The organism is Granulicella aggregans (assembly GCF_014203275.1).
Classification (GTDB): domain Bacteria; phylum Acidobacteriota; class Terriglobia; order Terriglobales; family Acidobacteriaceae; genus Edaphobacter.
Genome location: NZ_JACHIP010000002.1, coordinates 572,824 through 630,494, shown reverse-complemented (window position 1 = coordinate 630,494; position 57,671 = coordinate 572,824). Strand labels below are relative to the sequence as shown.

The following is a 57,671-nucleotide window of genomic DNA, read 5'->3' as shown; positions in this document are numbered from 1 at the left end:
TCCGGCTGTCAGCGCAGCATCTGATAGCAGCTTCTTATCCAGGAGGCGCTGCATCGTCTGCACCGAAGGCTGGTGAAGCCGAAAGTATTTCTTCAAGAGGGGCGCGTTGCTCGTGTACAACCATGCCGTCTCATCGGAGGTTGGTAGCAGCACTCGATCGGGAGACGCGCTGCCGATCTTCATCAGAAATTCGAGGAACTTCTGGCTGTCTTTTTCCTGCGGTCCCTTAAACTTGCGGAAGGCGTATTTCGACCATGCGGCCGCAGCGAGTGGCTCGCTTGAGATAACGGCTGCCTTCGTTCCGCACCGTGCCAGTTGGCGCACTGCCGCGAGAGTTCCGCCAGAGCCTGCAGTCGCCAGAAGCACGTCGAAGTCACCGCCTGCGGCTGAACTTCCGCGTGACGTCTCCGATTGTTTTTCCCCGGGTGATTTCACTGCCTGTAAAGACGGCCGTTCAATTGATTGTGACGTCATCGTGCCAACTCACACAGAATTCTTCAGTGCCGCAATTTGATCCCATCCGAAGATAATCGGATGGATCTACAAAAGTCCCCCTTAAAAGCGCACAAGTTACCATGGGTAGGGTACGCGGGTACCCCACGTACCGTTATCAAAGTGGGAGACTTCATCGGGAGTTCCGCGCTGATGCGGTCAGCCGGTGAACATCGAAGACGAGCAAGTGCTGACCTCCTGGATTGATGAAATCCGCAACCGGCGAACAGAGATCTCCCGCCATCACCGGACTTTGATGTCCTGCCACCTCCGGCTCGCGCAGCCTGTAGCATGGCCCCGGTTGCGGTCCACCCATCATCATCGTCGCGTAGTAATCGACCTGAAGCTCCTCGAGCGCCTGAACAAGAGGTTCCTTCCGCTTGATGCGATCCAGGAAGGCGCGATCTCCCATCAGCCCTTCCATTTGCACGACCGTCGACGTCATCACATACCCCGGAACTCCCGAACCTCCACCCATCGCATAGCGGCCAGGATGCGTTTGCGAAAACTCCTGCAACTCCTCAGCCTGCAGATAGAGCTGCCGCTCGGTGAGATTGTGCCTCAACATCCCGGCTACCGTAAGTATGCAGACGCACCCAACAGCGATCGTGAGTCCCGTGACCATGACCTGTGGGCGCAACGCCTTCCAGCCCGACAATGCCTGCGGTCCAAGCAGGGCGGCAATAGGAACCAGCGGGTACAGATACCAGCTCCATATCGGCCAGTCGCTGGTAAAAGACAGGACACCATAGAACAGCACCGGATGCATCAGGACACAAAGCTGTACCCGCCGGGCCGCGAGATTTTCGTCTACGGCCCGCTTGCGACGCAGAACAAATAGAACTCCCAAAGCGATGGACGGCCAGGTCAGCAGCATGTTGACGCTTCGCGCCTTGAACAGGCCCCGTAGAGTACTGGCCGACGGTATCAACGGACTTTTCAGGTTCTTCGCAAGCCCCGAGATCGGCAGCAACGTACCGAAGATGGAGTGGTTCATAGCGAAGTAAAGCGCGACCGGCAGCAGCCCTACAGAAAAGTACAAGACCGGGCGAAGCGCCGTCCTGCGCGTGCTCATGGGACGAGCAACGGTCAACAGCAGATACAGTCCCACAACAAGGAACGCGTCAAGCCGCCCGAGCATCACTCCGGATGCCAGAAGCCCACTCAGCATTGCATCCACAGGCGTCTGTTCTTCTAGAGGTCGCGCCGTCATCCGCAGCCAGAAGAGCGTCAGCAGAAGCAGGGTCAGCGAGACCTCCATCCCGGTCCGTGTGATCGAAGCCATGAAAGTAATCGAGAGCAACGCCCCAGCCAGCCCGTACCCGCCGCTCTCGCCCATCAAAACCTGGGTTCGGCGAAGTGTCCTGTAAGTCCCGGCTACCAGCAGAAAGACCAGCAGCAGAAGCGCAATGAACAACGACCGGTGATCTCCGAAGACCCGATAAAGCGCTATATTGATGACCTGCCACAGAGGCTGATATCCGTTGGTGGGTCGGATGCCGTCAAAGCTAGACACGCCATGCAGCACGATGTGCTTTGCAACGACCAGATAGTAGAAGTAGTCGTCTTCAAAGTAAGAGAGATAGAGATCGCCGTGCGTGAAGAAGCGGGCCAGAAGGACGATAGCGAAGGCGCCAAAAAGAAGCATCGGGAGCACCCGCAGCAATCCCGTCGAACTGCTGCGCTGAACCTGCGTTTCGTTGATCAATAGAGATCTCCTTCGGACTTGCGGATTCCGATTCTACAGCTTGGCCGCGCGAGTCCTTAGTGCTTTCCGCCCTCGCTCACAAGCTTCACCATCAGCGCCTCCAGCCGCTCCGGATCGATGGTGCGAACGACCGTAGCCTTCCGTTCCCCAAGCCCCGGTTCATAGCCCGGCCGCCAGGACAAAGTATCTCCGTAGCTCGGTCCGAACTGGCTGTTGTAGTCGACAAACAACACTTCGCTCGAACGCACGAGCGTGGGATCGATCCATACCGCAGCGGCGATCTCGTCCCACAGCGGAAACCCCGCAGCCTGCATCCGCAGGTGTGCCGCCAGTTCCGGCGCTGCGAAACTAGCCATCCGATCAAGCAGGCTTCTCGTCATCTGGGTAGCTGTCGCGGGATCAGCCGGGACGACCGTGACCTTCTTCCACGGGCTTCGCGACATGATGCTCGCCGCCTCTGGATCGAAGCGTATGTTGAACTCCCGCCGCGGAGAGTTCATATACTCGCGCGCAAAGTCTGACGCCGATTTGTTGTTCAGCATCTGCTGCGGATTGAAGCTCCCGCCCATGTACACAAGCTCTTTCGCAAGCCCTGCAAAGGCTGGGTCGAGCCGCTGTGCCAGCGCCAGGTTCGTCATCGGCCCCGCTGCGATGATCGAAATCTCGCCGGGATACTTGTGCACCATGCGGATCAGAAAGTTGGCAGCAAGTTCGTCCGATGCCTTGATCTTAGGATTGCCCTCGGGCAGATTGATCGGATCATCTGGCCCGTGGTATCCGATCAGCCCTTGGGCGGTCGGCTCGACCCACTGCTTCATCCACGCGCCCTTCCATACGAGCTTGCCGTACAGCGCCTCCCAGCGATCGGTAAGCGCCTCGGAGTTGACCAACGGATACACAGCGCCGCCCGCAACAGGAACATCGGTTCGCCCGATGATCTCCAGGCCACGCAGCGCGGAGGCAACCGCCTGCTTCTCCCACAGGTCCCCCGTCACGGAAGTGAGTCCAAGCACTTCTACGTTAGGGTCCTTCAGCAGCATGATGTGCATCATGCCGAAGCCGTCATCATCGATGATGACTTTGCGTTTGCCCTCGGCGAGCGCCGTGCCAGAGGTTGCAAGCAGCAAAACAGCGAGACCCAGCTGCCAAACAACCGAAGCAGTTCGAAACAGGACAGAACTTTGGGCAACGGGCGTGGAAAGCGTCATGCGGCTCCTTGGGGCGGTTCTGAAGCACTGTGGCCGAGACTGTGCGAGACTCGCCAGTTCGGCGGAGCTGTTCTACGAAGTCAAAGACAGTCTCTTCCACGAGGGGACGCACGTCCTCACCGTCTGAAGCTCTTCATTGGTTCTGGAAAAGACTGGAATGGCTCGATGATACCTGAACCGCCTCGGCCACGAAGCAGTTGTGAGTCGTCTGAAAGATGAATCACAGGGGAAACGTCTTACGGATGAAGACTGCCCGGTCCAGCCCATCCATACTCTCAAGGACCTTCAGCCTAAGGTCGCGATCGATCTTCGGATTCGAAAGCCAGGAGCGTACGACCTGCTGTGCCTCCGGAGTATTCTGTCCTTCAAGGAAGGCGCCCAGCCACGCTCCGAGGAAGAAGATCTTGCGGTGCTGTTTGATCTCAGGGAGTTCATTGAGTGCCTGGGAGAGATAGGGCAACGTCAGCGAACTCTGATTCCATGAACTGAAGGGGCGGAGGCTCTGTGTAATCCAGTCTTCCTGGATCGTCGGATCGTGAAGGTACTCGTCGAAGTAGTGGGCCTTTGTTACGGCGGACGGAGTTCCGGCCCCGGCAGCGTAGGCGTACTTCTGGGCCTCGCCGCTGTGGTCGCGAGCCTTCTCCGCTGAGAGTACATTGGCTGCGTTAAGATCGTTCATCGCGATCAGGTGTGCGACAAGATTCCAGCGATCGAGCAGCTCTAGCGGCATGCCCGGCACAACAAGACTTCCTGCCAGGAGGTCTTTGACCTGACGCAACGCCGCAGGCGTCTCGGCGACGTTGATGAAGCTTCGGAAGCTGACGATCCGCAAACCCAGTTCGGGGGCGTTCCTCATGCGATCGGCAAGGACGGACTCCACCTGAGGAACCAGAGCGATACGTGCGGCATCATGCAGATAGGAGTGAAGCGCAAGCGCGATGCGTCCACCCTGCACCCGGGCGAGCGATTCGTCCGTCTCCATCGGAAGAGACTTGAGGGCAAGCTCGACATAGCTACGCGGCGAGGATTTGGCGACGTGCACGTTCTGCCATAGAGCCCCCCACAGCATGGTGCGCAGAAGAGGGTCCTGTTCTGAGATTGGAGTCTCTATCAGTTGTCGAGATACGGCGGCTTCACTGTGTTGGTCGAGAAGAAATCGGCCGTAGCCTTCATCTCCGGCGTTCGCAAAGACGAACGCCGGGCATGGCATTCCAACGGCGTCGGCCACCGAATAAGTCGGGCCATTCCAGTCAACACGCATCAGGCGATCTTTCTGACCTGCCTCGCGCGAATAGTTGAGGCTGATCTGATTCGAGATGGGCCACGTCAGACCTTCGCTCAACACATCATGTTGGGTGAGGGCGAGATGGTCGATCTTGCCGTGGGTGCAGGACCAGGCAACATTGATCTCCGGCATGCCGCGATGTTTGATCCAGGCTTCCGCCCAGGCGTGGATGCTCCTAGTAGGAGCATGTGGCGCAAGAGGTTCAGCCGACTTGAAGGCTGCGATGAGATCGCTCCACTGCGCGTTTCCGTAAGCGTGCTGTTTCAGGTAGGAGCGCAAGCCCTCCCGAAAGACATCCGGTCCAATGCGGAACTCAAGCTGCTTCAGAATCGCGGGAGCCTTCTGATAGACGATCGCTCCGTAGGCAGACTTTGCATCTTTCAGGTTCTCAATGTTCTGGAAGATAGGAGTGGTGCCTTCGGTCTCGTCGATGCCATAAGCAAGAGGCTTGATGTCCTCGTAGAAGTGCTTCCACGGCATGGCTGAAGGTTGTAACTCCGCGAGTGCCTTATAGGCCATGTACTGTGCAAACCCTTCCTTCAGCCAGAGGTCATCGAACCACTTCATGGTGACAAGATCGCCGAACCACTGATGGCAGGTCTCATGCAGCACAAGGATGTTGCGGCGGAAGTAATCGCTTGCAGTGGGAGTAGAACGAAAGAGGACGCTGTCTTCGTTGAGGAAGGTTGCGCCTGCGTGCTCCATCCCACCGAACGGAAAGCCGGGGATCAGAATCAGGTCGTACTTCGAAAATGGAAATGGCTGAGAGAAGTAGCGGGAGAAGTACGCGACTCCTTGAGCGGTCAACGCCTGCACCTGCGGAGCCTCCTGCGTCGCGCGGGCAAGCTGCGATCGACGCACATAGAGAGTCGGCTGGCCAGTTTCCTCCGGGTGGATCGTCGCGAACGGCCCTGCGGCGAAAGCAAAGAGATATGTACTGATAGGCAGCGTCTCGGCAAAGTGAGTCGCGGTATCCGTGCTCCCGGCCGGTGATGTATTGCTAATCACTGTCCACTTCGCTGGGTGCTCGACATCGAGCGTGAAGCGGGCCTTCAGGTCTGGCTGATCGAAGCATGGAAAGGCCATGCTTGCATCCATGGGAACGAAGAGGGTGTAGAAGTATTCGCTGCCATCATCCTTATCGTCGTACCGGGTGATGGCCTTGCCTGCGGCTGCGGAGTTGCTGCGGAACTTCACCTCCAGTATGTTCCGCCCAGCCATCGCCGGCAGGATGAGGTGCCCATCCTTCAGATCGGTTGGAATCGATTGACCGTTGAGAGTGGCTGACTGAACTACACCATCGCGATAGTCGATCGGCAGATCTCCACGCAGGTTGCTCTCGAATGAGAGAGTCTCTGTGCCAACGACCGTGTCTTCATGCTCTTTGAGCGAAAGGCTTAGGCGATATTGAAGATGGGAGAGACGACCGATGCGTTCGATGGCCAGTTCATGCGAGACCCCGGGATCAGCAGTGATAGCCATAGCTGGAAGAGAGAGCGCGAGCAGGAACGCCGCAGCAGGGATCAGAGACGTTGGGATTCCGCGAGAGAAGGCCATCTGTTTCTGTCATGCTATCCGATGCAGTCTCTCCTGGCGGAACCTTCCGCGCTATCGCTTCGCTGAATCAAGCCTGGCCAGATCGGACTTTAGAGCCTCCAGCTTCTGGCCGGCCTCGGCGAGCTTGCCTGCGGCAGTGAGTCGCTGATAGTCCTCGAAGTTCCTGTTTGCATCAGCGATCAGAGCCTTGAGCTCCGCAGGAAGCTGACTTGACAATTGATTCGCTTGAGGCAACATCATCGGCGAAGCGCCTGCCGAGCTTTGCGCCGGTTGAGCTGTTTCAGAAGCCGTAAGCGACGAGGCTTCGCCGCCAAACAGCGCGGTGAGCGCAGCCTGGAAGGTAGTGCCATAGGCGAGCTTGTCCTGAAGAGCCAGCACCACGAGGCGCAGTTCTGGCATAGGACTCTGTTGCGCCTGCAGATAGATAGGTTCGGCATATAGCAGCGCACGGCCCGTAGGAATCACCAGCAGGCTGCCTCGCAGAACATGGGAGCCCTGCTGGTTCCACAGTGTCAGTTGGCCGGAGAGCTGCGCGTTCTGATCGATGCGGGCCTCGATCTGTTGCGGTCCATCGATAAGGCGTGTCTTGGGAAAGTTATAGACGGCAGTCGTTCCATAGGCCTCGCCGTCAGAGCGGCCCGCAATCCAGCCAATAAGATTGTTCCGATTCGCCGGGGTAAACGGCAATATCTGGACGAACTCCTCCTGCGTCCCACCGGGCAGCTTCATCACAACATAGTTGGGCTGCATCGGTTGCACGGACTGCTGCCCATTCGCATCGCTCGCGGTCTCCGTTGCGACGGTCCAAAGGTCCTCGCGATTGAAGAAAACCTCTGGCCGGGTCATGTGGTAAAGGCCGTAGACGTCTGCCTGGAGGCTGAAGAGTCCCTCCGGGTAACGCGCATGGCGTCGCAGGTCGGCAGGCATCTTTGCGGCATCGGTGAAGAGCGTCGGGTAGATGCGGCGATATGCGTCGAGCACCGGGTCTTTGGTATCGAAGACATAGAAGGTTGTCGTTCCGTTATAGGCATCGATCACAACCTTGACGCTGTTCCGCATGTAGTTGACCGAGTCGCCGCCCAGTGAGTAATGGGTGGAGTACGGGTAGCTATCCGAGGTCGTATAGCCGTCGATGATCCATGACAGCCGGCCATCATCCCCGACCACCATGTACGGGTCCTGATCGAAGGTGAGGAAGGGCGCCAGCAGCGCAATGCGATCGCGGATGTTCCGGTGCATGAGCAGACGGCTCTCCGGCGTCACATCGTCGGAGAAGGGAAGCGTCCCGAGATCACCTCGATCGAAGGCGATGATGAGGCGTCGGGCGAAGCCGCCGAGAGCAACGCCGCCTGTACCCTGATATGAGGTCAGATTGTTGGCCTGTCCCTGCGGATAGTCAAACTCCTGCTGACGCGTCTTAACGTAGACGTCCGTGTTGGTGAGTTCGCCAAAGTAGAGTTCAGGACGGGTGACTTTAAGGCCCGGCACAGTGCTCTGCACGGGCATATTGCTCAGCAGCAGATTCGGCAGGCCCTCCGGGGTGAATCCGTTGACCGGGTTCATCGTGATGCCGTAGCCGTGCGTATAAATGAGTTTCTCGTTGATCCAGTTCCGGCTGCTCACGGGAAGCTTCTCGACGTTGAGCTCGCGGACGGCGAGCATCTCCTCGCTGAGCTTTCCGTTCAGGACGTAGCGGTCGATATCGATGTCGGGGAAATCATAGTAGGTCCGAATCTCCTGCACCTGACGCAGCGTGTCCTGCAACGCCCGCCAGTCCCAGAGACGAATGTTCTGAAGCGTTGGCTGATTGTGGCTGGCGTCAGCAGCCTCGAGCGTCGCCTCGGCGGGAAACTCGCTCTGCGAAAAATGATCGAGGCCGTACGCCTGCCGCGTCATCTCAATGTTGTGCGTGATGTACGGCTCTTCGCGAACGAGCTGATTCGGTTTGACGACGAAGTTCGCAACGTACCAGCCAATGACCGTCAACACTCCATAGCAAAGCACCGCAGGCAAAACCGAGATAACGATCACCGCGACACGGGACTCTCGCATGGCATTTACAGCAGCGATCATCGCGCCCAGGACAAGCGCGCCCGCAACGAACAAAAGTCCCCCTGCCGTGATGTGCGCGTCGGTATAGTTGATCCCGTCGAAGAGCGTGTGGTGGTTGAGAAGCAGCTCGAACCGCTCAACGAAGACAGTCATCGCAAGCACGAGGAAAAAGAACGCAGCGGTGCAGGAAAGTCCTCTCCAGGGCGAGGGCGCAAGACTCAGCCGACGCGTATCCAGGCTCCGAGAGCCGCTGGTGATCACCAGGAATAGAACGGCCACGGCACAGGTAGCAATCGCCAGCGTGAGCAGCCAGCCATCGATCATCCGCCAGGCCGGAAGAGTGAAAAGAAAGAAATTGAGTGGTCGCGAAAAGATAGGGTCGGTGACGGAACCCGCAGCGTGCGGTGCGTACCAGAAAAGAGCGAGGGTAGGCCAATCCGACATCATCGTAAGGCCGGTGATCAGCGCAACCGCGATCGACACCACAAGCGAGATCACACGCAAGGCAGGTGCGACGGAAAGGCTGACACGCTGCCCGCCGACGACGATCGCATGGTTCGTAGGCAGATCCGCGTGATGAGACCGGCGGATCAGGAAGAATGCACCATAAAGGACAAAGAAGGTGATCGCCGCCGAAAGCAGGAAGACGGAAGACTCGATCGCAAAGGTCTTCCAGAACACATCGCCATAGCCCAGCGACTTGAACCAGAGAAGATCGACCCAATCGGAGAGGACGATCCGCGCAACGATGAAAGCGACAAACAACAGAGCGGCGATGACGAGAAAACGGCCACGACGACTGGGACGCTTTGGGTTGAGATAGTCTGTCGAATCGATAAAGTCTGGCACCGGTCCTCCGCGACTGCACTGAAGAACAGAGGCGCTAGCGATTCTACAGCGCGCGATCACGACACGAACAATCCCTCTCGCAGAACAGCAACCCGGCGACGGTCGAGTGTAGGCTAGGAATCATCCGTCCTCCAAGGAGTCACCGCGCTTGTTCAAGAGCCTGCAATGGGTACTGCTCCTCTCTTTGTCCGCCCTGACTCCTCGTCTCCCCGGGCAAGCGACACCTCCGTCCGCTTCCGCTGACAGCGATCTCTTCGAGGTCGCGATTCCCCAACTCGAAGATCTCTACCGCTCGCACCGTTACACCGTGACCCAGGTGACTCGTTGGTATCTTGCTCGAATCCATCGCTACAACGGCATCTATCGCGACATCGAGACCATCGATGAACAAGGTGCCCTCGCGACAGCAGCTCGCCTCGACCACGAAGGCCCTGGCGAGCACCCCGCGCCGCTCTGGGGCGTTCCCATCGTCATCAAGGCCAATACCTCCATCAAGGGGCTGGTGACGACCGACGGATGGAAGGGCTACACCATCCCCGGCCACGAACTAGTCGCGCCGAAAGACGCAACCATCGTCGCAAGGTTTCGCGCGGCAGGGGCCGTCATCCTTGGCCACACCAATATGCCGGACTTCGCCGCCTCGGACACCAACCGCAGTTCCTCGTTCGGCCGTACCGGCAATGCCTACGACGTCCGCTTCTCCCCTGGAGGCTCTTCGGGTGGAACCGTCACCGCCATCACCTCGAACGAAGCTGTCTTCGGCAATGGCACAGACACCGGCAACTCCATCCGCATGCCCGCCGCGACAAGCTCCGTCGTCGGCATCTTTCCCACGCGCGGACTCGTCTCCATCGCCGGCATCGCTCCGCTCGATAGGCTGCTTGACAACACCGGCCCAATCGCCCGCAACGTAACCGATGCCGCCATCGCACTCACCGTCATGGCTGGTGCAGACCCCGCAGACCCACGCACCGCCGACGCAGCAACCAAGGCCATGCCCGGCCCCTACACCCGATACCTCAAGCCAAACGCACTCAAGGGCAAGCGCTTCGGTGTCCCTGCCTTTATCCTCGCCGGCGCGGGTATTCCCTTCCAGGGCATCTGCCCGGAGTCTCCAGAAAAGTTCGCCGAAGATCGCAAGAACGCCATCACTCCCCTCGAACCCGAGACGCGCGCCGCCTTCCTTAAATCTCTCGAAGGCCTAAAGGCCGCCGGCGCTACCATCATCTTCGCGGACGACATCCTTCCCGACTCCTTCGCCGAGATCGCCTCGCACGTCTGCACGCTTCCCTACATCAAGCAGGGCACGGAGACCTTCCTCAACACCTACGGCCCAACTCAGTACCGCTCGGCAGAACAGTACGCCGAAGTCGTCGGTTCGCCCCTGCCGAACACCATCCTGAACGGCATGAACGACGTCTCCCGCAAAGATCGCGCACCCATCGTCGAGACAAACCTGGAAGCCGACTCCAACGCCGAGACGACTTACTTCAAGCCCCGTCGCGAAGCTCTAGCCGCATACGAGGAAGCGCTCACCCGGTTCCACCTCGACGGCTTCGTCTACCCCGCCACGCAGATGCCTCCACCGGACGAGACCATGCCCCAGAAAGGAGAGTCCGGCATCATCAGTGGCGGCCCGCACTCCGCCACCTCCTGGGTCAACATGATCGGCGTTCCCGCCATCGTCGTCCCCGGAGGCTTCTATCCCGACGGTCTGCCCTTCGGACTGGAGATCTCCGCCCGCCCCTGGCGCGATGGCGACCTGCTCGGCTACGCCTACGCCTACGAACAACAGACCCACCACAGGAAGCCACCTGTCCTCGTCGAACAAGGTCTCCTTCCAGACGCACGTTAGAGGCGCCAGTTTTTATATGACTCATGACGATTTCCTTTTTTGATGGTGCAGGTCCTGCGATTGAAATATGGTGCAGGCGGAAGGAATCGAACCTCCATCTCAGAGTTCGTAGCTCTGTGCCCTCATCCGTCGGACGACGCCTGCAAGTCATGGTCGGGGAGCGGAGAATCGAACTCCCACCGCTAGTTCCCAAAACTAGGATGCCGGCCATTACACCACTCCCCGAATTGTTGGTGCTGCCTCGCAGAATCGAACTGCGTTCTCTGGCTTTTCAGACCAGCGTAATCACCAGACCTACGCAAGCAGCAAAAGTGGCGGTCCCAGAGAGAATCGAACTCTCGCGTTCCGCTAGACAGGCGGACATCATGGCCACTAGATCATGGGACCAGCTGGTGCAAGCGGTGGGGATCGAATCCACTAACTCCTCGGAGTTTCGGTTTTACAAACCGGTGCCATACCTTCACGGCGGCGCTTGCAAAGTGGCGGAGAGTGAGAGATTCGAACTCTCGGCACCTTGCGGCGCGCCTCGTTAGCAGTGAGGTGGTTTAAGCCGCTCACCCAACTCTCCGAATTGAATGCGACGTATAGGAATCGAATGTGTAAGCGCGAAGCCTTATGCTTCGCCGTTATCCCTGTATTGCGCCTAATCGCATGGTGCGGGTGGAGAGATTCGAACTCTCAATCTGCTGGTTCTAAGCCAGCCGCCTTTGCCATTTTGGCCACACCCGCACATCTTAATTTGTCAAAGAACTTTCCCACATCGCGGCAACGCGCCGCAATGGAGCAAAACAAAACCCGCTCATTTGAGCGGGTCGGTGTGCTTTCGGATCATCCCTTGGTTACGGTTGGTCCAGAACACGCCGACTCGCACTCAGGCTATCGAGTGAGGAGAGATACGGGCGCGAACTGGAAAATATAAACTTCATGGTGGGCCTCAAAGAATTGCTGGAGCTAGGTCAGACAGCATCCCGCTCAAGTACCTTCGCATACTTCGAAGTATTGTGCAATATATTTTGTAAAACTACTTGCATTTTTCTAGTAGCTATGGGAAAGTAACCTCTGCGTAGGAGCAAGCCCGATGAAATCGACATTTCAAAATTCGATGCGTAGGTCCCCGGAGATGATTTATCTCTGCGGCGATCACCGGGCGTTTCTGGTCACCTGGCCATTACGGTAAGACGGACGTTCCTACGCGTGCCCAACCGTACAATCAAGAATCGCTGAGTGGCGAAGAGGACAGGTACTTCCTCTGTAACAGGACTAATGCCCCTGTTCTCGCTCAATCCCTCAGCTAACTCTCCGTCAGTGGCGTACTGTATGGCTACTTCTGGTAAATCCGCAAGGATTGGGTTCGATCCCCATCTGCCATGCAGGATTTTTCCCTGACAGAGATGCGCTCTCCTGCTCAGTCGTAGAACTCGCGGCTTTGCAGGAGTAAATCAGTGGTGATAGAGACGAGTTACTTCCTCCGAAATTAACGGGCAGAGCGGAATCTCTGCCGGAGTAGAGGCTTTGCGGGACGGGGCGTTGCCTCGAAGCACAAGGTTCCGTAGATCGCTCGCCCTGAGACTTGTCTCGATAGTTCCCTGATCTGCGCACATACAACTTATCGACTTTGGCCGGTGGCGTAGATAACAGTTACTTCGCCTACTAAGCGGGTGGCGCAGGTTCGAATCCTGTCGCGAACGTAAGTTCGTGTAGCTCAGTGGTAGAGCACCTACGTTCTGTTATCGCTTTTCCCCCGGCCAATTAACCCTCCAGCTGCAGGCTGGTTAGAAAGTAAGACTGAGATGAGCAAAGGATATGTGAAGGGCGGAACGCCCATAGGTTCGGAATCGTTATGCCGGACATGCTCGAGCGCCCATATTATGACGGGCTACCGGGAGTCGGAGATGTTGACGATGTGCAGTGGCGTCCACCCAAATATCTTGGTGCCATTCCGAATATACGAGTGCACGAGTTACCACGATAAGAACAAGCCGACCTGGCAACAGATGCAGAAGTTGGCGATTCACGTGTCAGCGGGCAATCCCAAGCCGGTCGGGTTCAAGGTCGGTGCAGGCTTCGGAGAGACTACGGTCTGAGTCATCGAAGAGGATGACAACTCCGATGACTACCACGAAGACGATGAATAACCGAGCGCCGGTGGCGCAGAGTACGGATACTTCGGTAGAGCGCCGTCAGCGATGACGGAGGGCGCAGGTTCGAAGCCTGCCATTAACTGAAAAGTTGATGTAGCTCAGAGTGAATGTCCTTCCGCATTCAAATATTCCCCGGCAATTAAGTAAGTGCCCTTGAGAGGAGGTGCGTGATGAAGCTGAACATGTTAAAGCTAAGCCACTTGGTGCGACCACGGACGCACGAGGGAGCTCCTGCGGTTGTGGTTCCTCCCGAGTTGGCGCTGCGCCGTAGTGTGCTGGCGTGCATGCTGTGGGAGGATGAGTTCTACGAGGATGGAGTCTCGATCGCCGGTCGCATCCGCGAACTGGTGCCGAAGGTCGAAGCCGAGAAGGTTGCGGCACTCGCCGTAGAGGCACGAACGGCGATGAAGCTGCGCCACGTCCCTCTGCTGCTGGTGCGCGAGATGGCGCGTCATGCGACGCACCGTGCGCTGGTGGCAGAGACCATGACTCGCGTGATCCAGCGTGCGGATGAGCTCGCGGAGTTCGTCGCGATCTACTGGAAGGACGGACGTGCGCCGCTGTCGGGACAAGTAAAGAAGGGCCTCGCGGCTGCGTTCCCGAAGTTCGATGAGTATGCGCTCGCCAAGTACGATCGGGCAGGCGCGGTTCGGCTGCGGGACGTGCTGTTCCTCTGCCACGCGAAGCCTCGTGATGCCGAGCAGGCTGCGGTATGGAAGCGGCTGGTCGATAACGAGCTCGCAACCCCTGACACCTGGGAGGTAGCACTCTCGTCTGGCGGGAACAAGCAGGAGCACTGGACGCGTCTGCTTTCAGAACGCAAGCTTGGGGCTCTTGCTCTGCTGCGCAACCTTCGCAACATGAAGGATGCGGGTGTCGCTGAGGGGCTGGTCGTGTCTGCGCTGGATGCGATGAAGACCGAGCGGGTGCTTCCGTTTCGCTTCCTCGCTGCTGCGCGTTATGCGCCGCAGTGGGAGCCAGAGCTGGAGCGGGCGATGTTCCGCTCAGTCGCCGATCGTGAGCGGCTGGCGGGCCACACCGTCGTCCTGGTTGATGTCTCCGGGTCGATGGTTGCGCCGCTGTCGCGTAGATCTGAGATGCTGCGGACCGACGCGGCGTATGGACTGGCGGTGCTGCTGCGCGAGATCGCGGAAAAGGTCAGCGTCTACACCTTCTCGGATGACACGAAGCTCATTCCGGCGCGACGCGGATTTGCGCTTCGGGATGCGATGGAGTCTAGTCTGCGGCATGGCGGGACCCGACTGGGAGCGGCGCTCGATTCGATCAAGGAAGAGTTTGATCGAATCGTCGTTGTCACCGACGAGCAGTCGCACGATCGCTTTCCCGCGCCGAAGGGCAGGGGATACATGATCAACGTTGCCAGCGCCAGGAACGGTGTGGGCTACGGAGCATGGGCGCACATTGACGGCTGGAGCGAGGCCGTCATTGAGTACATCCGTGCGCTGGAACGGTGATAGGCAAAGCAGGGTAGGCGGTCTGGGAGAGCATCCCAGCCCGCCGTCTGCCATCGAGATTTTTGCGGCCCATCACTTCGAACCCGCTCCTGAACTCAGATCCCCCTCGAGGATGACGCACAAAGTGCGGGATGGACTGCGCTAGCATCTGATAATCCAGAGGTGAGCTATGCCGGTGGTTAGGACTTGTGAGCAGTGTGGGCAAAAGAATCGCGTCGCGGCCAAGCACCTGGCGTATACGGGGCGGTGCGGGGCATGTAAGAGTCCCCTGCCGGCGCTGGCGGAACCGGTGGCTGCTGGGACTGAATTGTTTGACGAGGTAGTGGCGGACGCTACAGTACCTATCCTCGTGGACTTTTGGGCAGAGTGGTGCGGGCCTTGCCGGGCGGCCGCCCCGGAGGTGGCAAAGACAGCAGCGGACATGGCCGGGAAGGCGGTTGTACTGAAGGTGGATACGGAGGCGAATCCGGAACTAGCCGCGCGCTACCAGGTGCGCGGAATTCCAAACTTCGCGGTGATACGGGGCGGGAAGATGGTGTTTCAGCAGGCAGGCTTGGTGGGACATGAACAGATGGAGGGGTGGCTCCGGCAGGCAGCGGATTAGTCTGAAGCTCCCACAGATGCTTCCGGAGTGCATCCGGAATTGATGAAAGAAATGGAGCCGATGAGCGGAGTTGAACCGCTGACCTACTGATTGACGGTCAGCCAACCAAAACCAGTGTTTTCAGCGGTTTCCCGACTTCTGGACTGGTCTCAGTATGCCCCAATTAGGCTCAGTTGTTACGTTGCTTGTTATGAATACAGCATTCGCGAAGTCGTGGCTAAAGTCGTCTAACCGTTACGTAGCTAGCCGGCGGTATCCGCCTGTTTTGACTGTACAAGGATACACCGTTAGTTCATAATCCCTTAACGACATAGAATCTATGGTTTCCGCGCTGCGAAAGCGGACTTGCGTCGAAATTCAGATTTTGGCGTCTAAAGATTTGAGTCTGGAAGACTTGTCGGGAACGGCGCGGAGCAACATGGACAATCCGGAGCAGAGCAGTACCTCGGAAGTGCTAAGGCGATTTCCCGGGGATGGAGAGAGAATTCCAGTTGTAATCTTCACCGTCCTTGATCCAGAGGGGTACGACTTGGTGCTTGATTCGGAGAGATGGGCGCACATCACAGACGGGCATCCTGAAATGGTCGAGCATCTTGAACGCTTACGTGCTACATTGAGCACCCCGCAAGTGATTCAACGTGAAACTCCCGATTCGGAGACGCACTATTACTATCGGTTGACGGATCGCAGTTTCAAGCACGCGCAGGATATATACATTAACGCGGTAGTCAGGCGTGTCGAGAACGAAAGGCGCGGGGCGGTAAAGACAGCTTTCCTAGTGAAAACCATTAGAGAGCATGGTGAAATCGTATGGATGAACGTAAAGCGGAATTGAAGGTAAAGTACGACGCAGTGGGCGATGTATTGTATCTATCCATAGGCGAGCCCACCAGCGCGTTCAGCGAAGAGGGGCCCGATGGCCTTGTTTTCCGGCGCGATATGGGGACCGATGAGGTTGTGGGCGTGACGATCATCGACTTCACCAAGCGCGTGGAGAATCGTCGCGACTTTTCTCTTTCGCTCCCGTTCGCTCCGAACCCACGGCTACTTGTGGAAGCCTAGGTTCGCCTCCCGGCCCAGTCCGGGAGAGCCCAAAGCGAATCTGAACCTCTGAACGATAGGCGGCAAAGATCGGCTTCTTCCCGTGCGTGCCCTAAGAGAAATCTGATAGAACAGCATCCGCCCCGTGTAACGGCGGTTGGTGCCGAACTCCCAAGCGACAGCATGTCCCCGGCTCGCGAACTTCGCCCAATTGGAAGTCTTGGCCCCGTTCTGTTCAAGCCAGAACGTGCCGGCCTCCTCGTCAGTAAAGGACCGCGAGGAGACCAAACTCTTCGACATCCTGAAAGCCGTCGAATACGCCTCGGCCTCGCGGCTTCCCAGCCCGGTCGTCTTGACCCTCACGCCAGATCAATACCACCGGCTAAAGTTTGGCTGCTAGATCACGATCGCAAACGTTGTCACCAAAGCCGCGCTTCTTCGATCGTTCGCCGGTACTCGAAACTTGATCCGACAGATACCTCTCGCCAGTTACGACGGATTCCACTAAACCTTGTTTTTGGTCGTGGGTGCTTATTTGAGAATGCTAGGGTCTGCCAATGACAAGGGCTCATGCAATCTTTCTTGCAACACAACGAAAGCAACTTATTGCCTTACTCGCATTCGAAGGTGGCGCGGATACTTCATCCGACAGTGGAGGCAGGTATTCGCATCTTGCCGAACTCTATGATGAACTCTCACTAGTCGAAAGTGCCTTGGACGGAATTCCCTACGAACAACTCACGCTGCTACTGTCCGGGCTCGCAGTTTTGGGCGAAACCGGCCAAAGAGTTGCTGTGCCTCAAACGGTCTTGCGCAACACCTGAAGTACCTCTCCGTGCCATCTCTCCCCAACTGACGCTGCCAAGTTCGACTTGCGCTCCGAGACTCCTACCTCTAGGACTAGAATCGGCGGATGCACCGTGAAGCCCTCCTCAAGCTCTGGAACATGGACGAGATACCAGCTTGCGACAAAGGTATGGAACTCGCCCAAGCTTTTCTGATATCCGCTGGAGAGGCCGTCTACCGCCTCGGCACCGAAGAGCCTGGCGACCGGCTCACGGAGCTAACGACGGCGTACATGGCAATGGCGGAACATTACGGCGGTTGCGACAACTGCAGCGAAAACGCTCAGGCTGGCTAAAGTTTGCAGAAAAGTGGCCACCCCGAAGAGTGGCCGATGAGAAGCCATTGTGTGAGAGATGAAGGTCTTCGCCTTCTGCTCTAGCTTATCGAAATTTCGCTGGTAGCCGACATAATCCATGCGGTCAAACCACCTAGACGAGAGTGCAATTTCAAGATTGCATCCAAGGAAGCAACGGTTTGCCGGTCTCGAACCTGCACGGATAGGATGATGGCGATGAATTGCTCATGCAAAGGCGGCGCGCTCATACGACAGCAACGGAGAGGCTGGATAGACGCAATTATGCGAGCGCTCAACCTCTTCCCTTGGCGTTGCACTAGCTGCGACCGAAAAGCCTATCGGTTTTCGCGCCGCTGACGGCTCGGAGTCACCCGGTCGTTCGACGTGAGAGCAGACACCAGCAATTGGATTGCTCTTCGAAGTCCCCTAACCGGATAATCCTTGAACCTTACCCGGAGGTGAAGCCTTCCTCTGTATGGAGATAGTTCTCCGGCTTCGGCGACGACCGTATTGAGCTTGCGGTCGCCGACCGTCAACCTGAATGAGTCGCCGGGCTTCGGTAAGATATCGCCAGTAAACTCAACCGCACCCTCCAAAGGTGCGCCGTCAAGTTTCATCCGGTAGTCAATGATGACAGGCATACGCTCCTCTGCATGAGTGGCCCACAGGCCGCACTAATGGAAATGCCATCTTCCCGCACTTTGAGCGGGGACCGCATCTTCCGAAAGTTCTATTTCGACTTACACGATTGGGTGAGTGCCGGAGATGTTGAACAGCGCCTAGGCTACTTCACGGTCAAACCCCGGATGACGCGTTCGTAAACGCCGACGGGGATGCGAATACAGCGATAGCGCCGCTTCCGGTTGGAGGTTGGCCGAGAAATGATGAGCGTTCCCCGTTCATGTTCAAAGAGGCGCGTAACGGTCTGCGGGGAGAAGCCCGTCATCGCTGCGACCTCGCGGACGGTGAAGGCTTGCTTATCGGGGATGGACACGTTGGTGAGCATGTGACTTGTCTGCTATGCGGATTGGGCCTCTGGGCAACAGTAACGCACTCTTTGCTCGGGGGGCAAACAATTGATTCTAAGCGCTATAGAGTACAAATAGCAGGTACCGATAAGAAGTACGTTTAGCGCACCAAACTTTGGATGACATTCGCCTTGTATTCGCCTATTATCCAGGCATGGGCGGGGAGCGAGCATACACCCCGGACGTGGTCGGGACGCATATGTTGCTCCTAGATGCCGCTGGAATCCCCGCCCGCCAGAGGTCCTAATGTTTGACCCCGATGCGCACTTGCCCCGCCTCAATCGCAATATGGTCTATCTCGGCTCATGCCTCATCGCGGGCATACGGCTCGCCCGTGAGAAGCAAGTCAACATCAGGGTGGTGCCGACGAGCGCGGCGATAGATGAATCCGTCGAGATGGCGCACGAGATTTACAATCGGGTGTTCCGAAACGTGCCTAAGAGGGTTAGTCAGATATGAGCGAGATTGAGACAGGGGCGGTCGGCACATCCAGAGAGCGCAAAAGCTACTGGAGTCAGCTACTAAATGAGAAGCCAGACCGGCACATAGAGCTATTACTTGCGCTGGTCATCGCCGGATTCTCGGGCACCCAACTCTTTACTTCGTGGAAGAACAACAACAGCACCACGACACAGACTAACCAACTAATCGAGGCCGCCAAGATATCCGCCAGGGCCGCCGAGAGGAACGCCCAAGCAGCCACCGACTTCTCCGCCAGCGCCCAGTCGATCAACAAGGGCATAGACGAGGCGGTAGCAAGATTGGATCGGCAGGCATTGGCGACAAAAGAAACAGCACTCGCAACTCAGGGAGAGGTTAGAGCAACGGTTTACGGAAGCGATGCCGCAAGGGACTCGCTGCACATTGCAGAAAGGGCGTATGTCTACTCGGTGTTTGACCCAAACGGACTATTCCCTTGTACCGACTCGCCAAAGGGACAGAACCAGTCTTGCGCACGGGTTGTCTATAAGAACTTTGGCCAAACACCGGCTGCGGATATAGTGGTTTCCGGCGTCATTCAAACCGGCAAACAATCGATTCGGGTGTCGAACCTTTCCGCTTGCAAGGGTTCTAAGATAAGCGGCGCATTGGGGAAGGACGCAAGCGACGAGTGCTTCATCCATGCGCCACCGGAGTCCAGGGAGATTGCCGCAATGTTGAGCACAGCGTCGATGCCGGGAAGCGGTTATGTTGTGCAAGGCAACATTCACTACTCCGATATCTTTGGCGCCGCCCACGATGTCGCCTTTTGCAACACCTATCCCTTTGCCCGCACGCTGACTGCTGGGCCGAGCCAATGCAAGCCAGAGATTCAGAAATAATTCACACAATGTGCGGACGTTATATTCGTAAATCCGACAAACAACGCATAGCAGAAGCGTTCCACATCCGGAATGACATCAGCACCCTTGCCATGCCGCCGGACGATTACAACATCGCCCCTTCGACCTTTCAGCCCGTCATCCGAGAGAGCAAAGACGAAGCGGGTCGCGAATTGGTGATGATGCGATGGGGCTTGATCCCGTTTTTTACGAAGCAACTGTCCGACTTGAAGGGTATGTCCACAATCAACGCGAGGGCTGAAACAATCCTCAGTAGCCCAACATGGCGCGAGCCGTTCCAGAAACGCCGCTGTCTTGTTCCCGTATCCGGCTTCTATGAGTGGCACAAGATCGACGCGAAGACCCGAAAGCCATACGTCTTCACCGTCGCGGATTCATCGTTGTTCGCATTTGCGGGCTTGTGGGACGCATGGAAAGACCCGGGCGGCGGTTGGCTACAGTCCTTCTCCATCGTGACCACCGAGGCGAACGAACTCATGTCCTCAATACACACTCGAATGCCGGTGATCCTCCATAACCGCGACTACGACCGCTGGCTAGCACGCGATGTCACCGAACAACCGCCGATTGATCTGCTACGACCGTTCGAATCAGACGAGATGGAGATGGAACCGGCTAATCAGGCTGTCGGCAATGTTCGAAACAACGGGCCGGAGATGTTGATTGGCGAGCCGCTGGTCAATACGGTTTCGCGGCCCTAAGATCGGGAGGCAGATATGACCGAACAAGAACAAGAAACGATGCGAGTCTGGATCATGTCGGAGGAACCCCCAGCGTGCCAGCAAGGGCTTGAACTCCTTCTAAAATTCGCCCAAGCATCACCGACCCTTTACGCACTCGCAGAGCGGGTGAACTTCAACGATCCGGCACACCCAGGTTTCAAGCGAAATCCGTTATGGATGGCGTTCTGTCAGCACTATTCGACTTGCGACAATTGCAACGAGGCTTAGGAAGGAATTGAGCAAATGATTAAGGAGCATATGCGGAGTATCACTTGCTTAGTTTTTCTAGGAAGCGAGTTTGACGGCGATGTCTTCAAGCCGGAGCACTACTGGTTGCAGTCTGTGAATAAAGCTTGGAAACGTCCGGCACCATTCCGCTCTTTTGACCGCGAGGACGCGCTTGCTGCCCTCCCTACGAGCATCCGACTGTTCTTTGAGCCGCTCGAACCGGCAATGATTCGCGGGAAAGGTTTCTGGGCGCTCCGTCTCGGCATGACGGAAATGGACGAGGACGAACTGGATCGCGAATGGATATCGGCCCCACATCCCGCCGTAGTCTTTCGTGAACCGGTGAACGAAGGAGACGACCGCGTTCCCGGTCTCGATGTGCCGGATGTTCTCATCCACTGAGATGCCGTCGGCGATGTGCGGAACAACGGTTCGGGGATGCTGGATAACGCGTGAAATCTACTCCTACGTAGCACCCCATCCATCAAAGCCACAGCGCATCTAGGGACGGCGGGGATTGTCTAGCCTGCCGGCGCGGACCGAAGCTTGGAGCGCGGATAACCTTTCGGCTTGCGCTGCTGTGCGCGGCTTGTCCTGGACAAACAAGAGGCAGTCGTCGACATCCTGGGCGATCCCGGCCAGACCCCAAACTTTGCGAAGTCCTTCGTACTTGGCGACGTGAACGGTAGTTATTAAGTGATAACGAAGAGACATGGCTTAAGCCAGTCTACTGGCGTACTGTTTCAGTCGCGCCCACAGCGCCCGGAACATAAAACCAACCGTGATGCGCTGCCGCTTACGTCCGTCACGGCTTGCTCTGCTCGGCTTTTGCCAAATCGAGGACCTCGTTCGGAGTCAAGAAGTCGTCGTCGACGTAGACCATCGGCTCGCGTGCAGGGTTGGCCGCAGCCGCCCCAACCGTGTGTCCATGGGAGCGCAAAATCTCTAGTGCTTCGGCGAAGCTGAAGTCTGTACTCATAAGCCCTCACTTTGAATGCTGACGATGTCTTACGGCTTTGAATCGCGTGTGGCGATCCTAAAGGTCCAGCATTGTCGGGTTTATCCGCGCTTGCGGAGTTACGTTCTGGATCTCAAAAAGCGGAGCAATGAAGACGACAAATGCGGCTGCAATCGCCGGACCGAAGAGCGCAAGAGGAAAGGGGAAAGCGGAACGGGAAGTGTAGGTACGTCATAGGAGATTCGATTCGGCTGACTCCGGTCGGGCCGTATGCCGTTCCACCTATCTTTCGTAATCCGACTATTGCGGATCCCCGAGATCGCCTCTTGGAGGGAGAGGACTCTTGCCAAATTGCGCCCCGCAGTATTCTAATGTTGGCCTGCTCGTAGATCGTCATTGTCCACCTAGGAGCGCAACATGGGCCGCCACATTTCAAGCGAAGTCATTGAAAAATCGTACGATGAATCAACAGACAGTCTCCTCACGCCTGATGCGCAGGCAATGCTTGAAGCCGTTGAGAGCTATCTGGCCGAGCATCCTGAACACTTCAATTCAATTGCTCTTCCTCTCACAGATCGACGTACCTACTCAACACAAAAGGCCTGATCCTGAGGATCCACGTCATTCATCTGGCGGGAGTTGATGGATGATGGCGCCAGTGACAATACTGGCAACTTCGCGCCGTATGTCTGCGCTGAAGAAGGAGAGCGTTTGCAACGGCCCCAACTGCTCTCCACTTATTGGACTCATTGACCAGAGCCACCGCCCTCGCCTCAGTTCATCGTGATACCGACTTGCCTCAGAAGCTCTGTGTCTAGCTCTTCAATCGCGGCGGGGCCGTCGGCGTGAATTCTCAAATACTCCCCGTGGTGTTCTTCCCGTTTCGGCCATGCCGGTGCGATGTATCCTCTTGCGTTGAGTTCGTAGGCGGCGGCCATCCACGTTTCCATGACGCCGCAGAACCGAGTGATATGGCCTAGGTCATCGGTGTTCTTGTAGTTCTTCCAATCCTGTTCCACATCTTCAGCAGACTTGACCGCAACTTCGCGCAGATCGCGCAGGTTCAGTTCGAGAAACAGCAAGCTGCGTTTGGCGAAGAAGGTGTGATCCGGTAAGTCTTGTCGACGGCGGCCACGGCGGGGCGGCTTGGTGGTGAAAGTTGGGGCGGCTTGGGGGACGAGATGAAGTCGATGCTCGGACAAGTTGGAACCTCCTTGGTGATGGAAGGAGATTAGCCCGGCCCAACTCACATGTCAAGGTCGCATTTTATAACTCAAATTGGTTTTATGGCCAAATTTATTTGGCTATTTTATGGACACTTACAAGTGACTTTATTTCAATAGTTTGAGTCGATATCAAAGGCCTAGCCGGCCTAATTTTCCACAGGATTTATACAAAGGGGTACTACCAAACGATTTTTTGGATCGTATCACCTAGTACACACCTTTATCCCAAAACAAGGATTCAACTATATGCCATCGCCTCCCCAAAGCCGGGCGCTGATCGTCTACCTGCCGGCGCCCCTGAAACAACAGCTTCGCCTTCTCGCCTTCGAAACCGATCAACCCGTTTCATTGCACGTCAGGTCCTTCATCCGGCAAGGCTTGGAGAGTCTTGGCCGCACCGAGGGTGCATCTCTTGAATAGACAGACGCTCGCCGACTACGGGGTCCGCCTAGAGTCGCAAGAGAACGACGTGTTTGCGCTCTCTTGCGTCCGTTGTGTGCCCACATGGCGGCGTATATATCGCACGCGTCACGACCGCAACCTTCCCGTGTTTGATCGCGTTTGCGATGCAGCAAAAGAACATTTGCGCGCATACCACGATGAGACCGTCACTCCGTACACCATCGCTCGACTGGTCGCAGACGCAGCCGGCGTGTAGAATCCCAAAAGCCCGTTTCGAGCGCATCCCGGAGTTCCCCGGACCCTCTGAAAGGCTTGGCTTGAGAACCGCCCTCGGTTTTCGCCACCCGCCCAACCCTCCGCTCTACCAAACTTCCCGCCTCGTACCCCACCGCACCACTAATCCCACCTACGTTCGGAGTTCTATGTCCAGTTTTGCTACCAAGTCGTTTCCCCTCAACTCCCTCGACTGCAAGGTCATCACCTCGATCCTTGCGAAAATCGGCGCGTTCAATCCCCACCAGATCCCTGACCGGAAACTGGTCGCTGAGTTGAGCGAAGCTCTGGACCTTGATCCGGATGACGTTCATTACAGCTTGAAGCATTTACGAATGGCCGCGTTCGCATTCAATCCGACTTTTTGAAGCCACGATTCGGCGGGTCGAATATTTATTTTTTCGACCCTCTAGCGTGCCCGTGGCGGCTTCGGCGGCCCCTGTCTGATAGCCAGTAGCCTTACTATCTGCCCTCCTGCGAAGGCCTGTTCGAACAGTCGCGAGTTCACTTAGCGCGCACCTTATTGACCGTTTTTAGAGATTCAAATCCCATTGAATTAGCCAGCAATTCAGTGGACGACCACGAGGCCAACAATGCAAACCAGAATCCTCAAACAACTCGAAGATCTTCTCTCAGATGCCGCCCTAGCCCGGTCTTGGGGCGCAATTGAGATCGACCTCAAAGACGGCAAACCGATACTGATCCGCCACACCAAACAGTTCAAAGTTGACGAGGATTATCCCGCCCATGTACGCAACGCACGATAGTCTCGCAGACCTCAGACTTCATTTTTCACTCCCCTATTTCAAGAGCCACATCAGAGGCCTCAAACCATCGGGACAGAGTTGGTCGGCGCGATGCGTCATGCCGAGTCATAGCGACAACAAGGCATCGCTCAGTGTTTTCCTAGACAAAGGAATTTGGAAGTTCCGCTGCCACGGATGCAATGCGGCAGGCGATGTCTTGGACTTAATCGAACAGGTTCAGCATGTGGATTTCACCGAAGCGGATCGGATATTCCGCGAGTTCTGCGGCGATATGAAGCCGGGAACTCCCCCACCACCCGCGCCAATCATCACGCCGATAAAAAGGCCACAGGTACCGGATGAACAGATTGCGGCATGGCAAAAAGCACTAAGCGAAGAGTGTCGCGAACCGTTTAGTGCGGCGGGAAATTACTTACACCGAAGGGGCATCGCGCCTGAGATCGCGGAGCGGCTGTCTTGGGGCTTCGATGCTCGCAGCGAGTCTATCGTCATCCCGCGATTCCACAGCGGCGAACTCGTCGGAGTCAAGTTTCGAAAGATCGAGCCTACCGATGATGTGAAGTGGACTCAAGTCAAAGGGTCGTCGAAGTGCGACTTCTTGTACGGGTGCGACGACATCATGGACCCCTTTGCCGATCTTCTTTTCATCGCGGAAGGCGAGCATGAAAAGGCTCTGCTAAAATCCCTCGGCGTGGAAGCTGTCGCCATATTGGGCACTGCTGGCGTTCCTGATCCGGCAACTTTGGACTTTGCTGCCGACCTCAAGTGGGTAACTGACACCTTCAGCCGCGTCGTACTGATACCCGACTCCGACCCAAGCGGACAGCAGGCGATGGAGAGACTTCAAAAGATGTTGGCTGACTTTCCGGTTACCGTCGCGACCCTGCCAGGCTTCAAAGATTTCGGCGATTTCTACCAGGCGGACAACTTACGAGCCACTGAATGGCTTGAGGAGTTGAAGAAGGAAACAGGCAACACACTCGTGGAACACGTTGTCGAAAGTCTGACCAGCTCCATCATCGAGCCGGAGACGTACCCCTTGGACGCGTGGGACGGAACTGAATACGCAGAGTTTGCCCGGCGATGCTCCGTAGGGAACCATATTACGCAGGAGTATTTTATTGAATCGTTGAAGACCGTGACCGGAGCGATCGTCGGATCGCAACTGCGGCTTTGGCGAATGGCGGGGATTGAAGCAAGGTTTTACACGGCGAACATCGGCGGTGCGGGCAGTGGCAAATCTACGGCAACCGGATGGGCTCTAGGCGTATTTCCGCACTCTCTCCTTTACTCATCCGGCGAGCCTCGGGACAGCAACATCGGCTGCTTTGTGGGGGAGTTTGGCAGTGGCACGGGACTCGTGGAGACGTTCGCAGAGTACCAGCGCATCCTCATATTTGCAGATGAGTTGTCGCAGATCATTGAAAAGTTCTCCATAGGCGGGAGCGGCCAAAGTTTCCTTTCAAACGTAAACACTCTTTTCGATAGCAGTGTCCGCGCACCGTCGAATATCACCCGAGGGCGGAAGGCCAGCGGTGGGGCGGCCCATCTTTCGATCCTTGCCAATACGACGCCCGACAAGTGGGATAGCATGTTCCAACGAACGGGTGCGGTAGGTTCCGGGCTCTTCTCGCGGCTCAATCTCGTGGTTTCTGACAACACGAAGATCGTGCCTAGACTTCAAGACCCCGACCTAACAGGATGGCGCGACGACTTTATCCAGAGGGTCATCCGGCTTGAGAAGACGCCCGTGGAAGCTGAGTTCACAACAGAGGCAGACGCGGAACTCGAAGGCTGGACAGCATGGCTTCGGGCGCAACCGGATCAGGATGCCGATGTCGCCGGGCGGCTTGGAGTTCAGGTCCAGAGGAATGCTCTTCACCTAGCGTGGCTCTTGGATCGTCCGGCCCCAAATCAGCTAGAGGGGATGCGGCGCGTATTGATCGATAAGGACATCATCGCGCGCGCAATCAAGCTCGCGAAGTATCAGTACATTATCCGTTGCCAGAATAGGCCCTCAAGCGCAGACAACGTACCGGCGCACGTCGAAGCAGCCATCAAGAAAGTCTTCGAGCGAAAGCTGTCCGTAAAGCGGAGCGACCTGTACAAACAAGTCAACGGCGTGAGGTTCGGGTTGACCATATTCGACCGCGCAGTCCAGAACCTCATAGCCGAAGGCTACGTCACAGCCGAGACAATACCCACCAAGGGGCGACGGTCTCAGACGCTGAGTTGGATTCGCTGACGCTCGCAAAATCTTTCGTAGTCAAACGATGACTACGGAAGTTGGAAATACGAGCCTGCGCAGCGCAGGAAAATCTTTCGTAGTCAAACGATGACTACGGAAGTTTGGAAGGAAGTGCTTTGTTTTCAATATGTGTAGAACTTACGTAGTCAATTCTCATGCACACCCCTGTCTGTCTGTTTAGTAAATAAGTTGTTGTGTGTGTGTGTGACTACGAAAGTTTTAGAGACCGAATTGGACAGCGATTGGACAACCGGATTCCAGTAAATGGACCGCATAGGGGTGAAGGTCGCCTGACTTCATGTCCTCGCCGATTTGCGGCAACCATCGTGATCCAGGTTTCGGATTTCAGTTTTCGGCACGAGCCAGCACGCGGCTGACCTGGACCGCACTCCACTCGCCGCCTCTTGCCGTTGGTATAGCCCGCTCATTGAGTTCCTGAGCAATGCCGTGCAGGGACGTAGCGCCGGCAGCCTTGATCGAAGCAATGATGGGCAGTAGGTCTAACGCTCTCTTCGACGCCGTGGCACCTCTGACCCTAGCGCTCAAGCGGTTTCCTCTGCGGTGGTTGAGCTTGTGATCCCCACGCTGCCCGCCGAGAACCGTACCGCGCGCCTTTGCAGCAACGAGCGCAGCCTTTGTCCTAGTGGAGATCATCTCTGCCTCATGCTCCGCAACCGCAGCAAGGATATGCACCGTGAGGCGGTTGGCAGTGGGGAAGTCGACGGCAATGAAATCTACCTTTGACTCCATCAGCGACGAAATGAAGTTCACGTTACGCGCGAGACGATCCAGCTTGGCGATGACCAGCGTCGCTTTATGAAGGCGACAGAGACCGAGTGCCTGCTCTAGCTGCGGCCTGTCGTTCCGCTTGCCGGTTTCCACTTCTGTAAGTTCCGACAGCAGCTTCCACCTCCCTCCATTGAGGTACTGGTGGACGGCTTGCCGTTGAGCCTCTAGTCCGAGGCCTGATATTCCCTGCCGTTTCGTGGATACGCGGTAGTAGGCGACAAACTTGCCTTCCATAACTGTCTCCGTCGCGCATAACATTTACAGCAATGCACGTAGCAGCAAATGTAACAGCAGTCTCCAGCCTGTCAAGAACTATTTGCTTCCATCCTTCCTGCAACGTTTTGATTGCCCCTCGCAGAGTCCGGTAGTCGCCGTCCAGACGCTTTGAAGGCGGATGGTCGTCAGTCACAAACGTGAGGGAACTAGTGGTCGGTTGATTTGCCCGTCGACGCGGATTCTGGCCGGCTGAAAAGGGGGTCATGGCCGCCTTTTTGACCCCACCCGGCCCGTCCCCTCGCAAAGCCTGTGTTGCACTTAGTTCCCCAAGCAACCGGCAACAATCCTTCCGAAAGGCACCCCACCCTCTAAAAAAAATATTGCGAGAAATTGGCACTCCAGCGCCCCGCGAGCCTACATCTATCTGCCCCGCCACTGTCACCGAAACGCCCTTATGAGAAATCCGAGCCCGGACCACTTCTACCGAAAGATTCTCGCCAACCCTCGATGCTCCCAAGCCGCCAGACTTGAGGCTCTGAGAGCCTTGGATCGCCCACCACTCGCCCTCCTCAGTCGCGTACTTCGCAATCCGTCGACACCTCAAAGGTTGATGCGTGCCTGCGCCGAGGCTTACGCCTTGGAATGCCTCAGACGACAACACAAACCCTCACCAAAGGACCCCGATGAATCCTGACCACGTCTCAAAACTCCTCAACAGGTCCCGTCTCTCAGAGGTGGAGAAGGCGGCACTCGCCCCTCGCAAGATTAGCAACGCACTTCATACCCAGACTAATCACGGGTATGATTCCGCCAACGATGCCGAGTTCGAATCGCTGGACGACCGCTATGCCGCACTTTGCGCCGCGCATCCATACGGAGGCTCCGACTTCAGCCCGCTCTCAGATCTTTCTCAGACCCCGACGGGCAAGCTATGGCTCATCTGCTTCACCATTCGTTTACTGGGCGGCAACGCTAATACAGCCAACGATGACGCCCGGTCCCTCATGCCCGTTGTCGCGAACACCCGGAGTGCCGTCGTGCGACTGAAGGTGTCTTGCGCCCTCCGGTCGATCCTTCGCAACTTTCCGGAAACTCTCTCGCCCGATCTGACCGAAGTAGTATCCAAGGCCCTAGCGGCATGTGGGGTGATTCAATGAGCGGCTTGCATGGACTGACCCCTGAGGAGATTCGTGGGCTGGACCCCGCCGAACTCTCCCGTCGACTGAGGTGCCCAGCCGGTTCCAAGGCAGCGGTACAAAAGCTCATTCGACGATTGGACTACCAGATGTTCAACGGCAAGGAACCTCCAGAAGTGATTGACCCAGACGACGGGACCACTGGCCCGCTCAACTACTTTCCGTTTGGGGGCCGCTGATGCTCATTGTCCAAGAAATGGAAGATGGCCGCTGGATGGCGACAGTCCAGTATCAGAAGGCAAAAATTCGCATCTACCGCGATACCCGCGAACTAGCAGAACGCTGCGCGCTCCCCTTTCTACCCACTGCTTCACCGGTCGGAACTACTGACCGTCGTCCCTAACGCACCATCAACCGCGCCATGCGCAAGGAGAACTATGAGCACCAACAAACAAACACCTGTAGACATTGACCCATTTTTGGAAGGGGCAAACATTGACTGGCGCGGGCTCGGCATTTCACCCACCACGAAGCAGACGGATGATCACGGCTTTTGGAACTTGGATTCCGACAAGCAATTCAAAATGCCCAGCGTCGAGACAATGTTGCGCGATCCCGCCATCCGTCGTGAACTGGCAAAGAAAGACCCGAACATGGCCGCCGCGCTGATCGACGAGAAGATTGGGGAAGTCGCCGAAGAGTTCCGCCGCCGCAACCCCGAGTACATGGCCACGGACCGAAACTTATCCGCAATCGTTTTGTTTCTAGCCGAGCGGCACGTCGGCAAGGCGTGGCTCGATGATGAAACTGCTATCAATCGACTCTATGACTGTGGGCACTGGACGCCGGGCGATCTCACCAGCGCTTACAAATCCCTGCTGAAGGCCGGCAAGCTAGATGTGCCAAGAGGGACGCGCCGCGCACTCACAGAACAAGAAAAGCTCGATGTGATCGCGCAGATTCGAACTGGCGACATCGAGAATGGAATTGTTAACTATGTGCTGTGGAGCCTGAACGGTGCTTCTGAGGAATACTCCGGCCCCGCTGACTTCATAGCCAAAAACCCCGAGCTATCGTCCGAAGCCGCGCAGTTCTGCTGGTTTCATAGCCGCGCTGGCGAGGTTGACGCGGCCACGTTTCGAGATTTCCAAAGGGAGAAGCTCGCCGGCCATCGGCTTCTAACCGTGCATTTACTGGACAAGGCATGGGAGTCATGGAAGGCCGCGCGTAAGTATTCCCAGCTCTTCAGCGATGGCGGCGAGAAACCGGAGACCGTCGCGCCGGCTTCGATCACACGACGCGACCTGGAGTCGTTGAGCCCGGAGGAGAGCGACCGACTCTATCAACAATCGTTGCGGGAGTATGCGCGGAGCCGACGATAGGTGAAGAGAAAAGTCTTGGTATAGAGACTTCGTGACAGAGCAGCTCTACTTGACTTTACAGTCATCGTCGTAACAGTTGTGTGTTTCACAATTGTAGTCGGTTGCTGTCGTCGGCTTATCTGAATTGGGTGTAGTTGGCATCTCGCCTTCAAACCCAGTAAGAATCGCGCAGTATTCGGTGATGTGAGAATTCGTCCCTGGAAAGACATCACTGTAGTCAGCTCTGCCCCAGAAAACAACAAACGCCTTGTGATCTATAACTCGTTGGATTGTCGCGATGTCAACTTCTTCGCCGATGGAAAGAATCTCCTTGTGTGCGGAAGCGAATGCAGGAGGAGAGTCTGGTCTTGGCAGGGTGTCAATCAGGTCAAACCTCTCACTTGGCGAATTGATAACCTGCCAGTGATGACTAAATCGGAGATTCTTTGTCGCCGTGTTCCCGTCATTTCTAAATCCCACATAGAACTTCAGGGACTCGATCTTTCCATCAATACCAGGCTTCCTAACGATCTTCAGGGAGCCGGTGGTTACCACCGCCCTTTGAACTCCGATGAGGGCTTCTCTGGAGAGTTCCAACTGGTTCTTCATTATGTCCAGCTGATCTGTGTTTGATTCGGCTATCTTGCGAGTGCTGATCGACTGAGTTCGAGAGGTATCAGCCAACGCGTGGGTGTCCTTGGCAAGCATGTCGGAATGTTGGGCTTGAGCAAGTGTCTGCTTGGCGATTTCCTTGGTCTGCCCGAGAGCGTCATCATAGTGATGGATCTGAACCTGAAATTGATCGGAAGACTCAACTGAATTCTGATCCGCTTTTTTCAACGCTTCGCGAGTGAGGTCGTTGGTATGGCGCATTTCGCCGAGTTGGTAGGCCGCGATGAAAGCGTAGGCGATAGTAGCGAAAGCTACACCAGCCGTGAGCAAAAGAGTGGCCTTCGTTATAGGACTCGTGGATCGCCACGAACGCTTCCAGCTTTTGTTCGCGGCGTTATCGTTGTTTTTATTGGATTCCTTCAGCTTCTCATCTACGTATGCTTTGACGAGGTGAGAGAGATGTTGCTCTACGACTTTTTCGGAAAGACTATCGGTCTCGTTTTGGTGTGGCATGGAATGGGATCATTCTAGGGTAGTATTCGAGCCGCGAATACCATGAAGTCTCCGTAAGAATCAGACTTGCTCACTTTGCCGGAGGTTGGCGGCGAGCTTTGCGCTTCGCTGCTGATCTAGTAAAATGAGCATACAGGCAAGACGCAAGGCCCTAGTTAGAGATCGCGACGGGGCGGCCCGCGATCTTCAGGAACTAACTACGGTACCGTGGCGGCGGGACGAACGACTAAGCCCGCAATCCCCATCCTGATGTGGAGTTCGCTTGCATCACCTGCGATCTGCTTCAGCGCCCGGTCCTACTTCTTCGGAGTTTCGTCCCCTTCTTACCGTTGCTGAAACCGCCTCGTTTCTGAATCTCTCCCAGACCTGGGTACGTCGACATGCGCACGAGTTGCCTGTTGTGCGTCTAGGACGCCTTGTGCGTTTCGACAGCGCATTGCTACTCCGGCAGAATCAGTGCAAAATGGCCGCAGGGAAACCGCTGGAAACGAAGGAGACTTCGATGATCCAGCGTTATCAGAAGGGCCATGTGTACAAGACCGGGAAGCGAATCAAGGTCTGGTATGCGATGTTTCGAGTCGATTTGCGAACAGAGGACGGAGGGCTGAAGCGGAAGCAAAGGAATGTCCGTCTCGGTACTCTTTCCGAGTTGCCAACCAAGTTTGCTGCGCAACAGAAGCTGACTGCGTTGCTCGGCGAAACCAAAACAGAAGTGCAAATGACTCTCACGCAGTTGTCCAAAAAGTGGACGGAGTCTGTACTTCCAACCCTGAAACATACGACCGGCAACGGATATCTGAAGACCCTGAGGACTCACATCCTGCCGGCTTTCGGTTCCGCTCAAGTCGCTGCTATTCATCGTTCTGAAGTGGAGAGATTCTTGGCGGACAAAGCCATGCGGGGATACCGGCGCAACACTCTCAAGTCGATGCACTCCGCGTTGAGCGCGTTGTTGACTTGGGCGGCGGCCTGTTCTTGGGTGGAGCGAAATGTCTGCTCGGGAATCAAGTTGCCCCGCGCCCTCACCCCCGAGAAGCCTGTCAGCCCGATTCTTCAAAGGGAACAGGTCGAGCAGCTCGCTGGAATGCTCGAAGAGCCCTATTCGACCCTAGTCCTCTTCCTCGACACCACGGGGGCCCGGATCGGGGAAGCAATTGGGATCAAGGCCTCGGATATCGATGCGGAAGGGAACGTCCACATCTCACGGCGAATCTATGAAGGGAAGTCGGATACGCCGAAGACACGGAAGAGCAAGCGGGTTCTCCCCCTCGGCGGAACCAACCTGCTTTCTCGTTTACGTCAGCGAGGAGACGGCTACCTGTTCAGGTCGAGGGAAGGCACACCCGTCAACCCCGGAAACGCGCTGAAGCGCTACGTGAGGCCCGCCGCAAGGGAACTGGGAATCACGTTGAGCGGATGGCACGCTTTCCGACACACAGCAGCAACTCAAATGCTCCGCGCGAAGGTTTCCCCGAAAGTCGTGTCTGACATTCTCGGTCACAACGTCGGAATGCTTTTGAGCACGTACCACCACCCCGAGATGGAGGACTTTCGTCTTCCGCTTCAGGATCGGGCGGGTGGGTTGTTATGCAATGTTATGTGATTTGTATTTCGTCGGATTCAATCCGTTGATTCTAAAAGAAATGGAGCCGATGAGCGGAGTTGAACCGCTGACCTACTGATTACGAATCAGTTGCTCTACCAACTGAGCTACATCGGCCTGTTGTTTTTTGCGCACGACTGGCATCGCGCGACTACCTACTAGTCTACCGGCAACGCCCTGCTTGGCGCAATCTCATATCCCGCTTCTTCAGTTCATCTTCAAAGGATGAAATCCATCAGCACCCGCTAGCGCGAGCTGAATTGGTCTCGGTGATCCAATGGCAGGCACGGTCACCTCGACCCATAGCTCGTCACCCTTCTTCAGGGGAAATGGGTTGCGAGCGCGGTCGGAGATGAAAAAGTCCTCGTTCGATTGCAGGTTCACGCTTTCGCAGGATCTGTCTTCCTGCATCGTCAGAGTCTCTATGCCGTCCGGCGTGCGGGGATGGTCCGCCAATCGGGGCACGAGGTGTCCGTTCTCCACAGCGAGCGTGACCCGCCATTTCCATGTTCCCGGACCTCGTCTTCCGGTCATCGTGCCGTCGGTGCTGAAGACGGTTCCACCCTCAGTGTAGTGAGCCTTATCTCGCGGCAGGCCGCACGCGTCGACCGCCAACTGCAGCGCTAGATACCTTCCTCGCAGCGGCGTACTCGGGTCGTACTGCGCGGCCCGCGCCCAGATTCGCGGCCGTGTCTTGCGCTCATACACGAACTTGCCCGCAACGCTGAGCACCAGCGCCAACTGCACCAGCAGCAGAGCTACCGCGCGTCTCTGGTTCATGCGGCACCTCCCGCCATGCCGCTCAACAGCCGCCGCCGTGTCTGCTCCAGCGCCCAGCCACCTGCCAGAAACACAACGCCCAAGACAATCAGCCCCACCGAGCGGCCAAGCTTATCCATGACGCTCGAAAAGTAGAACCACATTACCGTCATCGCAAACGCGACGACGCCGTAGTTCACCAGCGCCTTCGCCGACGACCGCACCCCCCACGCCACCAGGAAGACCGCCGCTGCCGCCACCAGGGCATAGGCCAGCACGCTCGGCTCCGACCTTGTCCACGGGTGGCCTTTGAAGCCCTGCTCCGCGATGGTGGTCTGTGCCCAAGGTAGTGCCATCCCCAGCCCAGCCGCTACCGACGCCGGAAACGCGCTTCGCCTATCCCACGCGATACCCGCCGCAATGGCGGCAGCCACGATTCCAAACGACATCATGCGAGCGGTCAGAGTGACAAAGCCGAAGTCCAGAGGCTGGTACCCGGGCATCCAGCCCGAAGCCAGAATCCCAATCGAAACGGGCATCAGGACCGCCCCAACTGCGAACAGGATGCCAGCCATCGCACGCCTGCGGGAGTGCAGGAAAGCAGACAGATACACCGCGCCGATCACAAGGCCCATCCGTGCCAGGTAGACATCGGCCCCTGTATAAGCGCTGGTCCGATCAGCCCACTCCGCCACGATCCAAGCCGGCACCAGCAGCAGCGTCAAAGTCTGCTGAAAGTGGTCGCGCAGCAACAACCATCCCGCCGCAGCGCAAAGCGCCCAGAGCAGGACCGCTGCGGGCCAATGTTCGTTCATGTTGAAGATCTGGCCGACCAACGCGATCGCGGCTCCGGCGGAGATCGTCCCCACTGCATGCATCGCGGTCGCCAGCCCCGCAAAACGTTCCCGCACCAACAATCCCAACCCATGGAAGAAGATCAGCATCGCCAGTACCATGCACAGGCGCGTGGCCGGCGATACCTCATCCCAGTGCGCGGCCACGAACAGGAGCACGCCGGCACCTAACAGGATCGCGCCTAGGATCAATGCCAGCAGCACCTGCCACTGCCGCCCGCGCGGCTTCGCCTGGGTCTCTTCGAACGTGCGAATAGAAGTAGCTGTCCGCTCGTCCAGCAGGCCGGCCGCCTGCCAGCGTGTGACGTAATCCTCTGCGCTTGGCATGTCAGACAGAGTAGAGCAGATGCTCCCCTCCGCCGCAACACGGACCTCGATTTATCGCTGCCGCAAACGTGAAGAGGCCGCCCGGCAACAGGGCAGCCTCTTCATCAGGGAGAACAGTTCCAACGGAGGCAAAGCCATCAGAACTTTCTGGCTGCATACTAAGATTTGAGAAATACCGTGTCAAGGCGAAAAGATCGGCGGAATAAGCCGTTATTGTTCAATGAGTTAACGCGTCCTGCAACCGCGAATTGATTCGCCTTGTCTTCGCTTTAAGATCATCCGCGCCAAGCCAATCCTGCTTGAAATGAGCGCATTAGCCAGCCTGTTGCACGACGAATGGTGCACACAAGGCCCGCCACCTCGAGAAGTCCGCGATCCAAGACCGAACCAAGACCGCACCAAGACCGCACTGCCACCTTGACAACCTCTCTTATCGCAGCGGCTTCATTCGGCCGCCATCCCCCGGACGGTCTCTCAGGTCGATCCGCAGAAACTCCGGCTCGGTCGCCGCAGGCTTCCCCTGCATCACCCGAATAAGTGCCCGGCCCCCGCCAAAGAACAGTCCCAGCACCACCGCCGCCAGCATCAGGGCAGCACTCAGCTCCGCAATGCTCGACAGCAGCGTCGCCGTCTTGCGAATCTCGGCGTGAAACTCCAGCGGCAGCGGCTTGTCGTAGCTCACTTGCAGGTTCAGGTGGGTATTTTCGATCAGTTGCTGAGCTTCAGCCGGCTGCCAGTTGCCGGTCGTCAAAAGTACCAGGACACCTTCGCGCCGCAACTTCACAGTCCCCGCCGCGCTTCCCTGGCGGTTCATCTCGGCCTCGATCTGCCGTCCATGCGCTCCGGCGATCTGGGGTGTCGGGTACAGTAGCAGCGTCAGCGTCCCCTTGCCCGCATACCTGGCCGTAACCACCTCGGCGCTCTTGTCGAACCCGACTATCCCCACGGGGAGCACCCCGCCCATCGCCTCGTACCCGGAAGACCCCAGCGCATACTTCACCGTCTCCGGCAGCAGCCCTTTTGCTGGCAGCGTAGTCGGCAGCAGCGGAGGCAGACCCTTGGTCCCGCCTATCTTCGGCAGCCCCGACACCACATCGCCCAGCTCCGCCACTCGGTGGCCGTCGTGAAACTCCGCCATCACCACGCTGGTGCCGCTCCACAACAGCACCGTGTCACCCTTTTGGACAGCCTTCGCGCCCAGCTTTTCATCGGCCAGAGGCTTGAACTCCGGCGTACGCAGCAGTGTAAACGCCGAGTAAGCTCCCGTCGCATCGCCAAACTGGAACGCATTGATTGTGACCGTCTCCGCCCCGCCCTCGCGCTTATAGCTGGAGTTCGCCATCCGGGACAGCCCGTCTTCAAACAGGACACTTCGCGTGCTGGCATCGTCGGCCGCTGGCTCAGCGCTCTGGTTCGCCTCCTGCTGCCACTTGCCAAATTGCTTCGGCAATAGCGGAGCTGCGGGTTCCACGATCTTCACCGCCGCCGGGGCAGGTGCGGCTTGTGCCGTAAGGCGAGAAGGATGCAGCGAGACAGCCATCAACAGTGCAGCGGAAGCCCCAGCCTTGCGGGCTGCGGATTTGTATAAAAGACCCATATCATCGGTCAGACTACCACCAAGCGCCAATCGTAAGCGCGAACGGTACGCGCTACTTCGATCCGATAGAAGCTCGCAGCGTCGGTGCCTTGATGCCGCTCAGCCCCGACTCATACCGCGCCACGCCCTGGTACAAGCTCTCCGCCACCCGCTCCCGGTACTCCGGCCTCTGCAACTGCTCCGCATCGCGAGGATTCGTCACAAATGAAATCTCTGCCAGGATCGAAGGCATATTCGCCCCAATCAGCACCACGAACGGAGCCTTCTTCACGCCTCGGTTCTTTAGCCCGTCATTGCCCTTCGCGAGGCCGGAGTACAAACTCGCCTCCACATCCGAGGCAAACTCCCGCGACTCGTCGATCTTGTCCCGCAGCGTGATCTTCTTCACCAGATCGCTCAGTTGATGAATCGACTGGTTCGAAACGGCATTCTCGCGAGCCGCAGTTTGCAGCGCATCCGGCGAAGTGGTGAAGTTCAGGTAATAAGTCTCCACTCCACGCGCCGAAGCATCCGGCGAAGAGTTTGCATGGACCGAGATAAACAAATCCGCCTGCGCCTTGTTCGCGATCGCCGTCCGCGTCTCCAGCGGAATAAACGTATCGTCCGACCGCGTGTAGACGATCTCGGCTCCTAGCCGCTCATGCAGCAGCTTGCCCAGCCTCAGCGCCACATCCAGGACGACGTCCTTCTCCTCAATGCCGTCCGCACCCAGCGTCCCGGAATCGTGCCCGCCATGCCCCGCGTCGATCACAATCCGCCCGATCTTCAAGCCCAGCGCCCTCACCAGCGAGGTCGACCCATCTGCCGTAGGCACCGCCGGCCGAGCCGGAATCGCATCCCCGGCAGCAACTCCATCCGCAGCCTTAGCCTTCGATCGCTTGCGCCCGCTCGCCGTCGGCGGCCGGTCATAAGCCACCGCTGGCCGGTCCGTCACCACCTCCGATATCGGCTTCGAAGTAGGACGCGTCGTCGCCTCCACCCGGTCCGGCTGCGTGCTCAGCGCTGCGACCTCGGTCGTATTGTTCGTCTTCGTCGCGACGGTATTCGGCACGCTCGGCCCCGGACGCCCGGAGGTCGTTGGCGTACTCGGCAGGGAACTGGTCGCCGTCACGCTTGGCGGCAACACAACCGGAGCCGCAATCGGCGCACTGCCCGCCTTCGTCGTCTCGATTGGCGGGGCCTCACGCCGCGTCGTCGCCTTGCTCCCACCATGGATATCGATAATCAGCCGGTAAGGATTCGGCAGCAGGAACGCCGAATACTCTGACACGTCGTTCACATCCAGCACCACCCGCGTCATGTTGTCGGAGAACTGCGCCGCCCGAATCTTCTTCAGAAATCCATCATCCGTCACCGAAAAGCTCTTGCCCACCAGCTCCGGAGCCAGTCTGCTCCCATGCAGATCGAAGTAGATCCGGTCCGGATTCGGCACCCGCGCCGCCTCAAACTTCACATCCTCGCCCAGGTCGATCGCCACCCGCGTATACGTCGGCGTCGACCAGTGCCGAATGCCTTTCACCTGGGCCAGCGGTCCCTTGCGAGTCTCACCCGAAGCCCCGCCCGGTCGCCTCGCCGAGACCGGCAACCCGCCACCCTCCAGCGGACTGGGAATCGCCGCATCCTCGTCAATCGGATCCCGGCTTCGCGCCTTCAGGTCAGGCGCGTCTTTAGACTTCGGGACAGTGGCAGTTGCGGGAGCTTCAGCCACCGCCACAGACGCCTTCTGCGCCGTCGAACTCTCGCGAAGCGTCGCGCCCGGCTTCGCTGCCTCCGCCCTTACCGGTGTCTGATCTCCGCCATTGGCGATGCCCGCAGGTTGCGTAAGCACCGCCTCATTCACCCCCGTCCGCACCTTCCCCGCCTTCAAACTTTCGAGCCCCGCCCGAGCCTCTTCCGCCTGCTCGCTGCGCGGATACCGCTTCAGTAACTCACGGTAGTGGTCCTTTGCCCCCGCCTTGTCGTCGAGATCGTTTGCCTCGACCTGCCCTTCAGCCAGCAGCGCCGGAATCCGCAAACTGCTCCCCGGATACTGCTTCCGCAGAAACTCATACTGCCCCACCGCTGCCTGCAGGCTCTTCGCATCGTGAAGCACCCGGCCCTGCTCCGCCAGCAACTCCGCCACGGCGAACACACTGGCAGCGGCATGAACATCCCCCGGCCCATCATGGTAGATCGCCCGGAACCGGTCCATCGCGGTGGTGAACTCCGCCCGCGTCCGCTGCTCCGCCGGGGTAGCCTCAAGCTCCTCCCGCCCCCGCTCCGCCTGCTCCCATGGCGTCCCGCGCGGCGGCTTAGGAATACTCCGCGAAGCCGCATACGCAGCTGAACAAAGCACCGCAGCCAGCATCAGCCCGCCCGCAAACGCAGCCGGCAAAGCTCTGCCCTCAAGGCCCCGAGATGGAGAGAAAGTCGTCAAAATCGCCAAAGCACCCGCCAGCCTAGTTTAAGCGGCCACAGCCGATATCTCAGGCCTCATTTCCAACGGGGTACACCCGGCAACAACCCACGGTTCCCAAATCTTCTCCCACTCAGATTTCGTCATCTCGACCGAAGCGAAGCGCAGTGGAGAGACCCCCACATTTTGCTCGAACCGCCGTCAAGGCATTGGGTGCCCCATCCATGGCTTGCTCTTGGCCATGGGTGGGACGTAAAAAGCCTGAACAGCCGGGTGCCCCATATCTGGCAGCTTCATCGCCAGATGTGGGATCAGAGCCACGACTCTACAGCGTAGCCCCCACAAACTCCGCTGCAGCCTTCAACGCCTCATCCAGCTTCCCCGGCTCCGACCCGCCAGCCTCCGCCAGATCAGGCCGCCCACCGCCTCTTCCGCCAACGATCCCAGCCAGGTGTCCAACGATCTTCCCCGCCTGCAGCTTCCCGGTAAGATCCTTGGTCACGCCCACAATCAACGTGACTTTACCTTCAGCCGCCGCACCAAGCACCACAACCCCAGACCCCAGCTTCCCACGCAGTTGATCCACCAGGTCCCGCATCTGCGCCTTATCCAGCGAATCCACCCGCTGCGCCAGCACCTTCACGCCCTTGACCTCAACAGCGGAACCAGCAGCATCCGACATAGAAGCCGAAGCCGCCTTCATCCGCATCTGGTCAAGTTCGCGCTTCAGCTTCCTCAGCTCCTCGTCCTGCGCGGAGATCTTATGCCGCAGCGCATCCACATCGCCGCCGCCCGTAAGCTGCCCCACCACGCGCGAAAGCTCAAAGTCGCGCCGGAACTCGCCCAGCGCTCCCGTCCCCGAGATCGCCTCCACTCGCCGAACCCCCGACGAAACCGAGTTCTCCCCGGTAATTTTGATCAGTCCGATCTCGCCCGTCGCCCCGGTATGCGTTCCGCCGCAAAGCTCGACCGAAAAGTCGCCAATCTTCACCACCCGCACCTTATCGCCATACTTCTCGCCGAACAGCGCCATCGCCCCCAACTCATTCACGGCGACATCGATCGGCACATCCACCAGCGTCTCCACCTTCGTGTTCCCGAGCACCTGCCCGTTCACAATCGACTCAATCTCCCTCAGCTCCGGCTCCGCGATCTGCGCAAAGTGCGAAAAGTCGAATCGCAATCTGGCCGGGTCATTCAGCGAACCCGCCTGCTTCACATGCGTCCCCAGCACCTGCCGCAGCGCCGCATGGAGCAGGTGCGTCCCCGTATGGTTGCGCTCCGTCGCCAGCCGGTTCTCGCGGTCGACAACGGTGTCCACCACATCGCCCACCTCAATCGCCTGTTTCGCCACGATCCGATGCGCAAACACGCCCTGCACCGGCTTGGTCGCCCCGGACACATCTGCGATCACCGTATGGCGATCGCTCGCATAGAGCCAACCCACATCGCCCACCTGCCCGCCCGAGTCCGCATAGAAGCTGGTGCTATTTAGGACGGCTTCGCCTTGTTCGCCGGGGGCCAGCGCCGGAACCCCAACGCCATCCTTGACCAGCGCCAGCACCCGGGCCCCATCGACCCGCAGCGCCGTATACCCTTCAAACTCGGTCTTCGGCAGCTCCCGAAACGCCGGCGAAGCCGACTTCTGCGACCCACCCTTCCACGAAGCCCGGGCGCGCTGTTGCTCTTCTTCCTTAGCTTTATCGAAGCCCTTCGAGTCGAAGGCGACCCTTGAATCTCGGCAAAAATCCTCGATGAAATCGCGCGGAAGGCCATAGGTTTCATAGAGTTGAAAGGCATCCGGACCAGCTAGAACTGGAGGCTCCGCAGATAGCTTGTCCATCGCAGCTAGAAGCTCACTCTCAAGCTGCCCGTTGTTCAGGTCGCCAAGGTAGTATTTGGCCCCTCGATCACGATCCTCCTTCGACCACGAGGGATTCAACCAGAACAGCATGGACGTATTCTCTTCGGGCGGCCGTGAAATCCTATGTTTACTAAGGAAGCCGTCGAGGATCGGCTCAATCGCTTGCCGCACTGAATTTTCTAGGGCAGCATCAAGCTTGTAAGAACCGACAGAGAGAACTCGTGCGAACTGTTCTTCCTCGGCTAGAACAACCTTGGCAACACGCTCGGCGGTCTCAAGCAGTTCCGGATATGCAGCTTGCATTTCGTTACGGACTGCAAGAACCATCTGATGCATGAAGGGTTCAATCTGTCCCAACTGGCGTCCGTGCCGGATTCCGCGCCGCAGAATCTTGCGCAGAACGTACCCGCGTCCTTCGTTTGCGGGAAGCACCCCATCCGAAATAAGAAAAGTGGCGGCCCGAGCATGGTCGGCGATGATTCGCAGCGAGGCTGCGCCCTTGGCATCGGAGAAACTGGCTTCAGCCGCGGTCAGGTCTTTGAACTTGGTAAGCTCCGCCGCACGAGCAATCAACGGCGTAAACAAGTCCGTCTGATAGTTCGAAAGCACTCCCTGCAGCACCGCAGCGACCCGCTCCAACCCCATCCCCGTATCGATTGAAGGCTTGGGCAGCGGAGCCAGATGCGGCCCTTCCGGAGTTATCGTCCGGTCGAACTGCATGAACACCAGGTTCCAGATCTCGACATACCTCTGGTCGTCGTGCGGAAACGGCTTGTCCTCTCCCGTCTCACTCGCCTCGATACCAAGGTCGTAAAAGATCTCCGAACAAGGCCCGCAGGGCCCGGTCTCGCCCATCTGCCAGAAGTTGTCCTTACCGGACATCTCGAAGATCCGGTCCTTCGGCACGCCGGTCTCGATCCAAAGCTGCTCCGCCTCATCGTCTCTCGGGACGCTCGCGTCGCCTTCGAAGATCGTCACATATAGCCGGGCCGGATCGATCCCAAACCACTGCGGCGAGGTCAGCAGCTCCCACGCATACGCAATCGCCTCGCGCTTGAAGTAGTCGCCGAAGCTGAAGTTCCCCAGCATCTCGAAGAAGGTATGGTGCCGCCGCGTGAACCCGACGTTCTCGAGATCGTTATGCTTGCCACCCGCGCGCACGCACTTCTGCGACGTCGCCGCCCGCGAATACTCCCGCCGCTCCGCCCCCAGGAAGACGTCCTTGAACTGGTTCATCCCCGCGTTGGTAAACAACAGGGTCGGGTCGTTCTGTGGCACGAGCGAGGACGAGTGCACCCGCCGATGGGTCTTGGTCTCAAAAAACCGCAGAAAATCTTCACGAATCTGGCTGCCGGACTTGTAATGCATATCCGTGAAGTTTATCAGCGGGAATGGCGGCGACGCAGAATCTGACTGCATGAGACGCTATGTCAAGTTTGGCTTAAGTAGGCCAAGGCTTCAGCCTTGGCAATATAGTCCGCCAAAGGCGAGGGCTTTAGCCCCTGGGGTATGCCTTCCTGCGGGGCTGCATGAATCTTGGCTCTTGACCCTAAACGAAAACGGCCCGGAAGATCGCTCTCCCGGGCCGCTCTGCCTTTCGTGTCGCCTAGTTCACAGTCAGCGTAAACGTAGTCGACGCGGTAGTCGTCCCCGAAGTCCCGGTCACGGTGATCGTATAGTTCCCCGCCGGCGTTCCCGTCTGCGCCGGAGCCTTGGTGCTCCCCGATCCGCAACCCGTCAGCGCCGCCATCGAGCATAGCCCCAACGCACAGACCGCCAGCGCCGTCAGCGACATTGACTTCCAGCTCTTGCTCCTCCGTCTAGGCAGGAAGATGAAGAAGAGCCCAGCCACGCTGATCCCGCCCAAAGCTCCCGCCGTCGATCCAGGGAACGCTGGCAGCTCGTTCGCTGCGCTCGCTGCCGTAGTGGTAACGACCACCGAGACAGTCTGCGTCGAGATCTGCGTGCTCGTGCTCGGAACCAGAGTGACCGAGTTTGGGTTGATCAGGCAGGTAGCTCCCGAAGGTGCTCCCGAGCAGGTCATCGCCACCACCCCGCCAAACGTCGAACCCGAGGTCACCGGAACCGAAACCACCCCGGTGCTGCCCTTGGTCACGCTCAGAGTCGTCGGCGATGCTGGCCCAACGGTAAACGATCCCGCCACCGGCGTCACTGTAACCGTCAGGGGATTCATCGAGGACTCAGGCAGGAAGTTGGTGTCGCCGTCGTAGGTCGCGGTAATCACATTCGCTCCTACATGGCTGAAGTTGATCGGCACGCTCACCGTTCCCCCCGAGAGCGAAACGATCGACAACGCCCCGCCGTTCGCGTAGAACGTGATCCGGCCCGTCGGCACCAGGGTGCTGTTTAATGGAATGGCCGTGGCCGTCAAAGTGACCGATCCACCCTGGGCGACCGTGGTCGCGCTCGCGCTGACAAACAATGTCGACCCCGTTGAACTGGCGTTGCTTGTCGCTCCGGTCAGCACATTATTCGCGGAGCTTAAGGTGCTGGAGTAGCTGTTGCCTAGCGAATCGCTCGAATTGTAGGTGCCGGTCGAGGTTTCTCCGCTATTGCCCGTTATCGCCTGGCTCGAATCGAGTGACAGCGAATCGCCCGCTGTCACCGACTCCGTGGCATTTGAACTGAGTGTTCCTGGTCCAAGCTGATTCTCTACATCGTTTACCGTCGCCGATGTCACCTGAGTGTAAGTTCCGTCCGCGTTTTGGGTGTACGTGATAAACGCCTGGAGAGGATTTTCGGTGTGGTAAGTCGCGGTGGTTGAACTCGTCGGACCAGTTGTGGTCACCGTCGAGTCGACCGTGGATGTCAGGTTATCCAGCAGAATGTTTCGTACCGGGGAAGTCCCGTTGTTGAGCTGCTGCGAGTTTTCGAAGTTCACGTTCTCGCTTACTGTCGTCGTAGTCTTGCCGGCGGAGCTAGTGGTAAACCCTGTGATCGCGAAACTCCGCTGAAGTGACTCGGTCACTGAGACGCTGCCGTTCCCGTTGGTGAGGCCTCCAGAGGTAGCCACGGTGGTGGCAGGCGTCGCTGCCAGCGTATTGCTGCTGACCTGTCCCGAAGTCGTCGCCCCGCCATGGTCGGTGTAGATGAGCAGATCACCGTTCAGGTAAACGGTCCCAACTGTATGAATGTCGTTGATGACGATCGTGTGCGCTTTGCCGTCGGAAAGCAATCCGGCGAAGGGCGTTAGGTTGATGCGGTAAGGCTGCAAGTGGAGCGCCTGCGCCCCCAGAATTGGCCGCCACAGATACGGGTCGAGGCCGCCTGCGAAAAGGTAAGGATGGTTGGGGGCTATGCCTGCAGGTGTTCCGTCGATCGTTACATCGATCTCACGCAATGCCGTAGTGTTCGTGCTGTTCCTGACGTAGGGCGCAACTTGGGAGTTCGGAGATGAAAGCCACCACAATTCATCCGGCTGCGCGATCACGTCCAGGTAGAGCTGCGTCATGTTCTTTGGCAGTGTCGCGAGACTTACAGTCAGGGGATTTGCCGTCGTGAACGACTGAACCGGATTCGTCGAACTAGCGACAACTGGGATGACCTGGTCGGGTACTGTCGGGGCAAGGTTCGCTTGTAAGTCCGAAGGGTAGAAGTCCAGCTCAGCGCTCGCATAGAGAGGACTCGTGTTGGTCGAGTCCGATGCGATCGAGGCGGCAACTACGGACTGCGAAGCACCAAACAGAGCCGACAGATCAGTTACATCTGCCTCCACATGCCAGGATGGACTAAGCGAAGAGGAGGGGATTGCCGTCGTACCACGGAACAGCGTTGCGTTCCCGAGATAGATCGAGGTGTTTCGAGGCGTTTGGACTCCGCTGGCAACCGTGAAATCAGCGGTGAAAACTACCTTGGCCCACGGCCCAGCGCATGAAGCCGGCGGAGTGTAAGAAAAAGTCTGGCTTGCGGCACTGTTAAATGTGGCACTGCTGAACAATTGCACTTTGCAAGGCGTCGTCGTGGGCCGCGTGATCGCTGGCTCCGGGCTCACCGGTTGGGCAGAGCCGACCGTCGGCGGCCCTGAAAGAACCACTTGTGCCCCGGCAGAAGATCCGAACGCAAGTGCGGTGGCCAGCAGGAAGGCGAATCGGTGCGTCGGCCGGAAGGGAGGTAAAGACATTGGGCCCAATGTGCCACTCCATGTTGCGTGAATTTGGAAGATGCGACAAACGCGTCTGTAACAAGTAACACAAGTGCACATAGACCTGGCAACACGTCTATGCAAAATGTTATTCACTTAGTGAACGCTTAGCTTATTGGGATGACGGTCGGTGAAAAGGGTTGTCCGGTTTCGCTGTGCCCGACGGAGCCTCCAGTCAACCTCCCGCCTGCCCCTCAACCCCTGGCCGCCACGTAATCCCCTCCAGGCGCAGCGTCTTATCCTCGGTCGCTTTCAACCCAGGAAACTCCGCCCTCCATCGCACCATCTCCACCATGCACACCAGCGCGTCAAAGGCATCCTCGCTACCCTCAGCCTTCGCCATAACCCTCCGCGATATCCCCGCAAACGCCTCATCAGCTCTTCGCCTCTCCGCCAGGTAAGCCTTCCGCGCCGCAGCATTACTTTTCTTCACCGCCCCCGTCAGCAACCGCGTATACATCTCCACCAGCAGAGGCCTCGGCCCGACCTCCCCAAAGTCTGCAGCCTCATACGGCCACGTTCGGAACCCCGCCTCCCGCAGCTTCAGCAACAGCGGCATCGCCCTCAAGGATCCCGTCCCCACGCTCCCCGCCCCGCCAATCTGAAACGGCGACTTCGGCGTGATCCCCAGCACTGCCGCCGCCCGCTCCGGCTCCTCCATCAGCAGCTTTGGCGTGATCTTGTTGTCGACGTCTGTGAACCGCATCATTCGCATCAACCCCGCACCGCAGAACTCATCCGGCCTACGCCCATGCCGACGCGATCCCCCCTTGCCCCAGAACCGGTCGTCCGCGCAATCTCGATGGAGCCACTCCTCGCCCTTGCCCTCGGCCACCTTGCGCCAAAGCTCAAAGACCGTCCGGCACCCATGCTCCTTCAAAAACCAAGCCGGATAACTGAAGCAGCAGTCGATCCCGACCACCATCCGCGGCGTCTCCCGCGTCAGCTCAATGAGCCAGTCAATCAACTCCTCCCGCGTCCGTCCCGCCTCCAGCGCGACGCGCTCCCTGCCGCTCTTGCCGACAGACGCCGCCGTCCAAACCCCCGCCCAGATATGCCGCCGCTGCCCGGCCGCGTCCACCCGCCCCGACCAATCAATTGCCACCACCCTGTCCGGACCGCTCAACTCGCTCAAGCTCCTCACTTACGACTTCTTTATGACGATCCTACGCAGTCTTTATGCTGCACTGCCTAGACTCGCCTTTAGCCGATCGAGAGATCGACCGGCTATGAGGCCCATGAACCGCATTATCTCCAAGCTTTGCCGCTCCGTCGCACCCCTGTTGCTTGCGCCCAGCCTGATCGCCCTCCCCGCCAGCGCCACCAGATTCGCTTTCGATACACCCGCCTCTACGGCTGCGGCACTAAACGCCGACGGCACCCCCACCACCGCCCCCGCCGTAGATCCCGACAACGGCTTCTTCCACCGTCTCGGACGCGCCTATCTTGCCGACTGGGCCGGCCACGGCCCCACCACCGCCGTCCCTCAAAAAGACCGCCGCGGAACTCCCACCCCGCTCTCCTCGCCGCCGTTCCCTGCCTCCGACTGGCCCATCGGAGGAACCGTCACCATCGGTGTCCCCGACGGCCAGACTTACCCGCTCATGCAGGCCATCAACCAGAACCGGGGCGTTAACAAGATCTACGGCTTCATCGAGATCGGCGCTAACGGCTCAACCAACAACAAGAGCAACGCCGCCAAGGGCATCCTGTCGAACTTCCCCTCCGCGTACGACGTCTACTCCAACACCGTCCAGCTCGATCAGGCCGTCCTCTACTTCGAAAAGATTGAGAACACCGCCCAGGTAGATCACTTTGACTGGGGCTACCGCCTTACCCTGCTCTACGGCACGGACTACCGCTTCACCACCTCGCACGGCATCCTCAGCCAACAGCTTCTGATCAAGAACTCCCAGTACGGCTTCGACCCGGTCATGTTCTATCTGGAGGGCTACTTTCCCAAAGTCGCCAAGGGTATGACCGTCCGTGTCGGCCGTTACGTCTCGCTGCCCGACATCGAGGCCCAGCTCGCTCCCAATAACTACAGCTACTCGCACTCCATCCTCTACACCGTGGACTGCTACACCCAGGTCGGTGTAAATGCGACGGTGAAGATCAACGATCACTGGACCGTGCAGGGCGGAATCTCTCCCGGATGCGACACCGCGCCCTGGACCACCGATGCCAAGCTCACCGGCAACGCCTGCATCACCTACACCTGGTCGAACGGCGGCGACGCCCTCAACACCTGCGACAACTCCATCAATGATGGCAAGTACGCCTACAACAACCTCACCGCCTTCTATGAGACCTGGTACCACCGCATCAGCCCCACCTGGCACACCGACACCGAGGGCTGGTACCAGTACATGAAAGACGTCCCCAATATGTACTGGTACGACAGCGGCGGCCTCTACGCAAACTCAGCCGCGACTCCCTTTCCCGAGACCACCGGTGGCGGCGTGAACCTGAACTTCGGCGCAGTCTGCCAGGACCCTCGTCTCCTGGCCACGAAGCAGTCCAGCCGCTGCTTCGCTCCCGAGTGGGCCATCACCAACTACGTCGAGCACAGCTTCTGGAAGAACCAGGCTTCGCTCAACATCCGCAACGAACTCGTCGACGACATCAAGGGCCAACGCACGGGCACTCCCGCCTACTACGAAGAGCACATGGTCGGCTTCAACTTCTGGGCTGGCTCCACCATCACCTTCCGCCCGGAACTCAGCTACACCCACGCCTACGCGAAGTACGGCGTAACTGCCCTCAACATCTCGCCCGGAGCCTCCATCGCCAATCTCGAAAGCGTCACGCTCCACGGCCCCGGCGCAGTCATCCCCACTGGCCTGGGCAAGACCCAGGCGCTCACCTTCGCGACCGACATCATCTTCCACTTCTGAAGCATCTCTGGCACAGAACCAGATGAGGGTGCCCCACCCATGGCTCGCCTTTGGCCATGGGTGGGTCTGCCACCGCATCATCCACTCCCAAAATCCGTCATCCTGAGCGAAGGCGCGAAGCGCCGCAGTCTAAGGACCTGCATCTCCGCTCACGCGCCGCAACCACCAGAATTTTTCAGCCCCTGACGGTACCCCGTCATCTCGACCGGAGCGAAGCGGAGTGGAGAGACCCCCGCATTTGTCTTAAGTGGTTGTAGGCGGCCGGGTGCCCCACCCATGGCTCGCCTTTGGCCATGGGTGGGTCTGCCACCGCATTATCCATCTCCCAAAGATCCGTCATCCTGAGCGAAGGCGCGAAGCGCTGCAGTCGAAGGACCCCGAGACCGCTAGTACCTGCCTCAGCTGTCCGGACCTTTCAGCCACCCACGCCGCAAGATTCCCATTGCGCACAAATACCCGTAATGGAATACTCGCCTAACCCATGATCAACCTGAGAAGTTGGGAACTTTCCCTCTGCCTTGCTCTAGTCCTTTCTGCCTCTTCAACCCAAGCCCAGCAGCCAGAGCTCGCCCGTCGCCCTGAACAGACCGCAAAAAATCGACCACCCGCTCCCCTCAAGGCTCCCGATAAGCTCGATCCCGCCCACGCCCCAAACGCAAACTCCGTCTATCAGGCCCTCCGCCTGCGCACCGTCAACGGCGAAGCCTTCACCGTCAGCCATCTATCCTTCCAGCGCGACGCCGCTGTCTTCACGCTTGAGAACGGCACCGTCTACCTCTACGGCCCGGTCAGCGGCATCACCACTGGGGCCGTCTTCCTCGGCGAAGGTTCCCTCCACCTCGTCCCGCCCAACGCCATTGAGCGCCGTCAGCTCAAGAACGTCATGAAGACCGAGGTGCTCGACCAGCACTTCACCAGTGCCGTCTTCGCCTTCACCGACGCCACCGCCGAAGAGCTCCGCAAAGCCTCCACCGGCACCGCCGCAGGCTCCGGCAACGCCGCCGGCCAGGGCGAGGAGATGCGTACCCTCTTCCGTCACGATCTCAAGTACGATCTCGAGGCTCGCCTCCTCGAAGACATGCCGCCACAGGGCTCAACTCAGCCCGCTGGAGGCGGTTTCTTCTTAGCCGAGATGAAGGGTCCGCTCTTCTCCAAACGCCTCATCTACATGGTCGATCCCCACGGCGCCATCGGTGTCGCGCCCGAAGAGGTGGCCCTGCTCACCTCCTCCGAAGGCACCTACGACATCGCCCTCGGCTTCCCCTCCGAATCCCAGCGCAAACTCCCGCGCCCTGCCAACAACATTCCCTTCCGCGTCACGCAACAAACCATCGACGCCAATATCGAGCGCAACGGCAAGCTCACCGCCACCGCGGTGACTGCTATCACCGCCACCCAAAGTGGCATCACCGTTCTCCCCCTCGAACTCTTTCCCACTCTCCGCGTCAGCGGCGTCTGGGGCCCGTCCGGCGAAGCCCTCGACTTCATCCAAGAAGACAAGCTCCGCGACGCCGGTTTCGCCGTCCTTTTGCAAAAGCCGCTCAAAAGCGGCGAAAGCATCCAGCTCACCACCGCCTACGCGGGCAAGGACGCCGTCCTCGACATGGGCAACGATAACTACTACCTCGTCGCGCGCGAGAGCTGGTACCCCAACATGCGCGGTGCACTCGGCAACTACGCCTTCTACGGCATGACCTTCCACACCCCCAAGACGGTCGAGGTCGTCGCCACCGGCAACCGCGTCTCCGAAAAAATTGAAGGCAAACAGCAGCTAAGCGTCTGGCAGAGCAACACGCCCCTCGCCGTCGCCGGATTCAACCTCGGTGCCTTCCAGACCAACACCAGCGAACGCAACAAGGACCTGCAGGTCATCAGCTATGCCAATACCTCGCTCGCGGAGAACTATGAAGGTCTGCGCAACTCCGGCATGGCCGTCGGCACCCTGTCGACCACCGGCATGTTGAAGCGCGCCACCTCCGAGGGCGACGCCGCCATCCAGATCTACACCGAGTTCTTCGGCCCGCTCCAGTACGATCACGTCTCGCTCACCCAGCAGACCGCCTGCAACTACGGCCAGAGCTGGCCCACCCTCGTCTATCTCCCCATCTGCTACTTCTGGGACTCCACCATCCAGCACCAGATCGGTGTCCTCGATGGCGACCCCAGCTACTGGAAAGTCGTCACCGCCCACGAGGTCGCCCACCAGTGGTGGGGCCAGACCGTCGGCTTCGCCAGCTATCGCGACCAGTGGATGAGCGAGGGCTTCGCCGACTTCTCCGCCTCTATCTTCCTGCTTGAGACCAATAAGACAGACAAGGAGTACAGAGACTTCTGGGCGCTCCTGCACAAACGCCTGCTCGAGAAGAACGCCATGGGCTACCGCCCGGTAGACGTCGGCCCCGTCACCATGGGCACACTCGTCAGCAACACCCGCACCGGCGACAGCGTCTACACCAGCCTCATCTACCCCAAGGGCGCCTTCATCCTGCACATGCTGGAGATGCAGTTCTACACCCCGCAGTACGGCGAAAAACCCTTCCAGTCGGCCATGCAGGACTTCGTCAACTCCTACCGCAACCAGCCCGCCACCACCGAAGATTTCAAGGCCGTCATGGAACGCCACATGACCGCCTCCATGGACATCGACCACAATCACAAGCTCGACTGGTTCTTCAACGCCTACGTCTACGGCACCGAGACTCCGAAGTACACCATCACCTCCGACTTCGACAAGAAGGGCGACGACACCATCGCCCACTTCAAACTTACCCAGTCCAAGGTCTCGCCGGAGTTCGCCATGCCTGTCCCCCTCTATCTCGAACTCGGCGACAAGCGCACCATCTTCCTCGGCCACATGCCCATCAAGGGCTCAAGCACAGTCGATCAGACCGTCAACCTCGGCAAACTGACCGCCCCGCCCGTCCGCCTCGTACTGAACTACAACTACGACCTGCTCAGCGAGTAGGAACTGCATTAATCTGGAACCGCCGCCCGCTCAAGCGCGTATCTCTTCTTGAAGGAGTTCCCGTGCTCAAACTTCTGCTCTTCTGCGTTCTGATCGTCTTCTGCTGGCCGCTCGCGCTGCTGGCCGTCGTCCTCTATCCGCTGATCTGGCTCGTCCTGCTTCCGTTCCGGCTGGTCGGCGTAGTCTTCGAAGGCGTCTTCGACCTCATCGGCGCTCTCTTCTCGCTCCCCGGCCGCCTGGTCCGCGCCCTGTAATACTGCGCGTTCAAAGTTGCCGTAACCAAGCTCGGGTGCCCCATCCATGGCTAGCTTTTGGCCATGGATGGGAACGTATGACGCTCAGGATGATCTTCCGATCCCAGAAAGTCTCCAGGCGAAACCTCCTGAGCCAATCTCTAAAACTGCGGCAAGTCATCCTCAAGATCAACCGCATCCGACTCTTCCACCGGCGGAGCAACGTTCCACGCACGCAGCAACTTAAAGATCGCCGTAGAGCTAAACCCCGCCCGCATCAACCTGTTCATCACCCGAACCGTCTCCTTCTGCGCGTCCGCCCCAGAAGGCTGCTTCATCCGCTTCTTCTCGCAATACGCCCGAGCCAGCGCCACCTCATCGACATCCTCATAAGCTGTAGCGATCGTCGAAGCGACCAGCTCCTTCGAAATCCCCTTTTGCGCCAGGTCCTGCTGCACCCGCCTCTTGCCGAACTTCTGGTTCTCCTTGCGCAGCCGCGTGTAGTCCGCCGCAAACCGGTCGTCCGACAGATACTTAAGCTCAGTCAGCCGAGCCACCACCGCATCCATCGCCGCCTCGCCCGCCTCACCCTCTTCGGCCCGATTCCGCATCAGCCGCCGCAGATCGCGCACCGTCCGCATCTTCCGTGCAAGAGTCCCCACGGCGTACTCAAACAACCCCGCCTCGCCCACCGGCTCCCGTTTTTTCGCCCGCTGAAACGCCATTGTCTAAGCTTCCATTCAACCCGAAAACCGTCATCCTGATCAAAGGTTGGCGCGCACTTCGCGCCAACCGCAGTCGAAGGACCTGCACTCCGCTCGCATCACCATAACCGCTCGGAGCTTTCTGCCACGAGCGATAACAACCCTAGACCTTCCGCATTGCACCCATACGTTTGTACAAATCGATCAACGTCTGCACCGCCGCCTCAGCCTCCACCCGATCCGCCACCTCATCCGTCCTTCCATATCCATACATGTCGTCCAGAATATTCCCCTGCACCACGATCCCGTCCCTCCGCGCCAGCACGCCTAAGTCCTTGTAGTAGAGCCCATAATGCACGCCCTCCTGCGGAATCAGCCACGCAATCTGCCCGCGCACCGGCACAATCGACTCATCCGACCAAAGCGCCCGCGCCCCATACCCCGTGCAGTTCACAACCACCTTCTGCGGCAGCGCCGCCAGGTCGCCCGGAGCATGAAACTCCGCCGTCTCAACCTTCCCGCCCGCGATCAAAAAGTCATTCATCAACTGCCGCGAGTAGTCCGCCACATTGAAGCTCAGCCCCGAATTCCGAATCACGTTCTTCACCGGAAACGGATGCGACCCCGGCGGCAGCGCCTGCCACTTCGGCGTAATGTCGCGAATCCGCTCCCGATAGCTCGCAAACTCCAGCGGCTTAGGCGAACCCGGCGCAGCGGGAGTAGCGGGAGCCTCATCCTCGCCATCATCCAGCTTGTACCTATCCGTCCACTCGATCGGGTCGCCCGGCATCCCCAGGTAGCTCTGGTACATGCTCCAGGATGTCCGCGCCATCTCCTCCCAAAGCGCGCCAAACCCAGCGTCAGCCTTATCCGTCAGCGCAATCCGGGAGTCCGGCGTCCAACTCCCGGTCGCCCGCGCCGACCTCACCTCCGGCGCCCGTTCCTTGCAGTAAATAGTCACCCGAGCCCCCATCCGCTGCGCCGTAATCGCAGACGTCAGCCCCAGCGCTCCCGCGCCGATCACCGCAATCTCCTTCTCCCCATCCCGCATCGCCTTGGTCACGGCTACCTTCGAAGACCCCCACGACAGCGACCATCCGCTCCCGCCATGCCCATAGTTATGCACCACCAGCTTGTCGCCCACGCGCTCCGCATCGAGCCGCGGTCCTGTCGCGCGAAAAGGCCGCAAACAAACCGTGATCCGAAAGATCCGATCCATATGTGCCCGGATAGGCACAATCGGCGGCAGAGCATCGTAAAACGGCAGCGCCGATGGAATCGTCTGCCCAGCAGATGAAGCCGCAACCGGCCTCCGCCCCGCACACCCAACCAGCGCCAGCACTCCCGCTGTCGCCGCCGCATCCTTCAAAAATCGTCGCCGTTCCATCGATCTCCCCGACTCTCTGCACCTTCGTCATCCTTGCACAGAACCGTCATTCCGGCAGCAGCAACGCCTCCGCGATCTCGCATGCCCTCTCAAGCGAGTTGCGCCCGGCGATCTCCTGCTGCAGGCGTTGCGCGGCGATCCGGTAAGAAGGCGTAGCCATCACGTTGCTCACGGCGTCTCGCAGCGATCTGGCATTCAACTTTTTCAAGCTGAGACTTCTTCCCGCACCCGCCCACACAATCCGGGCCGCAACACCCGGTTGCCGGGTGCCCCACCCATGACTCGCTTTTGGTCATGGGTGGGATTCCTCCGATGCCGAATACCCTCCAGATCCCCGCTACTTCCCCGTCCCCACAGTATCCGCCGCGTACTTACCGGAGTGCGTCCACTGATCGCACCAATCCCCCACCGTCTCATACCAAAGCTTCGAGTTCTGCGGCTTCAAAATCCAGTGCCCCTCATCCGGGAAGTAAAGCATCTTGCTCGGCACATTCAACCGCTGCAGCGCGGTAAACAACTGGAACCCCTCCGAAACATCCAGCCGATAGTCCTTCTGCGAATGGATCACCAGCGTAGGCGTCTTCGCATTCTGTACGGACAGCATCGGCGACCACTTCCTGAACGGGTCCTCGGCCACCGGCCCCGAAGCGTACTTCCATGGCTGCCCCGGCTCGCTCGAACCCGGCCGACGGAACTCCCACTCGTTGAACCACATCTCCTCGGTCGCCCCATACGCGCTCTGCGGGTTGAACATCCCGTCATGCGTCACGATGCAGGCGAAGCGATTCGTATGCGTCAGAATCCAGTCCGCCATGTATCCACCGTAGCTCGCGCCCAGAGCGCACTCCCGCGTCTTGTCGATGAACGGATACTTCGCCTCGGCGTAATCGAGCCCCTTCATCAAATCGACATATGGCTTGCCGCCCCAGTCGCCATTCACGCCATCGATAAAGGCCTGCCCATAGCCGGTCGACCCGCGCGGATTGATCATCACCACCACATACCCAGAGGCAGCCATCAACTCCGCATTCCAGCGATAGCTCCACGCATCCCCCCATGCCCCCTGCGGCCCGCCGTGGATCAGGAATTTTAGTGGGTATTTCTTTGCCGGATCGAACTTCGGCGGTCGGATGATAAAGCCCTGAACTTCCTGGTCGGCTGCCCCATGAAACCAAAAGTCTTCCATGCTCGAGAGATCGAGACCAGTCAGCGTTTGATCATTTTCATGAGTAATTGCCACGCTGCCCGTGTCGTGAAGTTTCTCCGTGTGTTTCCAAGACAACTCATTGTTCTTGACGACCGAACGTGGCCGGGCTGGGGGAGGAGTGCGGGATTGGACAGGATCAGAGATCAGTTCCGTCTGCTCTGTGCTCATTTGGGAGAAATTCAAGCTGACTATTTCGGAGGGCCGGTTCACGTTCATTCGGCTTGCGATGATGCCTTTGCCGTCCGGTGTCAGCCGCAGGTCGGAATACTCCCCGCTGTCGCGTGTCAGATGACTCGTGCGATGCAGAATGTCGCTCAGGCTCGTCTTCACGATCGACTCTTCGCCCGAATTCGCTTTCAGGAAGTAGATCTCCTCAGAGTCAGGCGTCCAAACAAACTCATCAACCCATGAGTCATAGTTCGGCAAAACTTCCTTCGTCGACTTCGCCTCCCGCTCATAAAGCATCAGCCGAAACCGATCCGACTCATACCCCGCCCGAGCCTGCGACCTGAATGCTAAAAACTTCCCATCGGGCGAGTAAGCCGGCCCATCATCGCTTCCCGGCGAGGTCGAAATCTTCTTCGGCGACCATCCCTTGATGCCTTCCGTTCCTTGAGCGTCATGTTGGGTCACGTCAATCGTGTAGATGTCGTTGTTCGTGCTCGCCGCAGGCACCTTGTCGTTGTTCAGCACAAACGCAACTTCCTTCGAATCAGGCGCCCACGCGTACCCCGTCGGCCCGCCGAGAGAGAAGTTCGGAGCGATCACATCCTTGCCCCAGTCCTCCACCGGCGTCAGGTCGAAGATGTATCCCGCACGGCTTACATGCAGCATCAGGATGTGCGACCGCTTGGCTCCCTGGAAGTGGTCCCAGTGCCGGTACAGCAGCGAATCAAACACCAGCGCCTTCGTCGGCGCACGCCCAGCCTCCGTCTCTGCCTTCTGGTTGCACGCACCGTCGAAGACCACGCCCTTCGAGCACTCCGGGTACACATCGCTGGTAAACGCTAGCGACTTCCCATCCGGGCTCCAGATCGGCGCATCCGCCTCGGTCACAATATGCGTCAACTCGACCGCGGGAATCAGCCGCCCCTTCTTCTCATCCCATGCCGCCAGGTAGAGCTGCCCCTTCGCCACAAACACAACGCGCGTCCCATCGGGCGAAAACTTCGCCTCCGACTCACCCGCCCCATTCGTAAGCTGGACCTCCTTCGAGCTCCCGTCCGCCGGAACCACCCACAGATGGCTGGTCTTCAAGTTCCGACCCAGCTCCACGTCCACAACCGAAAACAGCACCCACTTGCCTGAAGGCGAGATCTGCGGATCACTGACCCGCTTCATCCGCATCATGTCTTCGAACGTCATCGGATGTTGCGCAACTGCGGGACGGCGAACGATCGGGGCCTGGGCAAAGACGGCGGTGCTGGCTGCGGCAAGAAGGAGTGTGGCGATGGATCTCATCGCGCCAGTTTATTACGTTCCAAAAATGCCAAAGATATCGGCTAAACCCCGCAGATGTTCCACGTGGAACATCTGCGGAACTTGGGACTATAGCAACCTTTCAAGTGGAAGATTGGCCCCAAATTGTCTATTTTGTCACCCGCATCTGCTCTTTACCTCTCTAAAACGCATCTTCGGAACATTTCACCCTGATAGCCGTCTATCGTTAACGTCAGGTGTGCGAAGGGTTGGGGTCCACGATGCGTTGGCTTGGGGCGATTCTGTTGTTTGGTGTTGCAATGACTGCGTTTGCGCAGGATTCTGTCGAGGGCTTCGGCCCGCTCGACCCGACTCCGCCAACCGGAATGACTGCGCAGCAGGTCATCGAAAAGTTCGGCGCGCGCGAGAGCGCCTTCAAACAAGCCCGGGAAAACTACACCTTCCGCCAGTCCGTAAAGATCGACACCATCTCCGAAGACACCAATAAGGTCGACGGCGAGTATCAGCAGGTCACCGACATCTCCTTCTCAAAAGAAGGCCGGCGTGAGGAGCACGTCGTCTTCGCCCCTCAGAACTCGCTGGAACGCGTCATCATGACGCCAAATGACTTAGACGAGATCGAGCACCGTCTTCCCTTCATTCTGACCACCGAAGATCTCCCCCAATACGACGTTACCTATCTAGGGAAGCAGCACGTCGACGACCTCGAAACCTACGTCTTTGACGCGGGCCCAAAAACGCTCGAAAAGGGCAAACACTACTTCAAAGGCAAAGTCTGGGTCGACACCCAGGACTTCCAGATCGTTCTAGTAAACGGAACCACGGTTCCGCAGGATACCCGCCGCGGCCACGAGGATTTGCAGCCCCCATTCACTACCTATTACGAACAGATCGACGGAAAGTACTGGTTTCCGACCTACACCAAGGCCGAAGGCAACCTGCACTTCGCCGCTCAGAGTGGCGCTTTGAGCCAGGACGTGCATATGCGGTCGACGGTAAAGTACACAAACTACAGCCAGTTCCGCTCGACGAGCACCATCCTCTTCAACGGCAAGCAGATCGATTCAGTACCCGAAGAGAAGAAGCCTGAAGATAAGAAACCGCAGTAAGGCGCCCTGCGCGGGCGGCGGTCAATTCGTGACTTGTATACTGCTTCGCGTGGTGCCACGTATTCTATCTTCCGACCAACGGTCGGGCCACTCAAAGCCCAATACACGTCACGAAGTGACTGCTTCGCGCGTAGCAGGTCTTTATGTCTCGCAATGAGCTTCGGGGTGTTCGCGCTGGCTGGTGATCCACCTCTCCATATAGGTCTCTGAGCAGCGAGCGCCGCAGAGGTGCTTGACTTCGTCCTCGTGCGCCTGCGCCCTGTGCCACCGCGTGAGTTTGAGCAATGGCTGATCCTCGCCGGGATTTCCGCCGTTAAAACAATCGACCCAGGCCATCCACCACAGGTCGGTCTCCATTTTGAGCTTCCCGCAGACATCGCAGTGGTAACTTTCGCTTCGAGACATCATCCAACCTCTCTCGCTGAACGTATCACAAGACGAGAAGCTGTTTTCGGTCCCCTTTGGGGCTGCGATTAAGGGTTACTTTGCGCGAATGCATGTCGCCTATTGACGAAACCGTAACAAAAGATCAATGTATGCAGTGCGAGAAACTGTGAAGGGTTTTTGGTGTTTGTGGAAACAAGTGGTAAAGAGCGAGCAGAGGAGGTATCGAGGTAACAATTCAATTCGAAACTTCGGGTGGTTACCTTCAGGATAAAGGTAATCCGAAGAAAACAGTGGGTTCTAATTCGGCGCTTTGATGCGATTATTAGTCCGTTCCCACGATTCAATTTCTAAACATTTAGTTGCCTGACATGAACCATTTAGTTTCTTAGCCTTGGTTTATCGGTATCTCTGAAACAAACTGCGATGCAAAAACCGTTGGGCACGGAAGCAGCGGCCCTCAGGTGGAAGATTTGCGCTTTGTGGATTGAACCTGACAGACCCTGAACGATGAAGAGTTTATAGATGTCGCCCAGTTGAGGCGGGGCCCGGTT

Annotated in this window: 46 protein-coding genes and 9 tRNA genes (1 of these 55 running past the window's edge); 23 read left to right on the top strand and 32 right to left on the bottom strand. The window is 58.2% G+C overall.

All coding sequences use genetic code 11. From position 1 onward, the window contains the following. From HDF16_RS08025 to HDF16_RS08015, 3 genes are all read right to left on the bottom strand, one after another. Positions 1–366: the 5' portion of an ATP-grasp domain-containing protein gene (locus tag HDF16_RS08025; RefSeq protein ID WP_184215312.1), read on the bottom strand. 924 nt of this gene lie to the left of the window's left edge; only the first 366 of its 1,290 coding nucleotides appear in the window; it begins with the start codon at positions 364–366; the stop codon falls past the left edge of the window. A gap of 259 nt (positions 367–625) precedes the next feature. Further along, a complete protein-coding gene (locus tag HDF16_RS08020) occupies positions 626–2,200 on the bottom strand; it encodes a hypothetical protein (RefSeq protein ID WP_184215309.1) in 1,575 nt (524 codons plus the stop codon). A gap of 56 nt (positions 2,201–2,256) precedes the next feature. Next, the gene (locus HDF16_RS08015) at positions 2,257–3,408 is read right to left on the bottom strand and encodes a nucleoside hydrolase (protein ID WP_184215306.1); all 1,152 of its coding nucleotides are present in this window, start codon (positions 3,406–3,408) and stop codon (positions 2,257–2,259) included. Between HDF16_RS08015 and HDF16_RS31195 the strand changes: the two genes are divergently transcribed. After that, the gene (locus tag HDF16_RS31195; protein WP_281383426.1) at positions 3,407–3,535 is read left to right on the top strand and encodes a hypothetical protein; all 129 of its coding nucleotides are present in this window, start codon (positions 3,407–3,409) and stop codon (positions 3,533–3,535) included. The genes HDF16_RS08015 and HDF16_RS31195 overlap by 2 nt on opposite strands. A 93-nt stretch (positions 3,536–3,628) precedes the next feature. Here HDF16_RS31195 and HDF16_RS08010 read toward each other — a convergent pair whose 3' ends face one another. Continuing rightward, positions 3,629–6,250 (bottom strand): M1 family metallopeptidase, encoded by a 2,622-nt coding sequence (locus HDF16_RS08010; RefSeq protein ID WP_184215304.1) that lies wholly within the window; start codon positions 6,248–6,250, stop codon positions 3,629–3,631. 51 nt (positions 6,251–6,301) lie between these two features. Next, complete coding sequence (locus HDF16_RS08005) at positions 6,302–9,151, bottom strand: UPF0182 family membrane protein (protein ID WP_348641270.1); 2,850 nt, start codon at positions 9,149–9,151, stop codon at positions 6,302–6,304. A 148-nt stretch (positions 9,152–9,299) separates the two neighbouring features. Here HDF16_RS08005 and HDF16_RS08000 point away from each other — a divergent pair, with 148 nt between their 5' ends. Further along, positions 9,300–11,006 (top strand): amidase, encoded by a 1,707-nt coding sequence (locus HDF16_RS08000; protein ID WP_184215301.1) that lies wholly within the window; start codon positions 9,300–9,302, stop codon positions 11,004–11,006. Between the two features lie 68 nt (positions 11,007–11,074). Here HDF16_RS08000 and HDF16_RS07995 read toward each other — a convergent pair. From HDF16_RS07995 to HDF16_RS07965, 7 genes are all read right to left on the bottom strand, one after another. After that, positions 11,075–11,150 (bottom strand) — tRNA-Arg (locus tag HDF16_RS07995). A 6-nt stretch (positions 11,151–11,156) separates the two neighbouring features. Beyond that, positions 11,157–11,231: transfer RNA gene (locus HDF16_RS07990), tRNA-Pro, on the bottom strand. A 6-nt stretch (positions 11,232–11,237) separates the two neighbouring features. Next, a tRNA-Phe gene (locus tag HDF16_RS07985) sits at positions 11,238–11,313 on the bottom strand. 5 nt (positions 11,314–11,318) lie between these two features. After that, positions 11,319–11,393 (bottom strand) — tRNA-Asp (locus HDF16_RS07980). A gap of 3 nt (positions 11,394–11,396) precedes the next feature. Further along, positions 11,397–11,482 (bottom strand) — tRNA-Tyr (locus HDF16_RS07975). A 4-nt stretch (positions 11,483–11,486) separates the two neighbouring features. Beyond that, a tRNA-Ser gene (locus HDF16_RS07970) sits at positions 11,487–11,574 on the bottom strand. 84 nt (positions 11,575–11,658) lie between these two features. Beyond that, a tRNA-Leu gene (locus HDF16_RS07965) sits at positions 11,659–11,735 on the bottom strand. Positions 11,736–12,631: 896 nt separating this feature from the next. Here HDF16_RS07965 and HDF16_RS07960 point away from each other — a divergent pair. The 6 genes from HDF16_RS07960 to HDF16_RS07930 all read left to right on the top strand — a co-directional run bounded on the left by HDF16_RS07960 (position 12,632) and on the right by HDF16_RS07930 (position 17,408). After that, positions 12,632–12,691 (top strand) — tRNA-OTHER (locus HDF16_RS07960). 626 nt (positions 12,692–13,317) lie between these two features. Further along, positions 13,318–14,622: a TROVE domain-containing protein gene (locus tag HDF16_RS07950; protein ID WP_221312594.1), complete on the top strand. Its 1,305-nt coding sequence runs from the start codon at positions 13,318–13,320 to the stop codon at positions 14,620–14,622. A gap of 169 nt (positions 14,623–14,791) precedes the next feature. Continuing rightward, positions 14,792–15,226 (top strand): thioredoxin family protein, encoded by a 435-nt coding sequence (locus tag HDF16_RS07945; protein ID WP_184215295.1) that lies wholly within the window; start codon positions 14,792–14,794, stop codon positions 15,224–15,226. An 810-nt stretch (positions 15,227–16,036) separates the two neighbouring features. Further along, complete coding sequence (locus tag HDF16_RS07940; RefSeq protein WP_184215291.1) at positions 16,037–16,288, top strand: DUF2283 domain-containing protein; 252 nt, start codon at positions 16,037–16,039, stop codon at positions 16,286–16,288. A gap of 199 nt (positions 16,289–16,487) precedes the next feature. Beyond that, complete coding sequence (locus HDF16_RS07935) at positions 16,488–16,667, top strand: hypothetical protein (protein WP_221312593.1); 180 nt, start codon at positions 16,488–16,490, stop codon at positions 16,665–16,667. A gap of 513 nt (positions 16,668–17,180) precedes the next feature. After that, complete coding sequence (locus HDF16_RS07930; protein WP_184215285.1) at positions 17,181–17,408, top strand: hypothetical protein; 228 nt, start codon at positions 17,181–17,183, stop codon at positions 17,406–17,408. Between the two features lie 335 nt (positions 17,409–17,743). Here the strand turns inward: HDF16_RS07930 and HDF16_RS07925 are convergent, their stop codons facing one another. Together HDF16_RS07925 and HDF16_RS07920 are read right to left on the bottom strand one after the other, a co-directional pair. Next, complete coding sequence (locus HDF16_RS07925) at positions 17,744–18,049, bottom strand: hypothetical protein (protein ID WP_184215283.1); 306 nt, start codon at positions 18,047–18,049, stop codon at positions 17,744–17,746. Positions 18,050–18,192: 143 nt separating this feature from the next. Next, positions 18,193–18,414, bottom strand: a complete 222-nt coding sequence (locus HDF16_RS07920; protein ID WP_184215280.1) for a hypothetical protein — start codon at positions 18,412–18,414, stop codon at positions 18,193–18,195. Positions 18,415–18,891: 477 nt separating this feature from the next. Between HDF16_RS07920 and HDF16_RS07915 the strand changes: the two genes are divergently transcribed. The 3 genes from HDF16_RS07915 to HDF16_RS07905 all read left to right on the top strand — a co-directional run bounded on the left by HDF16_RS07915 (position 18,892) and on the right by HDF16_RS07905 (position 21,131). After that, positions 18,892–19,758 (top strand): hypothetical protein, encoded by an 867-nt coding sequence (locus tag HDF16_RS07915; RefSeq protein WP_184215277.1) that lies wholly within the window; start codon positions 18,892–18,894, stop codon positions 19,756–19,758. Next, positions 19,686–20,480: an SOS response-associated peptidase gene (locus HDF16_RS07910; protein ID WP_246408865.1), complete on the top strand. Its 795-nt coding sequence runs from the start codon at positions 19,686–19,688 to the stop codon at positions 20,478–20,480. Before HDF16_RS07915 ends, HDF16_RS07910 begins: the two co-directional genes overlap by 73 nt. 279 nt (positions 20,481–20,759) lie before the next feature. Continuing rightward, positions 20,760–21,131: a hypothetical protein gene (locus tag HDF16_RS07905; RefSeq protein WP_184215272.1), complete on the top strand. Its 372-nt coding sequence runs from the start codon at positions 20,760–20,762 to the stop codon at positions 21,129–21,131. A gap of 99 nt (positions 21,132–21,230) precedes the next feature. Here the strand turns inward: HDF16_RS07905 and HDF16_RS07900 are convergent, their stop codons facing one another. Both HDF16_RS07900 and HDF16_RS07895 read right to left on the bottom strand, forming a co-directional pair. Then, positions 21,231–21,443, bottom strand: a complete 213-nt coding sequence (locus tag HDF16_RS07900; RefSeq protein WP_184215269.1) for a hypothetical protein — start codon at positions 21,441–21,443, stop codon at positions 21,231–21,233. A gap of 91 nt (positions 21,444–21,534) precedes the next feature. Continuing rightward, entirely contained in the window at positions 21,535–21,708 is a 174-nt protein-coding gene (locus HDF16_RS07895) for a hypothetical protein (protein ID WP_184215266.1), read from the bottom strand. Between the two features lie 396 nt (positions 21,709–22,104). On the opposite strand from HDF16_RS07895, the gene HDF16_RS07890 reads away from it, so the two are divergent. Then, positions 22,105–22,293, top strand: coding sequence for a hypothetical protein (locus HDF16_RS07890; protein WP_184215263.1), 189 nt, complete (start codon positions 22,105–22,107; stop codon positions 22,291–22,293). Between the two features lie 167 nt (positions 22,294–22,460). Here HDF16_RS07890 and HDF16_RS07885 read toward each other — a convergent pair whose 3' ends face one another. Continuing rightward, complete coding sequence (locus tag HDF16_RS07885; protein ID WP_184215260.1) at positions 22,461–22,889, bottom strand: hypothetical protein; 429 nt, start codon at positions 22,887–22,889, stop codon at positions 22,461–22,463. A gap of 848 nt (positions 22,890–23,737) precedes the next feature. Here HDF16_RS07885 and HDF16_RS07880 point away from each other — a divergent pair. The 3 genes from HDF16_RS07880 (at position 23,738) to HDF16_RS07870 (ending at position 26,600) form a co-directional block, all read left to right on the top strand. Continuing rightward, the gene (locus HDF16_RS07880) at positions 23,738–23,956 is read left to right on the top strand and encodes a hypothetical protein (RefSeq protein WP_184215257.1); all 219 of its coding nucleotides are present in this window, start codon (positions 23,738–23,740) and stop codon (positions 23,954–23,956) included. A 225-nt stretch (positions 23,957–24,181) separates the two neighbouring features. Beyond that, positions 24,182–24,355 carry a hypothetical protein gene (locus tag HDF16_RS07875; protein ID WP_184215254.1) on the top strand — a complete coding sequence of 58 codons (174 nt, stop codon included), beginning with the start codon at positions 24,182–24,184 and terminating at the stop codon, positions 24,353–24,355. Next, on the top strand, positions 24,336–26,600 hold the full coding sequence (locus HDF16_RS07870) for a DUF3987 domain-containing protein (protein ID WP_184215251.1): 2,265 nt from the start codon (positions 24,336–24,338) through the stop codon (positions 26,598–26,600). Before HDF16_RS07875 ends, HDF16_RS07870 begins: the two co-directional genes overlap by 20 nt. 348 nt (positions 26,601–26,948) lie before the next feature. Here the strand turns inward: HDF16_RS07870 and HDF16_RS07865 are convergent, their stop codons facing one another. Beyond that, positions 26,949–27,626 carry a recombinase family protein gene (locus HDF16_RS07865; RefSeq protein WP_184215249.1) on the bottom strand — a complete coding sequence of 226 codons (678 nt, stop codon included), beginning with the start codon at positions 27,624–27,626 and terminating at the stop codon, positions 26,949–26,951. 665 nt (positions 27,627–28,291) lie between these two features. Between HDF16_RS07865 and HDF16_RS07860 the strand changes: the two genes are divergently transcribed. The 3 genes from HDF16_RS07860 (at position 28,292) to HDF16_RS07850 (ending at position 30,126) form a co-directional block, all read left to right on the top strand. Then, positions 28,292–28,765 carry a hypothetical protein gene (locus HDF16_RS07860; protein ID WP_184215246.1) on the top strand — a complete coding sequence of 158 codons (474 nt, stop codon included), beginning with the start codon at positions 28,292–28,294 and terminating at the stop codon, positions 28,763–28,765. Next, complete coding sequence (locus HDF16_RS07855) at positions 28,762–28,983, top strand: hypothetical protein (protein ID WP_184215243.1); 222 nt, start codon at positions 28,762–28,764, stop codon at positions 28,981–28,983. The genes HDF16_RS07860 and HDF16_RS07855 overlap by 4 nt, the downstream gene beginning before the upstream one ends. A gap of 198 nt (positions 28,984–29,181) precedes the next feature. Continuing rightward, positions 29,182–30,126 (top strand): hypothetical protein, encoded by a 945-nt coding sequence (locus tag HDF16_RS07850; protein WP_184215241.1) that lies wholly within the window; start codon positions 29,182–29,184, stop codon positions 30,124–30,126. A 45-nt stretch (positions 30,127–30,171) separates the two neighbouring features. Here the strand turns inward: HDF16_RS07850 and HDF16_RS07845 are convergent, their stop codons facing one another. After that, complete coding sequence (locus HDF16_RS07845; protein WP_184215239.1) at positions 30,172–31,230, bottom strand: hypothetical protein; 1,059 nt, start codon at positions 31,228–31,230, stop codon at positions 30,172–30,174. Positions 31,231–31,732: 502 nt separating this feature from the next. On the opposite strand from HDF16_RS07845, the gene HDF16_RS07840 reads away from it, so the two are divergent. Next, positions 31,733–32,833 (top strand): tyrosine-type recombinase/integrase, encoded by a 1,101-nt coding sequence (locus HDF16_RS07840; RefSeq protein WP_184215236.1) that lies wholly within the window; start codon positions 31,733–31,735, stop codon positions 32,831–32,833. Between the two features lie 41 nt (positions 32,834–32,874). Here HDF16_RS07840 and HDF16_RS07835 read toward each other — a convergent pair. The 8 genes from HDF16_RS07835 to HDF16_RS07800 all read right to left on the bottom strand — a co-directional run bounded on the left by HDF16_RS07835 (position 32,875) and on the right by HDF16_RS07800 (position 45,917). Next, a tRNA-Thr gene (locus HDF16_RS07835) sits at positions 32,875–32,950 on the bottom strand. Between the two features lie 90 nt (positions 32,951–33,040). Next, the gene (locus HDF16_RS07830) at positions 33,041–33,613 is read right to left on the bottom strand and encodes a hypothetical protein (RefSeq protein ID WP_184215233.1); all 573 of its coding nucleotides are present in this window, start codon (positions 33,611–33,613) and stop codon (positions 33,041–33,043) included. After that, complete coding sequence (locus HDF16_RS07825) at positions 33,610–34,773, bottom strand: DUF2157 domain-containing protein (RefSeq protein WP_184215230.1); 1,164 nt, start codon at positions 34,771–34,773, stop codon at positions 33,610–33,612. Before HDF16_RS07825 ends, HDF16_RS07830 begins: the two co-directional genes overlap by 4 nt. Before the next feature lie 430 nt (positions 34,774–35,203). Beyond that, positions 35,204–36,370, bottom strand: coding sequence for a DUF6599 family protein (locus HDF16_RS07820; RefSeq protein WP_184215227.1), 1,167 nt, complete (start codon positions 36,368–36,370; stop codon positions 35,204–35,206). Between the two features lie 52 nt (positions 36,371–36,422). Next, positions 36,423–38,744: an N-acetylmuramoyl-L-alanine amidase gene (locus HDF16_RS07815; protein ID WP_246408861.1), complete on the bottom strand. Its 2,322-nt coding sequence runs from the start codon at positions 38,742–38,744 to the stop codon at positions 36,423–36,425. A 346-nt stretch (positions 38,745–39,090) separates the two neighbouring features. After that, complete coding sequence (gene alaS, locus HDF16_RS07810) at positions 39,091–41,997, bottom strand: alanine--tRNA ligase (protein WP_184215224.1); 2,907 nt, start codon at positions 41,995–41,997, stop codon at positions 39,091–39,093. Between the two features lie 238 nt (positions 41,998–42,235). Further along, positions 42,236–44,770 (bottom strand): peptide-N4-asparagine amidase, encoded by a 2,535-nt coding sequence (locus tag HDF16_RS07805; protein ID WP_184215221.1) that lies wholly within the window; start codon positions 44,768–44,770, stop codon positions 42,236–42,238. Positions 44,771–44,966: 196 nt separating this feature from the next. Then, on the bottom strand, positions 44,967–45,917 hold the full coding sequence (locus HDF16_RS07800) for a DUF429 domain-containing protein (protein WP_246408859.1): 951 nt from the start codon (positions 45,915–45,917) through the stop codon (positions 44,967–44,969). A 112-nt stretch (positions 45,918–46,029) separates the two neighbouring features. Between HDF16_RS07800 and HDF16_RS07795 the strand changes: the two genes are divergently transcribed. From HDF16_RS07795 to HDF16_RS07785, 3 genes are all read left to right on the top strand, one after another. After that, positions 46,030–47,688, top strand: coding sequence for an outer membrane beta-barrel protein (locus HDF16_RS07795; RefSeq protein WP_184215215.1), 1,659 nt, complete (start codon positions 46,030–46,032; stop codon positions 47,686–47,688). Between the two features lie 481 nt (positions 47,689–48,169). Beyond that, entirely contained in the window at positions 48,170–50,653 is a 2,484-nt protein-coding gene (locus HDF16_RS07790) for a M1 family metallopeptidase (RefSeq protein WP_184215212.1), read from the top strand. Positions 50,654–50,715: 62 nt separating this feature from the next. Continuing rightward, positions 50,716–50,907, top strand: a complete 192-nt coding sequence (locus tag HDF16_RS07785; RefSeq protein ID WP_184215209.1) for a hypothetical protein — start codon at positions 50,716–50,718, stop codon at positions 50,905–50,907. A gap of 140 nt (positions 50,908–51,047) precedes the next feature. Here the strand turns inward: HDF16_RS07785 and HDF16_RS07780 are convergent, their stop codons facing one another. From HDF16_RS07780 to HDF16_RS07765, 4 genes are all read right to left on the bottom strand, one after another. Next, positions 51,048–51,611 (bottom strand): regulatory protein RecX, encoded by a 564-nt coding sequence (locus HDF16_RS07780; protein ID WP_184215206.1) that lies wholly within the window; start codon positions 51,609–51,611, stop codon positions 51,048–51,050. Positions 51,612–51,753: 142 nt separating this feature from the next. Continuing rightward, positions 51,754–52,977, bottom strand: a complete 1,224-nt coding sequence (locus tag HDF16_RS07775) for an FAD-dependent oxidoreductase (protein WP_184215203.1) — start codon at positions 52,975–52,977, stop codon at positions 51,754–51,756. A gap of 46 nt (positions 52,978–53,023) precedes the next feature. Beyond that, entirely contained in the window at positions 53,024–53,185 is a 162-nt protein-coding gene (locus HDF16_RS07770) for a hypothetical protein (protein WP_184215200.1), read from the bottom strand. 129 nt (positions 53,186–53,314) lie between these two features. Then, entirely contained in the window at positions 53,315–55,645 is a 2,331-nt protein-coding gene (locus HDF16_RS07765) for a S9 family peptidase (RefSeq protein WP_246408857.1), read from the bottom strand. Between the two features lie 239 nt (positions 55,646–55,884). On the opposite strand from HDF16_RS07765, the gene HDF16_RS07760 reads away from it, so the two are divergent. Further along, positions 55,885–56,733 carry a hypothetical protein gene (locus tag HDF16_RS07760; protein WP_184215197.1) on the top strand — a complete coding sequence of 283 codons (849 nt, stop codon included), beginning with the start codon at positions 55,885–55,887 and terminating at the stop codon, positions 56,731–56,733. A 141-nt stretch (positions 56,734–56,874) separates the two neighbouring features. On the opposite strand, the gene HDF16_RS07755 is transcribed toward HDF16_RS07760, so the two are convergent. Further along, positions 56,875–57,090 (bottom strand): hypothetical protein, encoded by a 216-nt coding sequence (locus tag HDF16_RS07755; protein ID WP_246408855.1) that lies wholly within the window; start codon positions 57,088–57,090, stop codon positions 56,875–56,877. Between the last annotated feature and the right edge of the window lie 581 nt (positions 57,091–57,671).

Bases quoted from the DNA above. Each gene is read 5' to 3' on its own strand.
- HDF16_RS31195 (WP_281383426.1), top strand. From the start codon at position 3,407: ATGCGGCTCCTTGGGGCGGTTCTGAAGCACTGTGGCCGAGACTGTGCG.
- HDF16_RS08015 (WP_184215306.1), bottom strand. From the start codon at position 3,408: ATGACGCTTTCCACGCCCGTTGCCCAAAGTTCTGTCCTGTTTCGAACT.
- HDF16_RS08010 (WP_184215304.1), bottom strand. From the start codon at position 6,250: ATGGCCTTCTCTCGCGGAATCCCAACGTCTCTGATCCCTGCTGCGGCG.
- HDF16_RS07950 (WP_221312594.1), top strand. From the start codon at position 13,318: ATGAAGCTGAACATGTTAAAGCTAAGCCACTTGGTGCGACCACGGACG.
- HDF16_RS07945 (WP_184215295.1), top strand. From the start codon at position 14,792: ATGCCGGTGGTTAGGACTTGTGAGCAGTGTGGGCAAAAGAATCGCGTC.
- HDF16_RS07940 (WP_184215291.1), top strand. From the start codon at position 16,037: ATGGATGAACGTAAAGCGGAATTGAAGGTAAAGTACGACGCAGTGGGC.
- HDF16_RS07930 (WP_184215285.1), top strand. From the start codon at position 17,181: ATGCACCGTGAAGCCCTCCTCAAGCTCTGGAACATGGACGAGATACCA.
- HDF16_RS07925 (WP_184215283.1), bottom strand. From the start codon at position 18,049: ATGCCTGTCATCATTGACTACCGGATGAAACTTGACGGCGCACCTTTG.
- HDF16_RS07920 (WP_184215280.1), bottom strand. From the start codon at position 18,414: ATGCTCACCAACGTGTCCATCCCCGATAAGCAAGCCTTCACCGTCCGC.
- HDF16_RS07915 (WP_184215277.1), top strand. From the start codon at position 18,892: ATGAGCGAGATTGAGACAGGGGCGGTCGGCACATCCAGAGAGCGCAAA.
- HDF16_RS07905 (WP_184215272.1), top strand. From the start codon at position 20,760: ATGCGGAGTATCACTTGCTTAGTTTTTCTAGGAAGCGAGTTTGACGGC.
- HDF16_RS07900 (WP_184215269.1), bottom strand. From the start codon at position 21,443: ATGTCTCTTCGTTATCACTTAATAACTACCGTTCACGTCGCCAAGTAC.
- HDF16_RS07895 (WP_184215266.1), bottom strand. From the start codon at position 21,708: ATGAGTACAGACTTCAGCTTCGCCGAAGCACTAGAGATTTTGCGCTCC.
- HDF16_RS07890 (WP_184215263.1), top strand. From the start codon at position 22,105: ATGGGCCGCCACATTTCAAGCGAAGTCATTGAAAAATCGTACGATGAA.
- HDF16_RS07880 (WP_184215257.1), top strand. From the start codon at position 23,738: ATGTCCAGTTTTGCTACCAAGTCGTTTCCCCTCAACTCCCTCGACTGC.
- HDF16_RS07875 (WP_184215254.1), top strand. From the start codon at position 24,182: ATGCAAACCAGAATCCTCAAACAACTCGAAGATCTTCTCTCAGATGCC.
- HDF16_RS07870 (WP_184215251.1), top strand. From the start codon at position 24,336: ATGTACGCAACGCACGATAGTCTCGCAGACCTCAGACTTCATTTTTCA.
- HDF16_RS07865 (WP_184215249.1), bottom strand. From the start codon at position 27,626: ATGGAAGGCAAGTTTGTCGCCTACTACCGCGTATCCACGAAACGGCAG.
- HDF16_RS07860 (WP_184215246.1), top strand. From the start codon at position 28,292: ATGAATCCTGACCACGTCTCAAAACTCCTCAACAGGTCCCGTCTCTCA.
- HDF16_RS07855 (WP_184215243.1), top strand. From the start codon at position 28,762: ATGAGCGGCTTGCATGGACTGACCCCTGAGGAGATTCGTGGGCTGGAC.
- HDF16_RS07850 (WP_184215241.1), top strand. From the start codon at position 29,182: ATGAGCACCAACAAACAAACACCTGTAGACATTGACCCATTTTTGGAA.
- HDF16_RS07845 (WP_184215239.1), bottom strand. From the start codon at position 31,230: ATGCCACACCAAAACGAGACCGATAGTCTTTCCGAAAAAGTCGTAGAG.
- HDF16_RS07840 (WP_184215236.1), top strand. From the start codon at position 31,733: ATGATCCAGCGTTATCAGAAGGGCCATGTGTACAAGACCGGGAAGCGA.
- HDF16_RS07830 (WP_184215233.1), bottom strand. From the start codon at position 33,613: ATGAACCAGAGACGCGCGGTAGCTCTGCTGCTGGTGCAGTTGGCGCTG.
- HDF16_RS07825 (WP_184215230.1), bottom strand. From the start codon at position 34,773: ATGCCAAGCGCAGAGGATTACGTCACACGCTGGCAGGCGGCCGGCCTG.
- HDF16_RS07820 (WP_184215227.1), bottom strand. From the start codon at position 36,370: ATGGGTCTTTTATACAAATCCGCAGCCCGCAAGGCTGGGGCTTCCGCT.
- alaS (WP_184215224.1), bottom strand. From the start codon at position 41,997: ATGCATTACAAGTCCGGCAGCCAGATTCGTGAAGATTTTCTGCGGTTT.
- HDF16_RS07805 (WP_184215221.1), bottom strand. From the start codon at position 44,770: ATGTCTTTACCTCCCTTCCGGCCGACGCACCGATTCGCCTTCCTGCTG.
- HDF16_RS07795 (WP_184215215.1), top strand. From the start codon at position 46,030: ATGAACCGCATTATCTCCAAGCTTTGCCGCTCCGTCGCACCCCTGTTG.
- HDF16_RS07790 (WP_184215212.1), top strand. From the start codon at position 48,170: ATGATCAACCTGAGAAGTTGGGAACTTTCCCTCTGCCTTGCTCTAGTC.
- HDF16_RS07780 (WP_184215206.1), bottom strand. From the start codon at position 51,611: ATGGCGTTTCAGCGGGCGAAAAAACGGGAGCCGGTGGGCGAGGCGGGG.
- HDF16_RS07775 (WP_184215203.1), bottom strand. From the start codon at position 52,977: ATGGAACGGCGACGATTTTTGAAGGATGCGGCGGCGACAGCGGGAGTG.
- HDF16_RS07765 (WP_246408857.1), bottom strand. From the start codon at position 55,645: ATGAGATCCATCGCCACACTCCTTCTTGCCGCAGCCAGCACCGCCGTC.
- HDF16_RS07760 (WP_184215197.1), top strand. From the start codon at position 55,885: ATGCGTTGGCTTGGGGCGATTCTGTTGTTTGGTGTTGCAATGACTGCG.
- HDF16_RS07755 (WP_246408855.1), bottom strand. From the start codon at position 57,090: ATGGAGACCGACCTGTGGTGGATGGCCTGGGTCGATTGTTTTAACGGC.